This is a genomic window from Pantoea coffeiphila, assembly GCF_016909495.1.
Lineage (GTDB): Bacteria > Pseudomonadota > Gammaproteobacteria > Enterobacterales > Enterobacteriaceae > Erwinia > Erwinia coffeiphila.
The window spans coordinates 519044-560910 of the sequence record NZ_JAFBFW010000005.1; the positions used below are offsets into that span (position 1 = coordinate 519044).

The window sequence follows — 41867 nt, forward strand, 5'->3', positions numbered from 1 at the left end:
GATTACATTAGTGGAATGACCGATCTGTATGCCTGGGATGAGTACCGCCGTTTGATGGCGGTAGAATAAAAATGCCAGTGATGAGTTTTGTAAAGATGCACAATATTTTTTTACTTTTCATCAATATTCAAACATGAACTTCGCGCTAAAAAATTAATCTCAATGACACGACCGCAGCAATGGTTACTTAACTGAATCACTTGAGAATCCAACGAATGAAAAAAACAACGTTAGCACTGAGCGCACTGGCCTTCAGCATTGGACTGGCAATGACCCCTGTTACCGTCAGTGCCGCTGAAACCGCGTCATCAACAACCGCCACTCAGCAGCTGCCAAGCCTGGCACCGATGCTGGAAAAAGTTATGCCTTCCGTTGTCAGCATCAATATCGAAGGCAGCACCACAGTGCGTACTCCACGCCTGCCGCAGCAGTTCCAGCAGTTCTTTGGTGATAATTCTCCGTTCTGCCAGGACGGTTCGCCGTTCCAGAGTTCGCCAATGTGCCAGGGCGGCCAGGGTGGTGGCGGTGCGGGCGGTGATGATACTCAGCAGCAGAAATTCCGCGCGCTCGGTTCCGGTGTGGTGATTGATGCCGCTAAAGGTTATGTGGTAACCAACAACCACGTGGTGGATAACGCCACCAAAATTCTGGTGCAGCTGAGCGATGGCCGTAAGTACGACGCGAAGGTGATCGGTAAAGATCCGCGTTCTGATATCGCACTGATCCAGCTGAAAGATGCCAGGAATCTGACCGCAGTGAAAATTGCCGACTCCGACAGTCTGCGTGTAGGTGATTACACCGTGGCCATCGGTAACCCTTATGGCCTGGGCGAGACCGTGACCTCGGGTATCGTATCCGCGCTGGGCCGTAGCGGCCTGAACGTTGAAAATTATGAAAACTTTATCCAGACCGATGCCGCCATCAACCGGGGTAACTCCGGCGGTGCGCTGGTTAACCTGAACGGTGAACTGATCGGGATTAATACCGCGATCCTGGCACCGGACGGCGGTAACATCGGTATTGGCTTCGCTATCCCAAGTAATATGGTGAAAAACCTGACCAGCCAGATGGTTGAATTCGGCCAGGTGAAACGCGGTGAGCTGGGTATTATGGGGACCGAGCTGAACTCTGAGCTGGCGAAGGCGATGAAAGTCGATGCTCAGCGCGGCGCGTTCGTCAGCCAGGTGCTGCCGAAATCTTCTGCGGCGCAGGCCGGGGTGAAAGCCGGGGACGTGATTGTCTCGCTGAACAACAAGCCGATCTCCAGCTTTGCTGCGCTGCGTGCTGAAGTCGGATCGCTGCCGGTGGGGACCAAGATGGAGCTCGGTCTGATCCGCGATGGCAAACCGCTGACGGTCAACGTTGAACTCCAGCAGAGTGCGGGAGCAAAAGTCGATTCTGGAACTATTTATACCGGCGTTGAAGGCGCTGCGCTGAGCAACTACGACAGCAAAGACGTTAAGGGCGTGAAGGTGGATAGCGTGAAAGCCGGTTCGGCTGCGGCGCGTATTGGCCTGAAGAAAGACGATATCATCCTCGGTGTTAACCAGCAGCCTATTACCAACCTTGGCGAGCTGCGTAAAATTCTGGATGCCAAACCGTCCGTGCTGGCGCTGAATATTCAGCGTGGTGACAGCAGTATTTATCTGCTGATGCAGTAAGCGCAGAATAACGGCCGGCTATCCGGCCGTTTCTGATGGGCAATAAAAAACGGTGCTAATAAATAGCACCGTTTTTTTTAATTCTGCCGAACGGAATAAATTAGCGACCGCCGCGGGTCAGCTTATCCAGGTCAGATTCAATCTCAGCGATTTTATTGGATACCACGCTTTCCAGATGACGCAGATCGTCCAGGATTTTGCGTTTCAGATCGACTTCAACCTGATCGCGCTGGCAGATCTGATCCAGTTCATCAATCACGTAGCGCAGATTCGGGCTGATTTCCTGAATCTCTTTGTAGCCCTGGCTGGCGTTATCGGCCACTACGGTTTTGCGCTGGCGCGGATATTTGAATTTTACGCTTTTGGCAAAAAACTCGCCTTTATCCTTACGGAAATAGATTTTCAGGATGTCGTTATTCGCTTCCTGGCGCAGGCTGTAGCGATCGATATCTTCAGGCGACGTAATACCCAGACCTTTTAAATTGTCATACATAGCATCGGTTCCTTATAAGTTAGGTGGCGATCCGGCTGCGCGTTGTGACTACTGCGTTGTGCAGAGCTGGCCTTACCTACGTATTTTATACGCTCTGGTGGCTGCGCGCTTACGCCTTGTCTTCACTTAGCTCGTGTGTTTCAAACTACGGTGTATCCGAAGGATGCATCTGAAACAGTCAGGATCGTTTAAAATTAATACTGGAATTAACTGGCGCGGATTATACGCCTGGAATGTGCGCAATATCACTATCTGATGAAAGGCAAAAAAGCGGTTGTGTAACGGAAAAGCGTAAAGAAAAAATTACGGGCCGCCGCAGCGGCCCGCAGATAAATCAGTCGATGGTACGCAGCAGCTCGTTAATACCGACTTTGCCACGGGTTTTCGCGTCAACTTTCTTCACGATCACCGCGCAGTACAGGCTGTAGCTACCGTCTTTAGACGGCAGGTTGCCGGAAACCACTACGGAGCCAGCAGGTACGCGGCCGTAGTGAACTTCACCGGTTTCGCGGTCATAGATTTTGGTGCTCTGGCCGATGTAAACGCCCATGGAGATCACTGCACCTTCTTCCACGATCACGCCTTCAACGATCTCAGAACGTGCGCCGATGAAGCAGTTATCTTCAATGATGGTTGGGTTAGCCTGCAGCGGCTCCAGTACACCGCCGATGCCCACGCCGCCTGACAGGTGAACGTTTTTACCGATCTGCGCGCATGAACCCACGGTCGCCCAGGTATCCACCATTGAGCCTTCATCAACATAAGCACCGATGTTGACGTAAGACGGCATCAGAACGGTGTTGCGGGCGATGTATGCACCCTGGCGTACTGCGGCCGGTGGTACAACGCGGAAGCCTTCTTTTTTGAAACGCGCGTCGTCGTAGTCAGCGAATTTCATCGGAACTTTGTCGTAGTAACGGCTCTCTGCGCCATCAATTACCTGATTGTCATTGATGCGGAAAGAGAGCAGAACGGCTTTCTTCAGCCACTGATGCGTCACCCACTGGCCGTCAATTTTTTCTGCTACACGCAGGGCACCGCTGTCCAGCAGGGCGATAACCTGGTTAACCGCTTCACGGGTAACGGTGTCAGCATTCGCTGGGGTGATGTCAGCACGGCGCTCAAAGGCCGCTTCAATAACACTCTGTAACTGTTGCATGGTTTCTGCTTTCCTGGTTCTGCCATCCCGTGAAACCGCATAACAATGCGGTTTATAAGGCATTGCGGGGTGGCGAGGTTAAAAAGTAAATCCGGGTCACACTTTATCGTTTGGATTAAGGGCCTCTGTCAACCGTTGTTGCAGCACTTCGCGCATTTCTGCATCTAATGCCCGCCGATCGCTGTTAGCAAGGATAAATAAATCCTCTACCCGTTCCCCAATCGTACTGATCCGCGCCCCGTGCAGCGAAATATTCAGGTCGGCAAAAACTTCCCCTACGCGGGCAAGTAATCCTGGCTGATCGAGGGCGATGAGTTCCAGGTAGGTGCGGCGATCGGTGTGGGTCGGCAGGAAGTTGACCTCGGTATCGACATTAAAGTGCTTCAGCCGCGCCGACTGACGACGGGCACGCGGAGGCTGCCAGCTGCTCTGGGTGATTGCCTGTTCCAGCGCGTGGCGGGTCAGCTCATGCCGATCGGCCGACAGCGGGCTGCCGTCTGGCTCCAGCACGATAAACGTATCCATGGCCATGCCGTCGCGGCTGGTAAAGATTTGCGCGTCGTGAACGCTGAGGTTGCGGCGATCCAGCTCACCGGCAACGGCGGCAAACAGATAAGGGCGATCCGGGCTCCAGATAAAGATCTCGGTGCCGCCGCGCGTCGCCTGCGGGCTGACGAGGATCAGCGGCTGGTCGAGATCGTGCTTCATCAGATGGCGAGCGTGCCAGGCCAGCTGATTCGGCGTATGTCGCAGGAAGTAATCCGCGCGACAGCGCCCCCAAATCTGATGCAGTGCCTCTTCGTTAATATTGTCCATCCGCAGCAGGGCCAGCGCCTGCAGGCGGTGGTGGCGTACGCGCTCGCGCAGGTCAGGGCTGTTTTCCATGCCCCGACGCAGCTGTTTCTCAGTAGCGAAGAACAGCTCGCGCAGCAGGCTCTGCTTCCAGCTGTTCCACAGGGTTTCATTGGTGGCGCAGATATCGGCGACGGTCAGGCAGACCAGATAGCGCAGGCGGTTTTCGTTCTGCATCACTTCGGCAAACTGCTGAATAACGGTCGGGTCCTGAATGTCACGGCGCTGGGCGGTGACCGACATCAGCAGGTGGTGGCGCACCAGCCAGGCAACCAGCTGGGTTTCCCGCGAGTTCAGGCCGTGCATCTCAGCAAACTCCAGCGCATCCTGCGCGCCGAGAATCGAATGGTCGCCGCCGCGTCCTTTGGCAATGTCGTGGAACAGGGCGGCCATCAGCAGCAGCTCCAGCTGCGGCAGGCGCGGCCACAGCTCTACGCAGAGTGGATGAAGTGAGCGGGTTTCTTCATTGGCAAAGCTTTCCAACTTTTGCAGCACGCGAATGGTGTGTTCATCAACCGTGTAGGCATGGAACAGGTCGAACTGCATCTGGCCGACAATATTGCTCCACTGCGGCATATAGGCCCACAGCACGCTGTGGCGATGCATCGGAACCAGCGCCCGGCTGACCGCCCCCGGATGGCGCAGAATCGACATAAACAGCTCGCGTGCGACAGGGATGGTGCACAGAGGCTGTTTCAGGTTGCGCCGCGCGTGGCGAAGATGGCGCAGGGTTGTAGAGTAGATGCCGGTGATTTTTGGCGTGCGCACCATGGTGTAAAACATGCGCATAATCGCTTCCGGCTCGCGGTTGAACAGCGTTTCATCGCGCAGATCGATCAGCGATCCGCGCAGTTGGAAATCATCATCAATAGGGCGCGGCTTTTCGTCCGTCGGCAGGGCAAGAATGGCCTCATCAAACAGCTGTAGCAGCATCTGATTCAGCTCGGCCACGCGGCGGGTGACGCGGAAGAAATCTTTCATCATGCGCTCAACCGGCTCATTGCCTTCGCCCTGATAGTTGAGGCGCCGGGCAACATTGAGCTGTCGGTCGAACAGCAGGCGGTTATCGTAGCGGGTCAGCGTCAGGTGCAGGGCGAAGCGTATCCGCCACAGAAAGCTCTGGCACTCGTTGAGTTCATTGCGTTCGGCCTGAGTTAAAAAGCCAAAGCCGACCATCTCATCCAGGGACGTTGCGCCAAAGTGGCGGCGCGCAACCCACAGCAGGGTGTGAATATCGCGCAGGCCGCCGGGGCTGCTTTTGATGTCTGGCTCAAGGTTATAGCTGGTGCCGTGATAGCGTTTATGGCGCTCCTGCTGTTCGTTAATTTTTGCCGCGAAGAAGCGGTCGGAAGGCCAGAAACCATCGCTGAAGACGTTTTTCTGCATCTCCAGAAACAGCGCCAGATCGCCGGTCAGCATGCGCGACTCAATCAGGTTGGTCGCCACGGTCAGATCGGACAGCCCCTCCAACAGGCACTCTTCCAGCGTGCGTACGCTATGGCCAACTTCAAGCCGGAGGTCCCACATTAGCGTCAGCAGATCGCTGGTACGCTGTGCGTCAGCATCGGAAAGCGGCTTGCGGCTGAGGATCAGCACATCAATATCGGAGAGCGGGTGCAGTTCACCGCGCCCGTAGCCGCCGACCGCAACCAGGGCAATACCTTCTTTTTCCGGGAAGCCAAAGAAGCGCCACAGACGGCGCAGCAGCCGATCGATGAACAACGTGCGTGCGGCAATCAGGCTTTCCGCATCCTGGCCTGCATCGAAGGCACCGGCCAGATGTTGCTGAAAGTTATCCAGATGAGTCTTCAGGAATTCGCGAGTGATTTCAGCATCTTCCCAAAGTATGGGCGACTTGGTTAATATTTTCAGCGTGCTGGCATCGGTCACATCTTTATTCATTTCACCGCTCCGGACAGATACTGCAGACATTAAAAAAGCCGGCGGGTGCCGGCTTCAGACTCACTGTAAGGGTCGATTTTACGGCGATTAGCCTTCGTGCGTCAGAACGGACGGAAGGGTTTCATCTTTACGCAGCGTCATAATTTCGCAGCCGTTTTCCGTTACTACAATAGTGTGTTCATACTGCGCGGACAAGCTGCGATCTTTGGTTTTTACCGTCCAGCCGTCTTTCATCGTACGAATGCGGTAATCACCGACGTTGACCATCGGTTCAATGGTAAATGCCATGCCAGCCTGCAGTACTACACCGCCGTCATCGGCATCGTAGTGCAGAACCTGCGGTTCTTCATGGAAGCCTTTACCGATACCGTGGCCGCAGTATTCGCGCACCACCGAGAACTGCTCGGCTTCAACAAATTTCTGAATTTCGCGGCCCAGGCTGCGCAGGCGAATGCCCGGCTTAACCATGCGCAGCGCCAGATACAGGCTCTCCTGGGTGACACGGCACAGGCGTTCGCCCTGAATCGTTGGCTTACCAACAATAAACATCGTAGAGGTGTCACCGTGATACTCATCTTTGATGACGGTAACGTCGATATTGACAACGTCGCCATCCTTCAGGATTTTTTCATCGCTTGGGATACCGTGGCACACCACTTCGTTGACCGAAATACATACCGATTTCGGGAAGCCGTGATAGCCGAGACAGGCGGAAACGGCCTGCTGTTTGTTGACGATGTGATCGTGGCACAGGCGGTCCAGTTCTCCGGTGCTGACGCCGGGTTTAACGTGAGGTTCGATCATCTCAAGAACTTCGGCTGCGAGGCGACCGGCCACGCGCATTTTTTCGATTTCTTCAGGTGTTTTAATTGAAATTGCCATTCATTAAGTCCGCATTTGTCGTCATTTTCGACAATAATAAAGAAAGTGCTGCAATGGTAACAGCCCGTCCGGACGCTGCCAATTGTCGTTTATGGCGATGCTTGTTCGCTATTGGTATGGGTGATGCAGCGCAGCGTAAAGCGGCAACAACTATTGGCGTCAACGGCTGCTTTATGGTATAAAGCGCGCCGACGATTCTTTGTTCGGTGGATTATTCCCCGGCAGAGGACGCGAAAATCTCACTTTGTGTAAATAACACACACGTATCGACACCTTACTCCGGGGTGCCCAAACGCGTTAACGCTTTTGTGGTCGGTTGTATGGGATACGTGGAGGCCTAACCCCAATCAATCTATTTAGAGGTAATCATGGCAACTGTTTCCATGCGCGACATGCTCAAGGCTGGTGTTCACTTCGGTCACCAGACCCGTTACTGGAACCCGAAAATGAAGCCATTCATCTTCGGCGCACGTAACAAAGTTCACATCATCAACCTTGAGAAAACTGTACCAATGTTCAACGAAGCTCTGGCTGAGCTGAACAAGATCGCTGCTCGTAAAGGCAAGATCCTGTTTGTTGGTACTAAGCGCGCTGCAAGCGAAGCGGTAAAAGAGCACGCTCTGAGCTGCGACCAGTTCTTCGTTAACCACCGCTGGTTGGGTGGTATGCTGACTAACTGGAAAACCGTTCGTCAGTCAATCAAACGTCTGAAAGATCTGGAAACTCAGTCTCAGGACGGTACCTTCGACAAACTGACTAAGAAAGAAGCGTTGATGCGCAACCGTGAACTGGCCAAGCTGGAAAACAGCCTGGGCGGTATTAAAGACATGGGCGGCCTGCCAGACGCACTGTTTGTTGTTGATGCAGATCACGAACACATCGCTATCAAAGAAGCAAACAACCTGGGTATCCCAGTATTTGCTATCGTTGATACCAACTCTGATCCAGACGGCGTTGACTTCATTATCCCTGGTAATGACGATGCAATCCGTGCTGTTAGCCTGTACCTGACTGCAGTGGCTACCACTGTACGTGAAGGTCGCTCTCAGGACCTGGCTCAGCAGGCAGAAGAAACCTTCGCCGAAGCTGAGTAATAAGGCTTGCTCTTAACAGAGCCCTTATCAATCAGATGTAAATCTGTAAGGGGCCAGAATGGCCCCTTTATTTTTTCGACTTCGCTTTGCCGTTTGTCACAATCGGCGAGGCAGAATGTATCTCCCGAGAAATAGACATGTGATGTGGACTTGCCCAATGGCGAGCTGCAGCAGATGCTGACTAACCGAGGATTAGAGAATGGCTGAAATTACCGCTGCTCTGGTAAAAGAACTGCGCGAGCGTACTGGCGCTGGCATGATGGATTGTAAAAAAGCACTGACCGAAGCGAGCGGCGACATCGAGCTGGCGATCGAGAACATGCGTAAATCTGGCGCGATCAAAGCCGCTAAGAAAGCAGGCAACGTTGCTGCTGACGGCGTGATCAAAACCAAAATCGTTGGTAACTACAGCGTGATTCTGGAAGTTAACTGCCAGACCGACTTCGTTGCTAAAGATGCGGGCTTCCAGGCGTTCGCTGATAAAGTGCTGGATGCCGCAGTTGCTGGCAAAATCACTGACATCGAAGTGCTGAAAGCACAGTTCGAAGAAGAGCGTGTTGCGCTGGTTGCTAAAATCGGTGAAAACATCAACATTCGTCGCGTATCTTCTCTGGAAGGCGAAGTGCTGGGTAGCTACCTGCACGGCGCACGTATCGGCGTTCTGATCTCTGCTAAAGGCGCAGACGAAGAGCTGGTTAAGCAGCTGGCAATGCACGTTGCAGCAAGCAAGCCAGAATTCGTTAAGCCAGAAGACGTTTCTGCAGAAGTGGTTGAGAAAGAGTACAAGGTTCAGCTGGACATCGCCATGCAGTCCGGTAAGCCAAAAGAAATCGCAGAGAAAATGGTTGAAGGCCGCATGAAGAAATTCACCGGCGAAGTTTCTCTGACCGGCCAGCCTTTCGTTATCGACCCAAGCAAAACCGTGGGCCAGGTTCTGAAAGAGCATAACGCTGACGTTGTTAACTTCATCCGCTTTGAAGTGGGCGAAGGTATTGAGAAAGTTGAGTCTGACTTCGCAGCAGAAGTTGCTGCCATGTCTCAACAGTCTTAATTTCGATAAAGGAACCGCCGAACGGCGGTTCTTTTTTGCCTGCCTCTGGCGCAGCGCAATTTCAGTCTCATCCCAATAGCATTCTTCTCCTGCTTCCAGGATGATACCGCACAGTTTATACCCCTTTTTTCGATGATTGCTTCCAGGAAAAAACACCATGGCGACTAATGCAAAACCCGTATATCAACGTATCCTGCTGAAACTGAGTGGCGAAGCACTGCAAGGTGCAGAAGGCTTTGGTATTGATGCCAGCGTTCTGGATCGCATGGCTCAGGAAGTGAAAGAGCTGGTTGAACTGGGCATTCAGGTGGGCGTGGTCATCGGTGGGGGGAACCTGTTCCGTGGTGCAGGCCTGGCACAGGCCGGCATGAACCGCGTAGTAGGCGACCACATGGGGATGCTGGCAACCGTGATGAACGGCCTGGCAATGCGTGATGCACTGCACCGCGCCTATGTAAATGCTCGCCTGATGTCGGCAATCCCGCTGAACGGCGTTTGCGACAACTACAGCTGGGCAGAAGCGATTAGCCTGCTGCGTAATAACCGCGTGGTGATTTTCTCTGCCGGTACCGGTAACCCGTTCTTTACCACTGACTCCGCAGCCTGCCTGCGCGGCATCGAAATCGAAGCCGATGTGGTTCTGAAAGCCACTAAAGTGGATGGCGTTTATTCTGCCGATCCGGTGAAGAATCCGGATGCAACGCTGTATGAACAGCTGACCTATACTGAGGTGCTGGATCAGGAACTGAAAGTGATGGATCTGGCCGCCTTTACGCTGGCGCGCGATCACCAGCTGCCTATCCGCGTGTTCAATATGAACAAACCTGGCGCACTGCGTCGCGTGGTAATGGGCGAAAAAGAAGGCACGCTGATTACGCATTAATATCAGTCTGCATTTAAAATGGTTAAGATAAGGTATATTCTGCCAGTCAGGGTTATCCTTCATACTCTAAATAATTCGATCTGCGGCAAAGCCGTGAGTCAGCGGAAGCACCGATAACGGTGTGACCGGGGTGAGGGGTTACAGTAAATGTACCTGCAGCTTGAATTATGACGCGTATACATATATTTGAACGGCTTCCGGCGCTGCCGGATGCTGGTGGATCAAACAGAATCCAAGGGTTTCAACGTGATTAACGACATCAAGAAAGATGCAGAAGTACGCATGGATAAATGCGTAGAAGCATTCAAAAACAACATCAGTAAAATTCGTACCGGCCGCGCATCACCGGCTATTCTCGACGGCATCATGGTCGATTACTACGGTTCTGCAACTCCGCTGCGCCAGCTGGCGAGCGTCACAGTAGAAGACTCCCGCACGCTGAAAATCAACGTGTTCGACCGCTCAATCAGCAATGCTGTTGAAAAAGCGATTATGTCTTCCGACCTCGGTCTGAACCCAATGTCTGCGGGCACCGATATCCGTGTCCCACTGCCAGCGCTGACGGAAGAACGTCGTAAAGATTTGATTAAAATTGTTCGCGGTGAAGCAGAGCAGGGCCGTGTGTCCGTGCGTAACGTGCGCCGTGATGCCAACGACAAAGTCAAAGCGTTGCTGAAAGACAAAGAAATCAGTGAAGACGATGACCGTCGTTCACAGGAAGACATCCAGAAAATGACCGATGTTGGTATCAAGAAAATTGATGCTGCACTGGCCGAGAAAGAAGCGGAGCTGATGGAATTCTGATTTCATCATGATCCGATGAAACGCCGTACAGATCGCCTTTCCTGGGAACGGACGATCTGGCGGCGTTTTGCATTTACTCATTCCCCCAAAGGGCGGTTTTGCCTTTCCCTGGTTGCCGCCTGTGACGGGTCACTACACAGAGCAGCCTCATGAAGCAATTGACCATTCTCGGTTCGACCGGTTCAATCGGCACCAGTACGCTGGCCGTCATTCGTGCTAATCCTCATCTGTTTTCCGTCAGGGCACTGGTTGCCGGGCGTAATGTTGAACTGATGGTTGAGCAGTGCCTGGAATTTCGCCCCACTTATGCCGCGATGTCGGATGAGCAGGCAGCGATAGAACTGCGCCTGCGCCTGCAGAGCCTGAACGTGAAGACGGAAGTGCTGAGCGGCGAGCAGGCGGCCTGCGATCTGGCCTCGCTCGATGATGTCGATCAGGTGATGGCAGCGATTGTCGGCGCGGCGGGTTTACTACCGACTCTGGCGGCCATTCGCGCCGGTAAGCAGGTGCTGCTGGCAAATAAAGAAGCGTTGGTGACCTGCGGACGTCTGTTCCTTGATGCTGTCAGCGCGTCAAAAGCTCAGCTTTTACCCATTGATAGTGAACACAATGCGATTTTTCAGAGTTTGCCTGCTTCCTTACAGCAGCAGTTAGGGTACGCTTCTCTCGAGGAAAATGGCATTGATAGCATTATCCTCACGGGGTCAGGTGGCCCCTTCCGCGATACACCGTTGGCCGAGCTTCGCCACGTGACGCCAGATCAGGCGTGTGCGCATCCGAACTGGTCAATGGGAAGAAAAATCTCCGTTGATTCGGCCACCATGATGAACAAAGGCCTGGAATATATTGAAGCCCGCTGGTTGTTTAACGCCACGGATGCGCAGATGGAAGTCATTCTGCATCCGCAGTCTGTTATCCACTCGATGGTTCGCTACCGTGACGGCAGCGTGATTGCGCAGCTGGGGTCACCGGATATGCGTACGCCAATTGCCCATGCGATGGCGTGGCCGGAGCGCGTTAACTCAGGTGCTCCGCCGCTGGATTTCACCCGCATGAAGGCACTCACTTTTGCGGAGCCGGACTACGCGCGTTATCCGTGCCTGAAGCTGGCAATCGATGCGAGTCTTGCCGGACAGGCGGCGACTACCGCGTTGAATGCGGCCAATGAGATCGCCGTTGCGGCGTTTCTGGCATCGCAAATCCGCTTTACCGATATTGCAGCACTCAATGTTGCGGTACTGGAAAAACTGTCCAGCCAGGAGCCGCAGAGCGTAGAGGCGGTGCTCGCTATCGATCGCGAAGCGCGTGCTTTGGCGACGTCCCTGGTACCTCGTTTTTCTGCTCCCTCGGCGTAACGCGATTTCGCGCGTCGCCATTTGTGGGCACCGGGAGGAGATGATATAGTCTCCGCCCACCGAACAGAGGTACTACGTGATAAAGCGGATGAGCTAACCCTTTTTGCACGAATTTTGTGCTGTGCGGGTGAAATATTCCAAAGCCGTTGTATTTCTGAACAAGGAAATCATTACGCGTTATGTCGTCCGAAAATTTATTACAAAGCGATGACCAGACGGGGCTGAAGCCTCGCCATGTGGCCATCATTATGGATGGCAATGGCCGCTGGGCTAAAAACCAGGGTAAGCTGCGCATTTCCGGCCATAAAGCGGGAGTTAAATCCGTGCGCCGCGCCGTCAGTTTCGCCGTCAGCAATAAGCTGGACGCGCTGACGCTGTATGCCTTCAGCAGCGAAAACTGGAATCGTCCGCAGCAGGAAGTTCTGGCTTTGATGGAGCTGTTTGTCTGGGCACTCGACAGCGAAGTAAAAAGTCTCCATAAGCATAACGTCAGACTGAGAATTATCGGTGACATCAGCCGCTTTAATTCCCGTTTGCAGGAACGTATTCGCCGCGCTGAGGAACTTACTCAACAAAATAATGGACTAACGCTCAACATAGCCGCGAATTATGGCGGTCGTTGGGATATTATCCACGGTGTCAGAAAATTGGCCGAGCAGGTCCAGGAAGGTCTTCTTCGCCCCGATCAGATTGGGGAAGAGACGCTGGAACCCTATCTTTGCCTCAATGAACTGGCCCCTGTGGATTTAGTAATAAGGACTGGGGGAGAGCATCGCATCAGTAACTTCCTGCTGTGGCAAGTCGCCTACGCAGAGTTCTGGTTTACTGATACTCTCTGGCCTGATTTTGATGAACAAGTTTTTGAAGGTGCACTGAATGCGTTTGCACAACGAGAGCGCCGATTTGGCGGCGCAGCACCCGGCAGCGTATAGGCGCACTGGGGGTAATCTTTGCTAAAGTCTCGCCTGATTACCGCATTTATTTTAATTCCGATTGTGATTGCAGCGCTGTTTCTGCTGCCACCGTTAGGATTTGAGATCGTCATTTTAGTGATTAGCATGCTGGCTGCCTGGGAATGGGGGCAGTTCTCCGGCTTCGCTTCGCGTTCGCAGCGGATCTGGCTGGCGCTGCTTTGCGGCTTGCTGCTGGCATTTATGCTCATCACTCTCCCGGCTTATCAACATTTGGTTCAGCTGCCTCAGGTTAGCGGTGCACTCTGGCTTGCTTTAGGCTGGTGGATTGCGGCGCTGCTGCTGGTGCTGTTCTACCCGGGCTCCGCAGCGCTTTGGCGGACGTCAAAGCCGCTAAGACTGATATTTGGTTTGCTCACGATAGTACCGTTTTTCTGGGGCATGCTGGCACTACGCCAGTATCATTACGAAGCTGACCACTTCGCCGGTGCCTGGTGGCTACTGTACGTGATGCTGCTGGTATGGGGCGCCGATTCCGGTGCCTATATGTTTGGCAAACTGTTTGGCAAACATAAGCTGGCACCGAAAGTTTCTCCGGGTAAAACCTGGGAAGGTTTTATCGGTGGGCTGGTCACTTCTGCGCTGCTCTCGTGGTTGTTCAGCGCGTTTGCTCCACTTGAGGTTTCGTTAGGTACGCTGTTGGTTTGCTCTATTGCGGCCGCACTGGCCTCGGTGCTGGGCGATTTGACCGAGAGCATGTTCAAGCGTGAAGCGGGCATCAAGGACAGCGGTAATCTTATTCCTGGCCACGGTGGCATCCTCGATCGTATTGATAGTCTGACCGCGGCGGTTCCCGTTTTTGCCTGTCTTTTACTGCTGGTGTTTGGGACTCTGTAGGGAAACATTATGCTGAGCGTACTCTGGAGTCTTGCTGCTTTTATCGTTGCGCTGGGGATTTTAATCACCGTGCATGAGTTTGGTCACTTTTGGGTGGCCCGCCGCTGTGGCGTCAAAGTCGAACGTTTCTCGGTCGGTTTTGGTAAGGCCCTGTGGCGTCGTCGTGATAAGCAGGGAACAGAGTACGTTATCGCCCTGATCCCACTCGGCGGCTACGTCAAGATGCTCGATGAGCGTGTTGAGAGCGTGCCGCCGGAGCTTCGCCATCAATCCTTCAACAATAAAACCGTTCTCCAGCGCGCAGCTATTATTGGCGCCGGGCCAATGGCCAACTTCATCTTTGCTATCATTGCCTACTGGCTGGTATTTATCATCGGGGTTCCCGGTGTTCGACCGGTTATTGGTGAAATAACCAGCAATTCGCCTGCTGCAATCGCGCAAATTACCCCAGGCATGGAACTTAAAGCCGTTGACGGTATCGAAACGCCTGATTGGGATGCTGTGCGTATGGCACTCGTTGCGAAGATTGGTGATGAAAGTACCACCGTCAGCGTAGCGCCGTTCGGTAGCGATCGGACAAGTGACAAACGCATCGATCTGCGCAACTGGCAGTTCGAACCCGATAAGCAAGATCCGGTTGTGGCCCTGGGTATTCAGCCCCGTGGACCACAGATAGAAACGACACTGGCGCAGGTGCAGAAGAATTCCGCGGCAAGTAAGGCGGGTTTGCAAGCGGGCGACAGGATCGTTAAAGTCAGTGGTCAGCCGCTGGACCAGTGGCAGGATTTTGTGACGACAGTGCGTGATAATCCGGGAACGGCGATTGCACTGCAGGTTGAACGTCAGGGTGGCACGGTTGATTTAACGCTGACCCCGGACATCAATCCGCGTAATAAGGCAGAAGGGTTTGCCGGGGTAGTCCCGCGGGTTATTCCACTGCCCGATGAGTACAGAACGGTACGACAGTATGGACCGTTTGCCGCTATCGGTGAGGCCAGTGCAAAAACCTGGCAGCTGATGAAGTTAACGGTAAGCATGCTGGGTAAACTGATTGTCGGTGATGTGAAACTGAACAATCTCAGCGGGCCGATTTCTATCGCCCAAGGGGCTGGGATGTCAGCGGAGTATGGCTTGATTTATTATCTGATGTTCCTCGCTCTGATTAGCGTGAACCTTGGCATAATCAACCTGTTCCCACTGCCGGTGTTAGATGGTGGACATCTGTTGTTCCTGGCGATCGAAAAGATCAAAGGGAAGCCGGTGTCCGAGCGAGTTCAGGACTTCAGTTATCGTATCGGCTCTATTTTGCTGGTGCTGTTAATGGGGCTTGCACTATTCAATGATTTCTCGCGCCTCTAGGAGCTCAGGAATTAGCCAGCGAAGGTCACAACAGGCCGGCGTGAGCTGAAATCCCCTTAAGCGATGAGAACCAGTTAGGAAGAATGCATAACAACGATGGCGATGAAAAAGTTGCTCATAGCGTCGCTGCTGCTTAGCAGCGCTACCGTATACGGTGCAGACGGATTCGTAGTGAAGGATATTCATTTCGAAGGCCTGCAGCGAGTCGCCGTCGGTGCGGCATTGCTCAGTATGCCAGTCCGCGTGGGAGACACTGTCTCCGATGAAGATCTCAGTAATACTATCCGCGCACTTTTTGCGACCGGGAATTTTGAAGACGTTCAGGTCCTGCGCGACGGCAACACGCTGATTGTTCAGGTTAAAGAGCGTCCGACGATTGCCAGCATCACTTTCTCCGGCAATAAAGCGGTGAAAGAGGACATGCTGAAGCAAAACCTCGAAGCTTCAGGCGTGCGTGTGGGTGAAGCACTGGATCGCACCACCATCTCCTCGATTGAAAAAGGACTGGAAGACTTCTACTACAGCGTCGGTAAATACAGTGCCAGCGTTAAAGCAGTGGTAACCCCGCTGCCGCGCAACCGTGTTGACCTGAAGCTGGTGTTTACCGAAGGTGTTTCTGCACAGATTCAGCAGATCAACATCGTGGGTAACAAAGCCTTCAGCTCTGAAGAGCTGATCTCCCGCTTCCAGCTGCGTGACGAAGTGCCGTGGTGGAACGTGGTGGGCGATCGTAAATACCAGAAACAGAAACTGGCCGGTGACCTTGAGACGCTGCGCAGCTTCTATCTGGATCGCGGCTATGCTCGTTTCAACATCGATTCCACCCAGGTTAGCCTGACGCCGGATAAAAAAGGCATCTACATTACCGTTAACATCACCGAAGGCGATCAGTACAAGCTTTCTGGCGTGACGGTAAGCGGTAACCTGGCCGGGCACTCTGCCGAGATCGAAGGGCTGACTAAAATCACCCCGGGTGAACTCTACAACGGCGCGAAAGTGACCCGCATGGAAGACGATATCAAGAAGCTTCTGGGGCGCTATGGCTATGCCTACCCGCGCGTTCAGACTCAGCCTGAAATCGATGACAGCAATAAAACCGTTAAGCTGCATGTGAATGTCGATGCGGGCAACCGTTACTATGTGCGTAAAGTGCGCTTCGAAGGTAACGATACCTCGAAAGATTCCGTACTGCGTCGTGAAATGCGTCAGATGGAAGGCGCATGGCTGGGTAGCGATCTGGTTGAGCAGGGCAAAGAGCGTTTAAATCGCCTTGGCTACTTCGAAACCGTAGATACCGACACGCAGCGCGTTCCTGGCTCACCTGATCAGGTAGACGTCGTCTACAAGGTCAAAGAACGCAACACCGGTACGCTGAACTTTGGTATCGGTTACGGTACTGAAAGCGGTGTCAGCTTCCAGGTGGGTGTGACCCAGGATAACTGGCTGGGTACGGGTAATACCGTCGGTATTAGCGGAACCAAAAATGACTATCAGACCTATGCTGAATTCTCACTGACCGACCCGTACTTTACGGTCGACGGTGTCAGCCTGGGCGGCCGTCTGTTCTATAACGACTTTAAAGCCGACGATGCCGACCTGTCCGACTATACCAACAAGAGCTATGGTTTAGACGGCACGCTGGGCTTCCCGGTGAACGAAAACAACACCCTGCGCGTGGGTCTTGGCTATGTGCATAACAGCCTGTCAAACATGCAGCCGCAGGTCACCATGTGGCGCTATCTGCGTTCCGTAGGGAAAAACCCGACGCTTGATGGCGATGAAGACTACTCGGCGGATGACTTCACCTTCAACTACGGTTGGACGTACAACACGCTGGACCGCGGTTTCTTCCCGACAGCCGGTAACCGTACTAACCTGAATGGTAAAATCACTATTCCTGGTTCAGACAACGCCTTCTACAAAGCGACGCTGGATACGCAGCAGTATCTGCCGCTAAACCAGGACCGCACCTGGGTGATGTTAGGCCGTGGTCGTGTAGGCTATGGTGATGGTCTGAGCGGCAAAGAACTGCCGTTCTACGAGAACTTCTATGCCGGTGGTTCAAGCACCGTGCGTGGCTTCCGTTCTAATAACATTGGTCCGAAAGCGTCATACCTGAACAACGGTTCTTCAGACTGTTCCGGCACTGATGTGAACAAAGTTTGTAATTCAGACGATGCGATCGGTGGTAACGCTATGGCTGTCGCCAGCCTTGAGCTGATTACGCCAACGCCATTTATCAGTGAGAAGTACTCTAACTCGGTACGTACGTCACTGTTTGTGGATGCGGGTACGGTCTGGGATACTAAGTGGGAAAACACCGCCGAAACGCGTGCGGCTGGTATTCCTGACTATAGCGATCCAAGCAACATTCGTATGTCTGCCGGCTTAGCGTTGCAGTGGATGTCACCTTTAGGTCCTCTGGTGTTCTCCTACGCTCAGCCGTTTAAAAAGTATGATGGAGATAAAGCCGAACAGTTCCAGTTTAACATTGGTAAAACCTGGTAATTCGGTGTAGCAAGGAAGTACGCAAAAGAGTATCGCGCAGTTAAGTTGATGGCCTGCTTAAGCAGGCCACACAATGCGCAACACATGTGTCCATGACACAAACGTTGATGGTAAGGAGTTTATAGTGAAAAAGTTGTTGTGTGCCGCAGGTCTGGGTATTGCTATGGCGGTTTCCGCTGGAGCCCAGGCAGCTGACAAAATTGCAGTGGTGAACGTTTCCAGCATTTTCCAACAGTTACCAGCGCGTGCGACCGTTGCGAAGCAGCTTGAGAATGAATTCAAAGGCCGTGCTACCGAACTTCAGGGCATGGAACGCGATCTGCAAACTAAAATGCAGCGTTTACAGCGTGACGGTTCTACCATGAAAGCCAGCGATCGTAGCCGTCTGGAAAAAGACGTGATGGCGCAGCGCGAAACCTTCTCAACCAAAGCGCAGGCTTTCGAGCAGGATAACCGTCGTCGTCAGGCTGAAGAGCGCAACAAAATTCTGACCCGCATCCAGGATGCTGTGCAGAAAGTTGCTGATAGCGAAGGCTATGATGTGGTTATCGATCAGAATGCCGTAGCCTACTCGGCTAAAGCAAAAGACATCACTGCAGATGTACTGAAACAGGTTAAATAATACATGTCTTCAATTCGACTGGCTGATTTAGCCCAGCAGTTGGATGCAGAATTGCACGGAGATGGCGATATCGTCATCTCCGGCATTGCTTCTATGCAATCCGCTCAAACCGGTCAGATCACTTTCCTTTCCAACAGCCGTTATCGTGAACAGCTGGCTGCCTGTCAGGCGTCTGCCGTGGTGCTGTTAGAAGCAGACCGCGAATGCTTTGCTGGCGCGGCTCTGGTAGTGAAAAATCCTTATCTGACCTATGCCCGTATGGCGCAGCTGCTGGATACAACACCGCAGCCAGCCACCGCTATTTCGCCGCACGCAGTGATCGATCCTACTGCGACTTTGGGCAAAAATGTTTCGATTGGCGCAAATGCGGTGATCGAATCCGACGTCGTGCTGGGCGATAACGCGGTTATCGGTGCTGGCTGCTTCGTTGGGGAAAAAGCACGAATTGGTGCCGGTAGCCGCCTGTGGGCCAATGTAACCGTTTATCATGAAGTGCAAATCGGCAGCGATTGCCTGATTCAGTCAGGTACGGTCATTGGTGCCGATGGTTTTGGCTATGCTAACGATCGCGGCAACTGGGTGAAAATTCCTCAGCTCGGCACGGTTATTATTGGCGATCGCGTTGAGATTGGTGCCTGTACCACCATCGATCGTGGTGCGCTGGATAACACTCAAATCGGGAATGGTGTTATCATAGATAACCAGTGCCAGATTGCACACAATGTTGTAATCGGTGATAACACTGCCGTTGCAGGTGGCGTGATTATGGCTGGCAGTCTTAAGATCGGTCGTTACTGCATGATCGGTGGTGCCAGCGTAATTAATGGTCATATGGAAATTTGTGACAAAGTAACCGTCACGGGAATGGGAATGGTGATGCGACCAATCACCGAACCTGGGGTATACTCTTCGGGGATTCCACTGCAGCCCAACAAAACCTGGCGCAAAACTGCAGCGCTGGTGATGAACATCGACGAACTGAGCAAACGCTTGAAGGCCGTCGAACGCAAGGTTGATAAAGACTGAGCGACGATTCACCACTTACGCTGCCCAGCTTTCATAAATAGAACATGCTAAGCAGGGAAAGCCAAGCGCACGGAAATGATTTGCGGCCTGCTAACGATCTCCGATTGTTGCAGGCCGTGTTATTGATGCCATCAGAATGTTTAGGACAGGAAGAGTATTTTGACTACTGAAACTCATACTCTGAAGATTGAAGAGATTATTGAATTACTGCCGCACCGCTACCCGTTTCTGCTGGTCGATCGCGTACTTGAGTTTGAAGAACACAAGTATCTGCGTGCGGTGAAGAACGTCTCGGTTAACGAACCGTTTTTCCAGGGCCATTTCCCTGGTAAGCCGATTTTCCCAGGCGTGTTGATCCTGGAAGCGATGGCTCAGGCCACGGGAATTCTGGCGTTCAAGAGCGTAGGGAAACTGGAACCGGGTGAGCTGTACTACTTCGCCGGAATTGACGAAGCGCGCTTTAAGCGCCCTGTAGTACCTGGTGACCAGATGATCATGGAAGTGACCTTCGAGAAAACCCGCCGTGGGTTGACGCGCTTTAAGGGCGTGGCGACCGTTGACGGTAAAATTGTCTGCGAAGCAACAATGATGTGTGCCCGCAGCCGGGAGGCTTAATTCGTGATTGACAGCACCGCCGTAATTCACCCAAGTTCGATCGTTGAAGAAGGCGCCGTCATTGGCGCTGGCGTTCAGATTGGTCCCTTTTGCGTCGTAGGCGCTAATGTATCAATCGGTGAAGGCACAATTCTCAAATCGCATGTTGTGGTGAATGGTCATACCCGTATTGGTAAGGACAACACCATTTACCAGTTTGCCTCCATCGGTGAGGTAAACCAGGATCTGAAGTACGACGGTGAACCTACCCGCGTTGAGATTGGCGATCGTAACCGCATTCGCGAGAGCGTAACCATCCATCGTGGAACTGCTCAGGCAGAAGGTTTGACCAAACTGGGTGATGACAACCTGCTGATGGTTAATGCGCACATTGCTCATGACTGCGTCGTTGGCAATCGCTGTATCCTGGCGAACAACGCCACGCTGGCAGGCCACGTTACCGTCGATGACTTTGCGATTATCGGTGGTATGACGGCGGTGCATCAGTTCTGCATCATTGGCGCGCATGTGATGGTCGGCGGCTGTTCCGGTGTGGCGCAGGACGTTCCTCCTTACGTTATCGCCCAGGGCAATCACGCAACGCCATTTGGTATTAACCTTGTGGGCCTGCAGCGCCGTGGCTTCAGCAAAGATGCCCTGCACGCAATCCGTAACGCCTACAAGCTGCTGTACCGCAGCGGTAAGACGCTGGATGAAGTGAAGCCGGAGATTGCCGAGCTGGCGAAAGTGCACCCTGAAGTTCAGCCTTTCTATGACTTCTTTGCGCGCTCGACCCGGGGTCTGATTCGTTAACTCATGCCTAAGCATCCCTTAACGATTGCCCTTGTCGCCGGAGAAACCTCCGGCGATATTCTTGGTGCCGGTCTGATTCGCGCGCTGAAAGCAAAGCATCCTGACGCCCGTTTCGTTGGCGTAGCCGGCCCGCTGATGCAGGCCGAAGGCTGCGAAGCGTGGTATGAGATGGAAGAGTTAGCCGTGATGGGTATCGTCGAGGTACTCGGGCGGCTGCGCCGTATCCTGCATATTCGCCGGGATTTAACTGCCCGCTTTACCGAGCTGAAGCCCGATGTTTTCGTCGGTATTGATGCGCCTGATTTCAATATTACGCTGGAAGAACGCCTGAAACAGCGTGGTATTCGTACGATTCATTACGTCAGCCCGTCAGTCTGGGCATGGCGGCAAAAGCGGGTATTTAAAATAGGCCGTGCCACCGATTTGGTGCTGGCCTTCCTGCCGTTTGAAAAAGCCTTTTATGACCGCTTCAATGTACCCTGCCGCTTTATCGGCCATACTATGGCCGATGCGATGCCGATAGAGCCTGATAAGCTGGCAGCGCGGCAGGAACTGGGCATCGCGCCTGATGCGCTTTGCCTCGCTCTGCTGCCGGGCAGCCGCAATGCCGAAGTGGAAATGCTTAGCGCAGATTTTCTGCGCACCGCCATGCTGCTGCGTCAAAAATACCCGCAGCTGGAAGTGGTTGTTCCGCTGGTCAATCCGCGCCGCCGCGAGCAGTTTGAAAAGATAAAAGCCGACGTTGCGCCCGATCTGACCATGCATTTGCTGGATGGCAAAGGCCGTACTGCGATGGTGGCCAGCGATGCCGCACTGCTTGCCTCCGGCACTGCCGCGCTGGAGTGTATGCTGGCGAAATGCCCGATGGTCGTGGGCTATCGTATGAAGCCGTTCACCTTCTGGCTGGCGAAACGCCTGGTGAAAACCGACTATGTTTCCCTGCCTAACCTGCTTGCCGGTCGTGAGCTGGTCAAAGAGCTGTTGCAGGATGAGTGTGAACCGCAGAAACTGGCTGCGGCACTGGAACCACTGCTGTTTAACGGTGAAGCTCGTCAACAGTTACTGGCGACCTTTGCCGAGTTGCACCATCAAATTCGCTGGAATGCGGATGAACAGGCTGCGGCCGCCGTACTGGAGCTGTGTCCATGAGTGATTTTATTTATCCCAACGCCGCGCTGATTGCTGGCGTTGATGAAGTTGGGCGTGGCCCGCTTGTCGGCGCTGTGGTGACCGCCGCAGTGATCCTCGATCCTGACAACCCTATCCAGGGCCTGGCCGATTCGAAAAAGCTGTCTGAAAAGCGGCGGCTGGCGTTGTACGATGAAATCGTCGAAAAAGCGCTGAGCTGGAGGCTGGGACGAGCGGAACCGGAAGAGATCGACCAGATCAATATCCTGCATGCCACTATGCTGGCCATGCAGCGTGCCGTGGCCGGTCTGCACATCACACCTGATTTCGTGCTGATTGACGGCAATCGCTGCCCGGCGCTGGCGATGCCCAGCCAGGCCGTGGTCAAAGGGGATAGCCTGGTGCGTGAAATCAGTGCGGCTTCCATTATCGCCAAGGTGACGCGCGATCGTGAAATGGCCGAGCTGGATCTGCTGTATCCCGAATACGGTTTTGCCCAGCACAAAGGCTACCCAACCGCCTTGCATATGGAAAAACTGACGCAGCACGGTGCAACGCCGCATCATCGCCGCAGTTTTGCTCCGGTGCGCAATGCGCTGCTGGATGCTGAAATTGCCGCTACGCGTTCCCGTACGCTGTAATCTTCCCCTTCAGTTTTAACGGAATCCCAGATGGCCGAACCTCGTTTTATTCATTTACGTGTTCACAGCGACTACTCCATGATCGATGGACTGGCGAAGACGGGCCCGTTGGTGAAAAATGCGGCGAAAATGGGTATGCCGGCTATTGGTATCACCGATTTCACCAACCTGTGCGGGCTGGTTAAGTTTTACGGAACCGCACACGGGCAGGGCATGAAGCCGATTATCGGCGCAGATTTCAACGTCGCCAGCCCGCTGATGGGCGATGAACTCAGCCAGCTGACCGTGCTCGCTGCGGATAACGAAGGCTATCAAAACCTTACCCTGCTGATTTCCCGTGCCTACCAGCGTGGCTACGGACCGGCGGGCCCGACCATTGATCGCGACTGGCTGATGGAACACCAGCAGGGCATTATTCTGCTCTCCGGTGGGCGGCGCGGTGACGTCGGCCAAATGCTGCTGCGCGGCAATCCCACCGGCGTTGCCGAGTGCCTGAGCTTCTACCAGACTCATTTCCCCGATCGTTACTATCTGGAACTGATCCGTACCGGCCGTCAGGATGAAGAAGTTTACCTGCATGCGGCGGTCGATCTGGCGATTGCCGAAGGGGTGCCGGTGGTGGCAACCAACGAAGTCTGCTTCCTGCAGGAAGATGACTTTGATGCCCATGAGATCCGCGTGGCGATCCACGACGGCTTCACGCTTGACGATCCCAAGCGCCCTAAAAACTACAGCCCGCAGCAGTATATGCGGACGGAAGAGGAGATGTGCGAGCTGTTCTCGGACATCCCGGAAGCGCTGGAAAACAGCGTGGAAATTGCCCGCCGCTGTAACGTGACCATTCGCCTGGGTGAATACTTCCTGCCGCAGTTCCCGACCGGTGAAATGACCACCGAAGATTTCCTGGTCATGAAATCAAAAGAGGGGCTGGAAGAGCGTCTGGAATTCCTGTTCCCCGACGAGCAGGTGCGTGCAGAGCGCCGCCCGGAATATGACGACCGTCTGGATATTGAACTCAACGTTATCAACCAGATGGGCTTCCCGGGCTACTTCCTTATCGTAATGGAGTTCATCCAGTGGTCGAAGGATAACGATGTGCCGGTGGGGCCGGGGCGTGGCTCCGGTGCCGGTTCGCTGGTGGCGTATGCGCTGAAAATCACCGATCTCGATCCGCTGGAGTTTGACCTGCTGTTCGAACGCTTCCTCAACCCTGAACGTGTTTCCATGCCGGACTTCGACGTTGACTTCTGTATGGAGAAGCGCGACCTGGTCATTGATCACGTGGCGGAAATGTACGGGCGTGAGGCGGTATCGCAGATCATTACCTTCGGTACGATGGCGGCGAAAGCGGTTATCCGCGATGTAGGGCGCGTGCTCGGGCATCCGTACGGCTTCGTCGATCGTATTTCCAAGCTGGTGCCGCCCGATCCGGGGATGACGCTGGAAAAAGCCTTTGCCGCTGAACCGCAGCTGCCGGAAATCTACGAAGCGGATGAAGAGGTTAAAGCGCTGATTGATATGGCGCGCAAGCTGGAGGGCGTCACCCGTAACGCCGGTAAGCACGCCGGGGGCGTCGTTATCGCGCCCACTAAAATTACCGACTTTGCGCCGCTCTACTGTGATGAAAACGGCAACCACCCCGTTACTCAGTACGATAAGAATGACGTTGAATACGCAGGGCTGGTCAAGTTCGACTTCCTCGGCCTGCGTACGCTGACGATCATTGACTGGGCGCTGGGAATGATTAATGCCCGGCGTGAGAAAGAGGGGCTGGAGCCGATCGATATCGCCGCCATCCCACTTGAAGACCAGAAAAGCTTCGACATGCTGCAGCGTTCGGAAACCACCGCGGTCTTCCAGCTTGAATCGCGCGGCATGAAAGATCTGATTAAGCGTCTGAAGCCCGACTGCTTCGAAGACATGATCGCTCTGGTGGCCCTGTTCCGTCCCGGGCCGCTGCAATCCGGCATGGTAGATAACTTTATTGACCGTAAGCACGGACGTGAGGAAATCTCCTATCCTGATATCCAGTGGCAGCACGAGTCGCTGAAGCCGGTGCTGGAACCCACTTACGGCATCATCCTGTATCAGGAACAGGTCATGCAGATTGCCCAGGTGCTGGCGGGATATAGCCTGGGTGGCGCGGACATGCTGCGTCGTGCAATGGGTAAAAAGAACCCGGTCGAAATGGCCAAGCAGCGCGGTGGCTTTGAAGACGGCGCGAAAGCTCGCGGCGTTGATGGCGAGCTGGCGATTAAGATCTTTGACCTGGTGGAGAAATTCGCCGGGTACGGCTTTAACAAATCACACTCCGCCGCCTATGCGCTGGTTTCTTATCAGACCCTGTGGCTGAAGGCGCACTATCCGGCCGAGTTTATGGCTGCGGTAATGACCGCCGATATGGACAACACCGAGAAGGTGGTTGGCCTGGTGGATGAGTGCTGGCGTATGGGCCTCAAGGTGCTGCCGCCGGATATTAACTCCGGGCTGTATCAGTTCCACGTCAATGACGATGGTGAAATCGTTTACGGCATCGGAGCGATTAAGGGCGTTGGCGAAGGCCCGATCGAAGCGATTATTGAGGCGCGTAACGAGGGAGGATACTTCCGCGAGCTGTTCGACCTCTGCGCCCGTACCGACACCAAAAAGCTGAACAAGCGGGTGTTGGAAAAACTGATTATGTCCGGTGCGTTTGACCGCCTGGGGCCACACCGTGCCGCGCTGATGAGTGCGCTGCCTGATGCGCTGAAGGCCGCCGATCAGCATGCGAAAGCAGAAGCGATTGGCCAGGCGGATATGTTTGGCGTGCTGGCGGAAGCGCCTGAGCAGGTAGAAAAGTCCTATTCTGACGTCACACCCTGGCCTGAACAGATCCAGCTGGATGGCGAAAGAGAGACTTTAGGGCTTTACTTAACCGGTCACCCGATTAACCAGTATTTAAAAGAAATTGAGCGCTATGTCGGTGGACTGCGCCTGAAAGACATGCACCCGACCGAACGTGGCAAAATGACCACTGCGGCCGGTCTGGTGGTGGCGGCCCGCGTTATGGTAACAAAACGCGGTAACCGGATTGGTATCTGTACACTTGACGACCGTTCGGGTCGTCTGGAAGTGATGTTATTTACAGATGCGTTAGATAAATTCCAGCATATGCTGGAAAAAGACCGTATCCTGATCGTCAGCGGACAGGTCAGCTTTGATGACTTCAACGGCGGGCTTAAAATGATGGCCCGAGATATGATGGACATCGACGAAGCACGCGAAAAATATGCGCGTGGACTTGCTATATCGCTGACGGACAGGCAAATTGATGACCAGCTTTTGAACCGTCTCCGTCAATCCCTGGAACCCCATCGTTCGGGGACAATTCCGGTACATCTCTACTATCAGAGAGAGGATGCGCGGGCGAAGTTGCGCTTTGGCGCGACCTGGCGCGTGTCGCCCAGCGATCGTTTATTAAACGATCTGCGGTCGTTGATAGGATCGGAGCAGGTGGAACTGGAGTTTGACTAAAACAGGATTATTATGAGTCTTAATTACCTGGATTTTGAACAGCCAATCGCAGAACTTGAAGCGAAAATTGATTCACTGAAATCGGTTGGCCGTCAGGATGAAAAACTGGATATTAATCTGGATGAAGAAGTTCAGCGTCTGCGCGATAAAAGCGTGGAACTGACGCGTAAAATCTTCTCCGATTTAGGTGCATGGCAGATCGCGCAGCTTGCGCGTCATCCGCTGCGTCCTTATACGCTGGATTATGTTCGTAACGTTTTCACCGATTTTGATGAGCTGGCGGGCGACCGTGCCTATGCCGATGATAAAGCCATTGTTGGCGGGATCGCTCGTCTGGAAGGCCGTCCTGTGATGATCATTGGTCATCAGAAAGGGCGCGAAACCAAAGAGAAAATTCGCCGTAACTTCGGCATGCCGGCACCGGAAGGTTACCGTAAAGCGCTGCGTCTGATGGAGATGGCCGAGCGTTTTAAAATGCCTATCGTTACCTTTATCGACACTCCGGGTGCTTATCCTGGCGTGGGTGCGGAAGAGCGCGGTCAGTCTGAAGCTATCGCCCGCAACCTGCGTGAGATGTCCGGTCTGAAAGTGCCGGTTATCTGTACGGTAATTGGTGAGGGTGGCTCAGGCGGTGCACTCGCTATCGGCGTGGGCGACAAAGTGAACATGCTGCAGTACAGCACTTATTCGGTGATCTCACCGGAAGGCTGTGCGTCGATTCTGTGGAAAAGCGCCGACAAAGCGCCACTGGCTGCGGAAGCGATGGGGATCATTGCCCCGCGACTGAAAGAGCTGAACCTGATCGACAGCGTGATCCCGGAGCCGCTGGGCGGCGCGCACCGTAACCCACTGGCGATTGCTGATTCTCTGAAAGCACAGCTGCTTTCAGATCTGGCGGAGCTGGATGCGTTAAGCACAGAGGAACTGCTGGATCGTCGCTATCAGCGTCTGATGAACTACGGTTACGCTTAATTTAGCGCCCGTCGTGATAAAGGCCCCTCAGGGGCCTTTTTTGTCTCAGAATTTTCACAATTTATGCTATCTGTAATCGTTCCCGAGTCATGTTAGCCTTTTTTGCTAACTCACTAAAAGGAAGGGATATTATGGATATTAATCGTCGTAAATTAGTCATGGGTTTACTGACCCTCCCGGCCGTTGCCGCCGTTGGTGGCTGCGTTTCAGCAGCAAAGCCCCACAAAGATAAAACTTTCGATCGGATGGCGCTTAATCAGCTGAGCGACCAGTTGGAGGATCGTCACACGGCCGATATTCTGGCCCCGTTTATTCTGGATGCCGCTTTTAACATGACACCACCGACCGGCCGCCTACAGGAGGCCAACATGGTGATGGCTTTCGCCTTCGGCAACCGGCCTAATCCTGACCACGATCCCAATAAGCTTGCTTTGCCAGGACCGATGAATCGGGTGCTGGCCCAGTGCTGTGCTGCCGTATGGCGTAAAAAACGCATGCCGCTCTATCTGCAATGGGAAATTGCACGCTGGATGGATTCCTCCGAGTTTTCGGATATTCCACGAAGTGACATTATTTCTATAGAGCCCTACTGGGATGAAAGCGGTAAGCTGATTTATCTCAGCACTGATGGTGTTGTGCAGGAAATTATTAACAAATACTTTTCCGGCGACCCTGCAAAAATGGGCAAGGCTGCGATCGTAGGTCATCGCGACCATGTTAAACGCTGCATTATGACCTGTGCGGCGCGTCAGGTACGTGGGTTTGCACCCGGGGGGATTTCCCTGCCGCGATGGTATGACCCACAGTCCGATCAACCCTGGACCCGACGTCGCGATCTTTATGTGCTACAGGACATTACCGCGCAGCTGTCGATGAGCGCCCAGGCAAACATTGCTCAGGCTTACCCGCAGGGATAAGCGTAAGAGGAAGCGATCCGCTATGCTTACAGTTTGACTGCAGGGTCAACCGGTCTTGACCAGGCGGAAGCAATCTTCCGCCTTTGTATGCAGATGGAGGTAAGCATTGAACATTATCGCGATCGTAGGACCGCACAACGTTTTTTATAAAGATGAACCGATCCGACAGCTGGATGCCGCGCTTAAATTGCAGGGCTTCCAAACCATCTATCCGCACGATGCTGCGGACCTGCTGAAGCTGATTGAGCACAACCCGCGAATTAGCGGCGTGATTTTTGACTGGGACGAGCACAGCTTCGAACTGTGCAGCGAAATCAATCAGCTTAACGAATACCTGCCGCTGTACGCCTTTATCAATACTCATTCGACGATGGACGTCAGCATTAACGAGATGCGTATGGCGATCTGGTTCTTCGAATATGCGCTTAACGCGGCAGAGGATATCGCTCAGAGGATACGCCAGTACACCGATGAGTATCTGGAAAACATCACGCCGCCGCTGACCCGCGCGCTGTTCACCTACGTTAAAGAAGGAAAATACACCTTCTGTACCCCCGGACACATGGCCGGAACGGCCTTCCAGAAAAGCCCGGTAGGTTGCCTGTTTTACGATTTCTTTGGCGCAAACACCCTGAAGGCGGATATTTCTATCTCGGTGACCGAACTGGGATCGCTGCTCGACCATACCGGTCCGCATCTTGAGGCCGAAGAATATGTTGCCCGCACCTTCGGTGCCGAGCAAAGCTATATGGTCACTAACGGAACCTCGACCTCAAATAAAATCGTCGGCATGTATGCAGCCCCCGCCGGAAGCACCGTGCTGGTCGATCGTAACTGCCATAAATCGCTGACCCATTTGCTGATGATGAGTGATGTTATTCCGGTATGGCTGAAGCCGACGCGCAACGCTCTGGGGATACTTGGCGGTATACCGAAACGAGAGTTCACCAGAGAGAGCATTGAACAGAAAGTGGCCCAGACGCCGCGTGCCAGCTGGCCGGTCCACGCGGTGATTACCAATTCAACCTACGACGGGCTGCTGTATAACACGCAGTATATTAAGGCGACGCTGGACGTTCCCTCTATCCACTTTGATTCTGCCTGGGTGCCGTATACCAATTTTCATCCTATCTATAGCGGGCTGAGCGGCATGAGCGGCGATAGAACGGCGGGGAAAGTGATTTATGAAACGCAGTCGACGCATAAACTGCTGGCCGCTTTCTCGCAGGCGTCGCTGATCCACATTAAGGGCGACTACGATGAACAGACCTTTAATGAGGTCTATATGATGCACACCACCACGTCGCCCAATTATTCAATCGTCGCTTCCATTGAAACGGCGGCGGCCATGCTGCGCGGTAATCCCGGTAAGCGGCTGATTAACCGTTCGGTTGAGAGGGCACTGCATTTCCGCCGTGAAATCCAGCGCCTGCGCGAAGAGTCAGACGGTTGGTTCTTCGATATCTGGCAGCCGGAAGGCATTGATGAACCGGAATGCTGGCCGATCCAGCCGGGCGAGGAGGACTGGCACGGTTTTCGCGATGCGGATGCCGATCATATGTACCTTGATCCGATCAAAGTCACTATCCTGACTCCCGGTATGAGCGAGCTTGGCGAGATGGCGAAAGAGGGGATCCCGGCGGCGCTGGTGGCGAAATTCCTCGATCAGCGCGGTATCGTGGTGGAGAAAACCGGGCCTTACAATCTGCTGTTCCTGTTCAGTATTGGCATTGATAAAACCAAAGCGATGAGCGTGCTGCGCGGGTTGACGGAGTTCAAGCGGGCCTACGACCTTAACCTGCGGGTCAAAAATATGCTGCCAGATCTGTATGCGGAAGATCCGGACTTTTATCGCAATATGCGTATTCAGGATCTGGCGCAGGGGATCCACTCACTGATCTGCCAGCATGACTTACCGCGCCTGATGCTGCAGGCGTTTGCTGTACTGCCGGAGATGAAACTTACCCCACACCAGATGTTCCAGCAGCAGGTTAAGGGCAATGTTGAAACCGTGGATATCAGCGAGCTGGTGGGGCGGATCTCGGCCAATATGATCCTGCCCTATCCACCGGGCGTACCGGTGGTAATGCCGGGTGAAATGATCACTGCTGAAAGCCGCGCAGTGCTCGATTTTCTGTTGATGCTGTGTTCGGTGGGGGAGCGCTATCCCGGCTTTGAAACGGATATACATGGTGCCACCCTTACCGAGGACGGGCAGTATCTGGTGCGGGTACTGAAAGATGACGCGGTAATTTAGGCCGTTTTACGGAATCTCACCCGTTGCGGTCAGGTTCGTCGCTGCGTAAGGTACTGCTAAACAGCATTGATTCAGGTGACAGCATGTCCGGTTTACAGTTAAAGCAGGTGCATCATATCGCGATTATTGCGCGAGACTATCCGCTCAGCCGAGCGTTTTACTGCGATATTCTGGGTTTTACGCTCATGGCAGAGGTATATCGCGAAGCGCGTGATTCCTGGAAGGGCGATCTGGCACTGAACGGCAGCTATGTGATTGAGCTGTTTTCGTTCCCTGAACCCCCGTCGCGGCCTTCGCGGCCGGAAGCCTGCGGCCTGCGCCATCTTGCATTCAGCGTGGAGAATATTGATGCCGCCACGCAGTATCTGAGCGAACGCGGCGTGATTTGTGAAGATATTCGCATCGATCCGCTGACCGGCAAGCGTTTTACCTTCTTCAGCGATCCTGACGGTTTGCCCCTGGAACTGTATCAGGCTTAAAATAGGAACGTCTAAACCCGGTGTACCGCGCCGGGTGTTCTCTTTAGGATTACCATGTCAGATCTTGCTCATCTCGAACGCTCACTGACGGCAGAGCAGCCCGTACTGCTGGCCTACAGCGGCGGTCTGGATTCAACCGTGCTGCTTCACCAGCTGGTGCAACTGCGCCAGCAGTGGCCGACGCTGCAACTGCGGGCGCTACACGTTCATCATGGTCTTAGTCCGCTGGCGGACGGCTGGGTGGCACACTGCCGCCGCCAGTGTGCGGAGTGGCAGGTGCCGCTGGAGGTGGTGAAGGTGACGGTTGATGCGCGGCAGGGGGGCATTGAGTCGGCGGCGAGAACTGCACGCTATCAGGCGCTGGCTCAGCACATCGATCCGAAGGAAACGCTGTTGACCGCACAGCACCGGGACGATCAGAGTGAAACCCTGCTGCTGGCGCTCAAACGCGGTAGCGGCCCGGCGGGCCTGGCAGCCATGTCACCGGTGCAGATGCGCGGTGACAATCTGCATCTGCGCCCGCTGCTGGATTTCAGTCGTCAGCAGCTTGAAGCGTGGGCCGCGCGCCATCGGCTCAGCTGGATTGAAGATGAGAGTAATCAGGACACGCGCTATGACCGCAACTTCCTGCGCTTAGAGATATTGCCGTTACTGAATGAACGCTGGCCACACTTTTCTGCCGCAGCTGCCCGCAGCGCCGCACTGTGCGGCGAACAGGAACAGCTGCTTGACGAGCTACTGGCCGAGTCGCTTGATGCGCTGATCGCCGAAGACGGAAGCCTGGGTTTTACGCCGCTGTTGAGCATGAGCCCGGTCCGCCGCGCTGCGCTGCTGCGGCGCTGGATTGCGCGGCAAAACGGTGCGATGCCCTCGCGGGAAGGGCTGGAGCGGCTGTGGCAGGAGGTGGTTCTGAGCCGTGAAGATGCCACGCCGTGCCTGCGTCTTGGGGCTGCTGAAGTTCGTCGTTTTCGCGATCGTCTGTGGTGGTTACTCCCATCTGAGCCGCTGGCCGATCGTCAGATCGACTGGGCTGCACCCTGGCTGCCGTTGACGTTACCGGCTGAGCTGGGGCAGCTGGCTGTAGATGATGCCGGGATATCGCTGCGTCAGCCGCAGTCATCGGAAACGGTCAGCGTACGCTTTCAGGCGCGGGGCTCGTTTCATATCGTGGGCCGCGCGGGGAGCCGCCCGCTGAAAAAGCTCTGGCAGGAGGCCGGTATTCCGCCCTGGCGGCGTGAACGCATACCGCTGCTGTTTTATGGTGAACAGCTGATTGCCGCGCTGGGGGTATTTGTGACCCATGAAGGGGAGCCATCTTCAGCGGAAACCGCCTGGCGGATACGCTGGCAACAATGAATTCAGGGAGTGCTATGTTGAAAAAAAGCCTGACGGCAGCGATGTTTCTGTTAACCAGCCTGCCGGTTATCGCGGCGGGTGACAGCAGCGCCGGGCAGCAAAAATCCGCAGCCTGTATGGCCTGCCATGGTGCAGACGGTAAAGCTGCTGCGCCGATCTACCCTAATCTGGCTGGGCAGAATGAGGCGTATCTTGGACTGGCGCTACACGCGTATAAAACTGGCGCCCGCAGTGGCGGACAGGCTGAGGTGATGAAGGCGTTTGTTGCCGGTCTCAGTGATGAAGATATCGATGATTTAGCAGCGTACTACGCGGGCCTGAAGCCCTGACGGGGAAGGGGCGAGGTGTTTTCCGCCCCTGTTATGATTGACGTGTGGGTTAATCTGACTCGCTGACCACGACGGTGCCGAGGTCGGGATGGCTGAAACTGGCGATATGATCGAGGCGGAGGTCGCTGGTTTCACCGGCAATCTCCACCGTCAGGTACTCAACGTTTTTCCGCGACAGAATGTCTTTCGCTTTGGCTTTTAACTGCTCGCCGCTTTTCAGCGTCAGCGCCAGCGTCCAGTGTTTTTGGCAGGCGAGTTCCAGGCTGTCGTAGTCATCACAGTTGATCGGTTTGTAGGCTTCATTCGTCAACATAGTCGCTCACCAATAAGTTAGCGGCAGCAAAGGCTGCCTGTTCCCTGATGGAAGAGTTTAGCTCAGGATTCCCAGCTATTTCATCGAGTGCTTTCAATACGCAGGCCAGAGCATCCGGCACGTATCCCAGATCGCCACTGCCGATCTCGGCATATTTACGGCGAACTAATTCACAATAGTTTTGCACTTGCACCTCCTTCAGAGTGTTTCTCTGACTAACATCGACTATAGCACAGGCTTTTATCGGAAATCAGCCGGGTACGGGTGAATTGCTTCGCCATCGGTTACAATGACCGGTAACGAAGATAAGGATACCTATGGCACTGAAAGCAACGATTTACAAAGCGACGGTTAACGTCGCGGATATGGACCGCAATGTATTTATTGACCAGGTACTGACGCTGGCGCGTCACCCGTCTGAAACCGAAGAGCGTCTGATGCTACGACTGCTGGCGTGGATGGTTCATGCCCATGAACGTTTAACGTTTACTCGCGGCTTAAGCGCCGAGGATGAGCCGGAAATCTGGCAGCTTAACGATCATAACGGCATTGACCTGTGGGTAGAACTGGGGCTGCCCGAAGAGCGACGTATTAAAAAAGCCTGTAGTCGTTCGCAGCACGTCTGGCTGTATGCCTATAACTGGCGCGCGGCACAGCCGTGGTGGCAGCAAAACCAGAATAAACTGGCACAGCAGGATAATTTGTCCATTCGTTACCTGAACGATGAACAGCTCAGCGCACTCACCCAGCTTGCATCCCGTTCCATGCAGTTACAGGCAACCATTCAGGATGGCACAATCTGGCTATCTGATGACACCCACCACCTTGAAATTCAGTTTGAGACGTGGTTGGATGCAGGTAAGAAGCCATGATTATTCTTTCACGTAATGTCACCATTCCCGACGCTGAAATCGACATTACTGCGATTCGCGCGCAGGGGGCGGGTGGGCAACACGTGAATAAAAGCTCTACGGCCATTCATCTGCGTTTTGATATCCGGGCTTCCAGCCTGCCCGAGTTTTATCAGTCGCGCATGCTGGCCGCCAGTCATCATTTGATTACGCCTGAGGGCATAGTGATTATCAAGGCGCAGGAGTATCGCAGCCAGGACATGAACCGTGAGGCGGCATTAAAAAGGCTGGAGAATTTAATCCTTGAGCTGACGGTTGTTGAAAAGGTTCGCCGCAGTACGCGCCCGACGCTGGCATCTAAAAAGCGCAGGCTGGAGAGTAAAGCGCGTAAATCGTCGACCAAATCGCTTCGAGGCAAAGTTCGCAGCGACTAACGGACCTTGGGTCTACTTATTCAGGCAGCAGGAGATGCGATGAAAACGGTTTTGTTAAGTTTCAGTGCCGCACTGGTACTTGCCACGCTGATTGGCTGTAATAACCATCAGCCCGCGCAGCAGTATGCGGCACTGGAGCCGATGCGTCAGAGCTATAGCGGGCTAATGCCCTGTGGGCAAAACTGCCGTGACAGCGAATCTTCGCTTTTCCTGGCCGCTGATGGCAGCTATGTACTGGAGCAGCGAGAAACGGGTGCCAATGGAATGCGGTTTGCTCAATACGGCAAGTGGGCGCGCACGGCAGACACGTTAACGCTGGTGGCGATGAACGGCGAGAAACAGCTGTTCCGCCCAACGGAAGAGGGACTTGAGGTGTTATCGGTCCGTGGCGTGCCACTGAGTAATCAGCAGCGCTATCATTTAACCGCCCGTTCGCAACAGCCCGCCAGCTAAGCGTCTTTCTCCGCTCAAAACAAAACGGCCACCGCATTAGCGATGGCCGTTTTCGTTAATAAACCAGTGAATTACTTCGCCAGTTCGGCAACCAGGAACTCAACGATCTCGTTGGTTTTGATCATACGCTTCTCACCTTCGCGGCGGGATTTGTACTCAATTTCTTCGCTGTCGAGATTACGATCGCCAATCACGATGGTATGCGGCACGCCAATCAGTTCCATATCGGCAAACATCACACCCGGACGCTCTTTGCGATCGTCAAGGATCACATCAATGCCTTTGGCACGCAGCGTGCTGTACAGCTCTTCCGCCAGCTCTTTCACGCGGAACGATTTCTGCATGTTCATTGGCAGGATCGCGACCTGGAACGGTGCCAGCGCGGCTGGCCAGATGATGCCGCGTTCATCGTGGTTCTGCTCAATTGCCGCCGCCACAACGCGAGTGATACCGATACCGTAGCAGCCCATGGTCATAATCTGGTTACGGCCATCTTCACCCTGTACGGAGGCTTTCATCGCTTCCGAGTATTTGGTGCCGAGCTGGAAGATATGACCCACCTCGATACCACGCTTGATCTGCAGCGTACCTTTCCCGTCCGGGCTGGCATCGCCTTCCACCACGTTGCGGATGTCCGCGACGCGTGGCAGCGGCAGATCGCGCTCCCAGTTAATACCCGAGAAGTGTTTGTGATCGATGTTCGCACCAGCGCTGAAGTCGCTCATCGCGGCAACGGTACGGTCTGCGACGATTGGCATTGGCAGGCCAACAGGACCAAGCGAACCCGGGCCAGCGCTTACCAGCGCACGGATTTCTTCTTCGGTCGCGAAGGTCAGCGGTGCCGCAACGATATCAATTTTCTCTGCTTTGACTTCGTTCAGTTCGTGGTCGCCGCGTACCAGCAGGGCAACCAGCGTGTGGCCGCTCTCTTCTGTCGCTTTCACCATCAGCGTTTTCACGGTTTTCTCAACCGGCAGATTAAACTGCTCAACCAGCTCGGCGATGGTTTTCGCATTTGGCGTATCGAACTGCGCCATTTCCTGAGATGGCGCGGCACGGCCACCGGCTGGTGCTACCGCTTCCGCTTTTTCCATATTGGCCGCGTAATCTGACTCGGTGGAGAACACTACATCGTCTTCACCGCTTTGTGCCAGCACCTGGAACTCGTGGGAAGCGCTACCGCCGATTGAACCAGTATCGGCATCAACCGCACGGAAGTTCAGCCCCATACGGGTGAAGCTCTGGCTGTAGGCGCGATACATCGCGTCGTAGGTTTCCTGCAGCGATTCCTGCGTGGTATGGAATGAGTAAGCGTCTTTCATGATAAATTCGCGCGAACGCATCACGCCAAAACGCGGGCGGACTTCATCGCGGAATTTCGTCTGGATCTGGAATACATTCAGCGGCAGCTGTTTGTAGGAGCTCAGCTCGTTGCGGATCAGATCGGTGACCACTTCTTCATGCGTTGGGCCGAGTACAAAAGGACGATCGCCGCGATCGACAAAGCGCAGCAGCTCCGGACCGTACTGCTCCCAGCGGCCGCTCTCCTGCCAGAGATCGGCAGGCTGGACAACCGGCATCGAAATCTCAATGGCACCGGCGTTGTTCATCTCTTCGCGCACGATGTTTTCAACTTTTTTCAGCACGCGCAGGCCGGTCGGTAACCAGGTATAAAGGCCGGATGCCAGTTTGCGGATCATCCCGGCGCGCAGCATCAGCTGGTGGCTGATCACTTCAGCGTCGGCAGGTGTCTCCTTTTGAGTGGAGAGCAGGTATTGAGTAGTACGCATGAGTTACGATTCCATATGAACGGAAGAGAGTCAAAAAACGTGGCGGCTAGTGTACCAGCGTGTCGGGTGAGTCAAAAGATGCCGGACCAAATTAACGTGGGTCGATAGCGATAACTTCGGTACCCGCAAGGGTGACGCGCCAGCGAACGTTAAAATCCAGCAGCCAGGCAGCATATTCCCGATCCGGTTCTTCGCCTTTACGGTAGGCTGGCCGAGGGTCCTGTGCCAGCACCTGAGAAATAAAACGCTCAAGATGTGGATAACGAAACAGATGTTGTGCCAACTGTTCCTGGGCTGCCGGAGTAAAGAAAACGGCCATATCTGCTGCGGGGGCCTGTTGGGCAAAACCCGCGCGCGCATCGGGCAGGGCTTCGGCAAAAGGCAAATAGGGTTTGATATCGACAATCGGCGTGCCGTCGACCAGATCGAGACTGCCTAGATCCAGAATAACCTGCTGCTGTTCATAGCGAATACCTTTCAGCTCAACCAGGGACATCCCGACTGGATTAGGGCGAAAGGTTGATCGGGTAGCAAATACGCCCATGCGTGCATTACCGCCCAGACGCGGTGGTCGTACGGTAGGGCGCCAGCCACCTTCCATGGTTTGATGGAAAATAAACAGCAGCCAGAGATGGCTGAATGCCTCAAGGCCTCTCACCGCTTCCGGCTGGTTATAGGGAGGTAAAAGACGAAGTTCACCACCACCGTCCTCAATCAGACCGGGTTGTCTGGGAACGGCAAATTTCTCCTTCCAGGGGGAATAAATAGTACCAATTTGCTGGAAGGAGAATGACGACATTTACTCTGCGACTCTTATGGCTGAACCCTGACATGTGGCTTCACGGTAGCAACCGGGTAAGCCACTCAATACTTCGCAGCTTTGCATCAGCAGGGCATTACCTGACAGTGCGGCAGCGCGTTTTTGCATTTGCTGGCGAACGTTTACCAGATTAGGTGGGAAATCATTCGCTTGAATCTGGCAATCATCACCTGAAACGCCACCCAGCGCAAGAAACGCTTTGCCGTTCAGCGCTTCAACGCTGTTATAAATAGCAATACTCGGGCTGGTGGTGTTGGTCAGCATTTTTTTGGCTGGAGTAGCGTGCTGAACGGGTGTTGCAGCCTGGAGCGGCTTAGTTTTATGAGACTGTGCAGTACAACCTGCCAGAGCCATAGCCAGCAAACAAAATGTAATAAGACGCATGGAAAATCCTTTTTATGTTAATTGTGGGGGCTGAATATAACAACCCCATAATTAACCCGCAATCTTACTAAGTAATTAAAAAATAATGATTTTAATCTTCGTTTTTAGCGATATTTTACGGCCTGGCTCTTACTTTTTGTCATAGGTTGCGAGATGAAATATCGCAATAAATTCTTGAGGATTCTGGCTGAGTGGACCAATAACGATTGTTAATTGGAGACTTTCAGTGCCGAGCCCTGACAAATCGCCTGGCGATAGCATCCCTGTGCTGAACTCACAATTTCACACTTGTGCAGCAGTACAGCATTGGCCTTCATGCCTGAAGCCCGGACCTGCATGCGCTTGCGTGCAGTCGCAATATTCGGTGGAGAGTCCTGGGTGCTGCTTTGGCAGTCATCACCGTACACTTCTCCTAGATCGCGGAAAGGCTTGCTGACCAGTTCAGCCGCATCGGTATACAGTTTTACCGGAGCTGGATGAGCGGCGGGTTTAGCGCGAGCAGGTTCCGTTTGCGCTGGTTTCTCGATTGGCGTGATGGGCTGGTAGGGTTTCTGCAGCAGCGAACAGCCTGTCAGCGACAGGGCCAGCAAACAGAGCGGCAAAACACGCATGGGGAATCCTCATGTTCGGTAAAAGTGGCGTTATTGAAGCAAGCCGTAGCAGAAATAACAAGGGGAGAGCGGGATATGCAGAACGAGAGTCGTTTATTCGTAAAACATGCAGGCCGCTGGCACGGCCTGCATTAACCTATTACCAGCCTTTAACCGCGCCGCCGTTAAAGGTTTTGTTAGCCGCTTCGTTAACTTCGTCAGACTGATAGGCCTGAACGAATTTCTTCACGTTTTCTGCGTCTTTATTATCTTCGCGCGCAACGATCAGATTAACGTACGGGGAGTTTTTATCTTCTACGAAGATACCGTCTTTCGCCGGAGTCAGGCCGATCTGGCTGGCGTAGGTAGTGTTAATCACCGCCAGTGCGATCTGCTGATCGTCCAGGGAGCGCGGCAGCTGTGGCGCTTCCAGCTCAACCAGCTTGATGTTTTTCGGGTTCTCAACAACATCCAGTGAGGTTGGCAGCAGACCAACGCCATCTTTCAGTTTAATCAGGCCCACTTTCTGCAGCAGCAGCAGTGAACGACCCAGGTTGGTTGGATCGTTTGGAATGGCAACCTGCGCGCCTTCCTGCAGTTCATCCAGTGATTTGATTTTTTTCGAATAGCCGGCAATCGGATAAACGAAGGAGTTACCCACGGAAACAAGTTTGTAGCCACGATCTTTGATCTGCTGATCGAGGTATGGCTTATGCTGGAAGGCATTGACGTCAATATCGCCTTTGCTCAGTGCTTCGTTAGGCAGTACATAGTCGTTAAACGTCACCAGCTCCACGTTCAGGCCATATTTCTCTTTCGCCACTTTCTGTGCCACTTCAGCAACCTGCTGCTCGGCACCGACAATCACACCCACCTTGATGTGGTTTGGATCTTTCTCTTTCTGATCGCAGCCAACCAGAGCCAGAGTACCGATAAGTGCGCCTACGGCAGCAAACGTTTTAAAATTAAAAGACATGTCCCTTCCTTAAATAACGAATATTACTGTTGTGTTTACTTATGAGTGACCGCGCGAACAATGCGATCGCCGCCAAACTGAATCAAATACACCAGAACAACCAGCAGGACTAAAACGGTATTCATCACCGTGGCGTTGTAACCAATATAGCCATACTGATAGCCAATCTGTCCCAGGCCGCCTGCGCCCACTGCACCGCCCATTGCGGAGTAACCCACCAGGGTGATCAAAGTAATAGTAGCTGCATTCACCAGACCCGGCAGCGCTTCCGGTAGCAGAACCTTGCAGATGATTTGCAGCGGGGTGGCACCCATCGCGCGCGAGGCTTCAATCAGACCGGTTGGCAGCTCCAGCAGGGTGTTTTCCACCATACGTGCAATAAACGGTGCCGCACCAATGGTCAACGGTACAATCGCCGCCTGAAGACCGATAGAGGTTCCGACAATCATTCGGGTGAATGGAATCATCCACACCAGCAGTATAATGAAAGGAATCGAGCGGAAGATGTTAACCACCGCCGACAGCACGCGATAGAGCTTTGCGTTCGCGATAATCTGTCCCGGGCGGGTTACATACAGCAGTACGCCGACCGGCAGACCGATAACAAAACCGAAAAAGCCGGAGACAAAGGTCATCATCAGGGTTTCCCAGATGCCGCGGCCCATTAACCACATCATTGCCTCAGACATAACCTAGTACCTCTACCTTTACGTGATTTTGCTGCAGAAACGCGATAGCGGCCTGGGTATCGTCGGCGCTACCGTGGATTTCGGCCAGCATAATGCCGAACTTGACGCCGCCTGCGTAATCCATCTGCGCGCTGATAATGTTGTTGTTCACATTGAAACGGCGGGCGGATTCAGACAACAGTGGCGCATCTACCGACTGGCCGGTAAATTCCAGTCGCAGTAAAGGAACGGTATTCTCACGGGCTTCAGGGGACAGGCGCTGAAGGTAATCTTCAGGAATATCCAGATGCAGTGTGGACTGAATAAACTGTTGGGCCAGCGGCGTCTTAGGATGGGAGAAGACCTCGCTCACCGTATCCTGTTCAATCAGCTTGCCGTCACTAATCACCGCGACGCAGTCACAGATGCGTTTCACAACGTCCATTTCATGGGTGATCAACAGAATGGTGATACCCAGGCGGCGGTTAATATCCTTCAGCAATTCAAGAATTGAACGCGTGGTTGCCGGATCGAGGGCGCTGGTGGCCTCATCGCACAGCAGAACTTTTGGGTTGCTGGCCAGCGCGCGAGCAATTGCCACACGTTGCTTCTGACCGCCGGAAAGGTTGGCAGGCCAGGAGTCATACTTATCGGCCAGGCCGACCAGTTCCAGCAACTCAACCACGCGGTTCTTTATTTCTGCTTTCGACATACTGCCCAACTCCAGCGGCAGCGCAACGTTGCCTGCAACAGTTCGGGAGTTCAGCAGATTAAAATGCTGGAAGATCATGCCAATCTGGCGGCGTGCCAGCGTCAGCTGTGCTGATGAGAGCGTGGTGAGATCCTGATTATCGACCAGCACTTTACCGGAGGTCGGGCGCTCCAGCAGATTCACACAGCGAATAAGGGTACTTTTACCGGCGCCGGAAGCACCGATAACCCCGTAAATTTGCCCGGCAGGCACGTGCAGGCTGACATCGGACAGCGCTGTAATCGTGCGTGAACCCTGCTGGAACACTTTGGTGATATTTGAAAGTTTTATCATTGCTTTATTTATTATCGTGATGGGGTTGTCCGTGGCGTTCATTCTTATGCATCTGGCAGTAAAGCCGAACGCAAGTGGATGTTAAGGCATCCAGACGTCTAAATCAATCGAAGTCATTCAAACTGGCATTCTCTCTTCTATGGCAATCGTGAGATACTCTATGGCAAATTTTTTAGCAGGAGTGACTACGTGGCTACCAATGTCCCGGCAATTTTTCTCGATCGTGATGGCACCATTAATATCGATCATGGCTATGTTTCAGAAAGCGACAACTTTGAGTTTATCGATGGTGTTATTGAAGCCATGGCCGAATTAAAGAAGATGGGTTTCGCGCTGGTGCTGGTGACCAACCAGTCTGGTATCGCCCGCGGTATGTTTACCGAAGATCAGTTTATGCACCTGACCGAGTGGATGGACTGGTCGCTCGCCGATCGTGATGTCGATCTCGATGGCATCTACTTCTGCCCTCATCATCCTGAAGCTGTAGTAGAAGAGCTTCGTCAAAACTGTGACTGCCGTAAACCGCAGCCGGGAATGCTGCTGTCTGCACAGCAAGAATTGCACATTGATATGGCCGCTTCTTATATGGTTGGCGACAAGATAGAGGACATGATGGCAGGCGCGGCGGCTGGAGTGGGTAAAAAAGTACTGGTTCGCACCGGGAAGCCCGTTACCGCCGAGGGTGAAAAAGCGGCAGACTGGGTGCTAAATAGCCTTGCAGAGCTGCCTGCGCGCATCAAACAGGGCTAAAAAGCAGCGTTTCGCGCGAAGTTTCAGCAAGCAGATAAAAACTTAATATTTCTGCTTGCGTTCCCGCTCGGCCTCCCTATAATGCGCAACCACTGAGACGGCACAACGACTGACAAGTCAGCCACTCAGAGGTTCAGGAAGTCTCTGAACCGCCGGAAAAAAACTTCTTAAAAAGAAGTTGACTCCGAAGGAGGAAAGCGTAATATACGCCACCTCGCAGCAGTACGCTCCGGCGACTTGCTGCACTGCTCTTTAACAATTTATCAGACAATCTGTGTGGGCACTCGCAGGATTGATATCAACGTCTCCGGACGTAAAAAATATCAAGTCTCACG

At 53.7% G+C, this 41867-nt stretch carries 42 protein-coding genes (1 of these 42 cut by a window edge); 29 read left to right on the forward strand and 13 right to left on the reverse strand.

Annotated elements, in window-relative coordinates:
• On the forward strand, nt 1–69 hold the final stretch of the coding sequence (gene dgt, locus JOE09_RS18590) for a dGTPase (RefSeq protein WP_205066777.1). 1437 nt of this gene lie to the left of the window's left edge; the window shows 69 of its 1506 coding nt (coding positions 1438–1506); its start codon lies off the left edge, out of view; the stop codon is at nt 67–69.
• 146 nt (nt 70–215) lie between these two features.
• Nucleotides 216–1661, forward strand: a complete 1446-nt coding sequence (gene degP / locus JOE09_RS18595) for a serine endoprotease DegP (RefSeq protein WP_205066778.1) — start codon at nt 216–218, stop codon at nt 1659–1661.
• Nucleotides 1662–1761: 100 nt separating this feature from the next.
• On the opposite strand, the gene JOE09_RS18600 is transcribed toward degP, so the two are convergent.
• The 4 genes from JOE09_RS18600 to map form a co-directional block, all read right to left on the reverse strand.
• Nucleotides 1762–2154, reverse strand: coding sequence for a DUF3461 family protein (locus JOE09_RS18600; protein WP_105595436.1), 393 nt, complete (start codon nt 2152–2154; stop codon nt 1762–1764).
• 334 nt (nt 2155–2488) lie between these two features.
• Nucleotides 2489–3313, reverse strand: a complete 825-nt coding sequence (gene dapD, locus JOE09_RS18605; RefSeq protein WP_105595437.1) for a 2,3,4,5-tetrahydropyridine-2,6-dicarboxylate N-succinyltransferase — start codon at nt 3311–3313, stop codon at nt 2489–2491.
• 96 nt (nt 3314–3409) lie between these two features.
• Nucleotides 3410–6067 carry a bifunctional uridylyltransferase/uridylyl-removing protein GlnD gene (gene glnD / locus JOE09_RS18610; protein WP_205066779.1) on the reverse strand — a complete coding sequence of 886 codons (2658 nt, stop codon included), beginning with the start codon at nt 6065–6067 and terminating at the stop codon, nt 3410–3412.
• An 87-nt stretch (nt 6068–6154) separates the two neighbouring features.
• Complete coding sequence (map, locus tag JOE09_RS18615; RefSeq protein ID WP_205066780.1) at nt 6155–6949, reverse strand: type I methionyl aminopeptidase; 795 nt, start codon at nt 6947–6949, stop codon at nt 6155–6157.
• Here map and JOE09_RS18620 point away from each other — a divergent pair.
• The 23 genes from JOE09_RS18620 to JOE09_RS18730 all read left to right on the forward strand — a co-directional run bounded on the left by JOE09_RS18620 (nt 6937) and on the right by JOE09_RS18730 (nt 32458).
• Nucleotides 6937–7131: a hypothetical protein gene (locus JOE09_RS18620; protein WP_146114203.1), complete on the forward strand. Its 195-nt coding sequence runs from the start codon at nt 6937–6939 to the stop codon at nt 7129–7131. The genes map and JOE09_RS18620 overlap by 13 nt on opposite strands.
• Before the next feature lie 186 nt (nt 7132–7317).
• Nucleotides 7318–8043, forward strand: coding sequence for a 30S ribosomal protein S2 (gene rpsB / locus JOE09_RS18625; RefSeq protein WP_205066781.1), 726 nt, complete (start codon nt 7318–7320; stop codon nt 8041–8043).
• Nucleotides 8044–8242: 199 nt separating this feature from the next.
• Nucleotides 8243–9094, forward strand: coding sequence for a translation elongation factor Ts (tsf, locus tag JOE09_RS18630; protein WP_105595441.1), 852 nt, complete (start codon nt 8243–8245; stop codon nt 9092–9094).
• A 157-nt stretch (nt 9095–9251) separates the two neighbouring features.
• Nucleotides 9252–9977, forward strand: a complete 726-nt coding sequence (gene pyrH, locus JOE09_RS18635; protein WP_105595442.1) for a UMP kinase — start codon at nt 9252–9254, stop codon at nt 9975–9977.
• Between the two features lie 246 nt (nt 9978–10223).
• On the forward strand, nt 10224–10781 hold the full coding sequence (gene frr / locus JOE09_RS18640) for a ribosome recycling factor (protein ID WP_205066813.1): 558 nt from the start codon (nt 10224–10226) through the stop codon (nt 10779–10781).
• A 149-nt stretch (nt 10782–10930) separates the two neighbouring features.
• On the forward strand, nt 10931–12136 hold the full coding sequence (gene ispC / locus JOE09_RS18645; RefSeq protein ID WP_205066782.1) for a 1-deoxy-D-xylulose-5-phosphate reductoisomerase: 1206 nt from the start codon (nt 10931–10933) through the stop codon (nt 12134–12136).
• Nucleotides 12137–12315: 179 nt separating this feature from the next.
• Nucleotides 12316–13068 carry a (2E,6E)-farnesyl-diphosphate-specific ditrans,polycis-undecaprenyl-diphosphate synthase gene (ispU, locus tag JOE09_RS18650; RefSeq protein ID WP_200545300.1) on the forward strand — a complete coding sequence of 251 codons (753 nt, stop codon included), beginning with the start codon at nt 12316–12318 and terminating at the stop codon, nt 13066–13068.
• An 18-nt stretch (nt 13069–13086) separates the two neighbouring features.
• Nucleotides 13087–13944 carry a phosphatidate cytidylyltransferase gene (cdsA, locus tag JOE09_RS18655; RefSeq protein WP_105595445.1) on the forward strand — a complete coding sequence of 286 codons (858 nt, stop codon included), beginning with the start codon at nt 13087–13089 and terminating at the stop codon, nt 13942–13944.
• Between the two features lie 9 nt (nt 13945–13953).
• Nucleotides 13954–15303 (forward strand): sigma E protease regulator RseP, encoded by a 1350-nt coding sequence (rseP, locus tag JOE09_RS18660; protein ID WP_200545301.1) that lies wholly within the window; start codon nt 13954–13956, stop codon nt 15301–15303.
• A 96-nt stretch (nt 15304–15399) separates the two neighbouring features.
• The gene (gene bamA / locus JOE09_RS18665; protein ID WP_205066783.1) at nt 15400–17811 is read left to right on the forward strand and encodes an outer membrane protein assembly factor BamA; all 2412 of its coding nucleotides are present in this window, start codon (nt 15400–15402) and stop codon (nt 17809–17811) included.
• Between the two features lie 124 nt (nt 17812–17935).
• Nucleotides 17936–18433 (forward strand): molecular chaperone Skp, encoded by a 498-nt coding sequence (skp, locus tag JOE09_RS18670; protein ID WP_200545303.1) that lies wholly within the window; start codon nt 17936–17938, stop codon nt 18431–18433.
• 3 nt (nt 18434–18436) lie between these two features.
• A complete protein-coding gene (lpxD, locus tag JOE09_RS18675; protein WP_205066784.1) occupies nt 18437–19459 on the forward strand; it encodes a UDP-3-O-(3-hydroxymyristoyl)glucosamine N-acyltransferase in 1023 nt (340 codons plus the stop codon).
• Nucleotides 19460–19618: 159 nt separating this feature from the next.
• Nucleotides 19619–20074 (forward strand): 3-hydroxyacyl-ACP dehydratase FabZ, encoded by a 456-nt coding sequence (gene fabZ / locus JOE09_RS18680; RefSeq protein WP_105595450.1) that lies wholly within the window; start codon nt 19619–19621, stop codon nt 20072–20074.
• Between the two features lie 3 nt (nt 20075–20077).
• Complete coding sequence (gene lpxA / locus JOE09_RS18685; RefSeq protein ID WP_205066785.1) at nt 20078–20866, forward strand: acyl-ACP--UDP-N-acetylglucosamine O-acyltransferase; 789 nt, start codon at nt 20078–20080, stop codon at nt 20864–20866.
• Nucleotides 20867–20869: 3 nt separating this feature from the next.
• Nucleotides 20870–22015: a lipid-A-disaccharide synthase gene (lpxB, locus tag JOE09_RS18690; RefSeq protein ID WP_205066786.1), complete on the forward strand. Its 1146-nt coding sequence runs from the start codon at nt 20870–20872 to the stop codon at nt 22013–22015.
• Nucleotides 22012–22635: a ribonuclease HII gene (gene rnhB / locus JOE09_RS18695; RefSeq protein WP_205066787.1), complete on the forward strand. Its 624-nt coding sequence runs from the start codon at nt 22012–22014 to the stop codon at nt 22633–22635. Before lpxB ends, rnhB begins: the two co-directional genes overlap by 4 nt.
• A 30-nt stretch (nt 22636–22665) precedes the next feature.
• Nucleotides 22666–26148: a DNA polymerase III subunit alpha gene (gene dnaE, locus JOE09_RS18700; RefSeq protein ID WP_205066788.1), complete on the forward strand. Its 3483-nt coding sequence runs from the start codon at nt 22666–22668 to the stop codon at nt 26146–26148.
• 12 nt (nt 26149–26160) lie between these two features.
• Entirely contained in the window at nt 26161–27120 is a 960-nt protein-coding gene (gene accA / locus JOE09_RS18705; protein ID WP_205066789.1) for an acetyl-CoA carboxylase carboxyl transferase subunit alpha, read from the forward strand.
• Between the two features lie 131 nt (nt 27121–27251).
• Nucleotides 27252–28037 carry a hypothetical protein gene (locus tag JOE09_RS18710; protein WP_239553167.1) on the forward strand — a complete coding sequence of 262 codons (786 nt, stop codon included), beginning with the start codon at nt 27252–27254 and terminating at the stop codon, nt 28035–28037.
• Between the two features lie 106 nt (nt 28038–28143).
• Complete coding sequence (locus JOE09_RS18715) at nt 28144–30294, forward strand: lysine decarboxylase LdcC (protein ID WP_205066790.1); 2151 nt, start codon at nt 28144–28146, stop codon at nt 30292–30294.
• 83 nt (nt 30295–30377) lie between these two features.
• Nucleotides 30378–30773 (forward strand): VOC family protein, encoded by a 396-nt coding sequence (locus JOE09_RS18720; RefSeq protein WP_205066791.1) that lies wholly within the window; start codon nt 30378–30380, stop codon nt 30771–30773.
• Nucleotides 30774–30827: 54 nt separating this feature from the next.
• Nucleotides 30828–32129, forward strand: coding sequence for a tRNA lysidine(34) synthetase TilS (gene tilS / locus JOE09_RS18725; protein WP_205066792.1), 1302 nt, complete (start codon nt 30828–30830; stop codon nt 32127–32129).
• A gap of 14 nt (nt 32130–32143) precedes the next feature.
• Nucleotides 32144–32458, forward strand: a complete 315-nt coding sequence (locus JOE09_RS18730) for a c-type cytochrome (protein ID WP_105595460.1) — start codon at nt 32144–32146, stop codon at nt 32456–32458.
• Nucleotides 32459–32507: 49 nt separating this feature from the next.
• On the opposite strand, the gene rof is transcribed toward JOE09_RS18730, so the two are convergent.
• A complete protein-coding gene (gene rof / locus JOE09_RS18735) occupies nt 32508–32771 on the reverse strand; it encodes a Rho-binding antiterminator (RefSeq protein ID WP_105595461.1) in 264 nt (87 codons plus the stop codon).
• On the reverse strand, nt 32758–32958 hold the full coding sequence (locus tag JOE09_RS18740; RefSeq protein ID WP_105595462.1) for a YaeP family protein: 201 nt from the start codon (nt 32956–32958) through the stop codon (nt 32758–32760). Before JOE09_RS18740 ends, rof begins: the two co-directional genes overlap by 14 nt.
• Nucleotides 32959–33088: 130 nt before the next feature.
• Here JOE09_RS18740 and JOE09_RS18745 point away from each other — a divergent pair, with 130 nt between their 5' ends.
• From JOE09_RS18745 to JOE09_RS18755, 3 genes are read left to right on the forward strand one after another with little or no spacing between them, the layout of a single operon-like run.
• A complete protein-coding gene (locus JOE09_RS18745; RefSeq protein WP_105595463.1) occupies nt 33089–33643 on the forward strand; it encodes a YaeQ family protein in 555 nt (184 codons plus the stop codon).
• Nucleotides 33640–34056, forward strand: a complete 417-nt coding sequence (gene arfB, locus JOE09_RS18750) for an alternative ribosome rescue aminoacyl-tRNA hydrolase ArfB (RefSeq protein ID WP_105595464.1) — start codon at nt 33640–33642, stop codon at nt 34054–34056. Before JOE09_RS18745 ends, arfB begins: the two co-directional genes overlap by 4 nt.
• A 39-nt stretch (nt 34057–34095) precedes the next feature.
• Entirely contained in the window at nt 34096–34509 is a 414-nt protein-coding gene (locus tag JOE09_RS18755) for a copper resistance protein NlpE N-terminal domain-containing protein (RefSeq protein ID WP_105595465.1), read from the forward strand.
• A 71-nt stretch (nt 34510–34580) separates the two neighbouring features.
• Here the strand turns inward: JOE09_RS18755 and proS are convergent, their stop codons facing one another.
• The 7 genes from proS to metN all read right to left on the reverse strand — a co-directional run bounded on the left by proS (nt 34581) and on the right by metN (nt 40782).
• The gene (proS, locus tag JOE09_RS18760) at nt 34581–36299 is read right to left on the reverse strand and encodes a proline--tRNA ligase (protein ID WP_200563030.1); all 1719 of its coding nucleotides are present in this window, start codon (nt 36297–36299) and stop codon (nt 34581–34583) included.
• Nucleotides 36300–36390: 91 nt separating this feature from the next.
• A complete protein-coding gene (gene tsaA / locus JOE09_RS18765) occupies nt 36391–37098 on the reverse strand; it encodes a tRNA (N6-threonylcarbamoyladenosine(37)-N6)-methyltransferase TrmO (RefSeq protein WP_205066793.1) in 708 nt (235 codons plus the stop codon).
• Complete coding sequence (gene rcsF / locus JOE09_RS18770) at nt 37099–37503, reverse strand: Rcs stress response system protein RcsF (protein WP_200545317.1); 405 nt, start codon at nt 37501–37503, stop codon at nt 37099–37101.
• A 209-nt stretch (nt 37504–37712) separates the two neighbouring features.
• Nucleotides 37713–38114 (reverse strand): Rcs stress response system protein RcsF, encoded by a 402-nt coding sequence (gene rcsF, locus JOE09_RS18775; RefSeq protein WP_205066794.1) that lies wholly within the window; start codon nt 38112–38114, stop codon nt 37713–37715.
• A 139-nt stretch (nt 38115–38253) separates the two neighbouring features.
• Nucleotides 38254–39069: a MetQ/NlpA family lipoprotein gene (locus JOE09_RS18780; protein ID WP_200545319.1), complete on the reverse strand. Its 816-nt coding sequence runs from the start codon at nt 39067–39069 to the stop codon at nt 38254–38256.
• 35 nt (nt 39070–39104) lie between these two features.
• Nucleotides 39105–39758, reverse strand: coding sequence for a methionine ABC transporter permease MetI (locus JOE09_RS18785; protein WP_105595471.1), 654 nt, complete (start codon nt 39756–39758; stop codon nt 39105–39107).
• A complete protein-coding gene (gene metN / locus JOE09_RS18790; RefSeq protein ID WP_205066795.1) occupies nt 39751–40782 on the reverse strand; it encodes a methionine ABC transporter ATP-binding protein MetN in 1032 nt (343 codons plus the stop codon). The genes JOE09_RS18785 and metN overlap by 8 nt, the downstream gene beginning before the upstream one ends.
• 189 nt (nt 40783–40971) lie before the next feature.
• On the opposite strand from metN, the gene gmhB reads away from it, so the two are divergent.
• On the forward strand, nt 40972–41532 hold the full coding sequence (gmhB, locus tag JOE09_RS18795; protein ID WP_105595473.1) for a D-glycero-beta-D-manno-heptose 1,7-bisphosphate 7-phosphatase: 561 nt from the start codon (nt 40972–40974) through the stop codon (nt 41530–41532).
• Nucleotides 41533–41867 lie beyond the last annotated feature (335 nt).

Coding starts and splice junctions, on each gene's coding strand:
- rnhB (WP_205066787.1), top strand. CDS start 22,012: ATGAGTGATTTTATTTATCCCAACGCCGCGCTGATTGCTGGCGTTGAT.
- tilS (WP_205066792.1), top strand. CDS start 30,828: ATGTCAGATCTTGCTCATCTCGAACGCTCACTGACGGCAGAGCAGCCC.
- rpsB (WP_205066781.1), top strand. CDS start 7,318: ATGGCAACTGTTTCCATGCGCGACATGCTCAAGGCTGGTGTTCACTTC.
- metN (WP_205066795.1), bottom strand. CDS start 40,782: ATGATAAAACTTTCAAATATCACCAAAGTGTTCCAGCAGGGTTCACGC.
- pyrH (WP_105595442.1), top strand. CDS start 9,252: ATGGCGACTAATGCAAAACCCGTATATCAACGTATCCTGCTGAAACTG.
- arfB (WP_105595464.1), top strand. CDS start 33,640: ATGATTATTCTTTCACGTAATGTCACCATTCCCGACGCTGAAATCGAC.
- tsaA (WP_205066793.1), bottom strand. CDS start 37,098: ATGTCGTCATTCTCCTTCCAGCAAATTGGTACTATTTATTCCCCCTGG.
- glnD (WP_205066779.1), bottom strand. CDS start 6,067: ATGAATAAAGATGTGACCGATGCCAGCACGCTGAAAATATTAACCAAG.
- degP (WP_205066778.1), top strand. CDS start 216: ATGAAAAAAACAACGTTAGCACTGAGCGCACTGGCCTTCAGCATTGGA.
- JOE09_RS18710 (WP_239553167.1), top strand. CDS start 27,252: ATGGATATTAATCGTCGTAAATTAGTCATGGGTTTACTGACCCTCCCG.
- tsf (WP_105595441.1), top strand. CDS start 8,243: ATGGCTGAAATTACCGCTGCTCTGGTAAAAGAACTGCGCGAGCGTACT.
- dapD (WP_105595437.1), bottom strand. CDS start 3,313: ATGCAACAGTTACAGAGTGTTATTGAAGCGGCCTTTGAGCGCCGTGCT.
- rcsF (WP_205066794.1), bottom strand. CDS start 38,114: ATGCGTGTTTTGCCGCTCTGTTTGCTGGCCCTGTCGCTGACAGGCTGT.
- JOE09_RS18720 (WP_205066791.1), top strand. CDS start 30,378: ATGTCCGGTTTACAGTTAAAGCAGGTGCATCATATCGCGATTATTGCG.
- dnaE (WP_205066788.1), top strand. CDS start 22,666: ATGGCCGAACCTCGTTTTATTCATTTACGTGTTCACAGCGACTACTCC.
- proS (WP_200563030.1), bottom strand. CDS start 36,299: ATGCGTACTACTCAATACCTGCTCTCCACTCAAAAGGAGACACCTGCC.
- JOE09_RS18730 (WP_105595460.1), top strand. CDS start 32,144: ATGTTGAAAAAAAGCCTGACGGCAGCGATGTTTCTGTTAACCAGCCTG.
- JOE09_RS18785 (WP_105595471.1), bottom strand. CDS start 39,758: ATGTCTGAGGCAATGATGTGGTTAATGGGCCGCGGCATCTGGGAAACC.
- rof (WP_105595461.1), bottom strand. CDS start 32,771: ATGTTGACGAATGAAGCCTACAAACCGATCAACTGTGATGACTACGAC.
- ispC (WP_205066782.1), top strand. CDS start 10,931: ATGAAGCAATTGACCATTCTCGGTTCGACCGGTTCAATCGGCACCAGT.
- rseP (WP_200545301.1), top strand. CDS start 13,954: ATGCTGAGCGTACTCTGGAGTCTTGCTGCTTTTATCGTTGCGCTGGGG.
- JOE09_RS18755 (WP_105595465.1), top strand. CDS start 34,096: ATGAAAACGGTTTTGTTAAGTTTCAGTGCCGCACTGGTACTTGCCACG.
- map (WP_205066780.1), bottom strand. CDS start 6,949: ATGGCAATTTCAATTAAAACACCTGAAGAAATCGAAAAAATGCGCGTG.
- lpxD (WP_205066784.1), top strand. CDS start 18,437: ATGTCTTCAATTCGACTGGCTGATTTAGCCCAGCAGTTGGATGCAGAA.
- JOE09_RS18600 (WP_105595436.1), bottom strand. CDS start 2,154: ATGTATGACAATTTAAAAGGTCTGGGTATTACGTCGCCTGAAGATATC.
- rcsF (WP_200545317.1), bottom strand. CDS start 37,503: ATGCGTCTTATTACATTTTGTTTGCTGGCTATGGCTCTGGCAGGTTGT.
- lpxB (WP_205066786.1), top strand. CDS start 20,870: ATGCCTAAGCATCCCTTAACGATTGCCCTTGTCGCCGGAGAAACCTCC.
- ispU (WP_200545300.1), top strand. CDS start 12,316: ATGTCGTCCGAAAATTTATTACAAAGCGATGACCAGACGGGGCTGAAG.
- JOE09_RS18780 (WP_200545319.1), bottom strand. CDS start 39,069: ATGTCTTTTAATTTTAAAACGTTTGCTGCCGTAGGCGCACTTATCGGT.
- JOE09_RS18745 (WP_105595463.1), top strand. CDS start 33,089: ATGGCACTGAAAGCAACGATTTACAAAGCGACGGTTAACGTCGCGGAT.
- bamA (WP_205066783.1), top strand. CDS start 15,400: ATGGCGATGAAAAAGTTGCTCATAGCGTCGCTGCTGCTTAGCAGCGCT.
- accA (WP_205066789.1), top strand. CDS start 26,161: ATGAGTCTTAATTACCTGGATTTTGAACAGCCAATCGCAGAACTTGAA.